Source organism: Pseudomonas entomophila (assembly GCF_029478665.1).
Taxonomy (GTDB): domain Bacteria; phylum Pseudomonadota; class Gammaproteobacteria; order Pseudomonadales; family Pseudomonadaceae; genus Aquipseudomonas; species Aquipseudomonas entomophila_F.
The window spans coordinates 1-57,671 of the sequence record NZ_JARPQB010000029.1; the positions used below are offsets into that span (position 1 = coordinate 1).

General features: G+C 64.4%; 46 protein-coding genes and 1 pseudogene (1 of these 47 running past the window's edge). 24 read left to right on the forward strand and 23 right to left on the reverse strand.

Translation table 11 applies throughout. The annotated features are described in order from the left end of the window. Positions 1 to 70: 70 nt before the first annotated feature. On the reverse strand, positions 71 to 1,300 hold the full coding sequence (locus tag P5705_RS16100) for an acyl-CoA dehydrogenase (protein ID WP_277461855.1): 1,230 nt from the start codon (positions 1,298 to 1,300) through the stop codon (positions 71 to 73). A gap of 141 nt (positions 1,301 to 1,441) precedes the next feature. Between P5705_RS16100 and P5705_RS16105 the strand changes: the two genes are divergently transcribed. The 4 genes and pseudogenes from P5705_RS16105 to P5705_RS16120 all read left to right on the forward strand — a co-directional run bounded on the left by P5705_RS16105 (position 1,442) and on the right by P5705_RS16120 (position 4,379). Then, entirely contained in the window at positions 1,442 to 2,368 is a 927-nt protein-coding gene (locus P5705_RS16105) for a LysR family transcriptional regulator (protein WP_277461856.1), read from the forward strand. Between the two features lie 143 nt (positions 2,369 to 2,511). Then, positions 2,512 to 2,820, forward strand: coding sequence for a YecR family lipoprotein (gene yecR / locus P5705_RS16110; protein ID WP_277461857.1), 309 nt, complete (start codon positions 2,512 to 2,514; stop codon positions 2,818 to 2,820). Between the two features lie 135 nt (positions 2,821 to 2,955). Next, positions 2,956 to 3,045 (forward strand): annotated as a pseudogene (locus tag P5705_RS16115) (DUF2269 domain-containing protein); the annotation flags it as partial. A 179-nt stretch (positions 3,046 to 3,224) separates the two neighbouring features. Further along, on the forward strand, positions 3,225 to 4,379 hold the full coding sequence (locus P5705_RS16120) for a cysteine desulfurase family protein (protein ID WP_277461858.1): 1,155 nt from the start codon (positions 3,225 to 3,227) through the stop codon (positions 4,377 to 4,379). A 119-nt stretch (positions 4,380 to 4,498) separates the two neighbouring features. On the opposite strand, the gene P5705_RS16125 is transcribed toward P5705_RS16120, so the two are convergent. From P5705_RS16125 to P5705_RS16135, 3 genes are all read right to left on the reverse strand, one after another. Beyond that, positions 4,499 to 4,663, reverse strand: coding sequence for a hypothetical protein (locus tag P5705_RS16125; RefSeq protein WP_277461859.1), 165 nt, complete (start codon positions 4,661 to 4,663; stop codon positions 4,499 to 4,501). Between the two features lie 21 nt (positions 4,664 to 4,684). Further along, a complete protein-coding gene (locus P5705_RS16130) occupies positions 4,685 to 4,828 on the reverse strand; it encodes a hypothetical protein (protein WP_277461861.1) in 144 nt (47 codons plus the stop codon). A gap of 101 nt (positions 4,829 to 4,929) precedes the next feature. Then, positions 4,930 to 5,814 carry a LysR substrate-binding domain-containing protein gene (locus P5705_RS16135; protein ID WP_277461863.1) on the reverse strand — a complete coding sequence of 295 codons (885 nt, stop codon included), beginning with the start codon at positions 5,812 to 5,814 and terminating at the stop codon, positions 4,930 to 4,932. Positions 5,815 to 5,914: 100 nt separating this feature from the next. On the opposite strand from P5705_RS16135, the gene P5705_RS16140 reads away from it, so the two are divergent. Continuing rightward, positions 5,915 to 6,871, forward strand: coding sequence for a DMT family transporter (locus tag P5705_RS16140; protein ID WP_277461865.1), 957 nt, complete (start codon positions 5,915 to 5,917; stop codon positions 6,869 to 6,871). 229 nt (positions 6,872 to 7,100) lie between these two features. Here the strand turns inward: P5705_RS16140 and P5705_RS16145 are convergent, their stop codons facing one another. The 5 genes from P5705_RS16145 to P5705_RS16165 form a co-directional block, all read right to left on the reverse strand. Then, positions 7,101 to 7,805 carry an HvfC family RiPP maturation protein gene (locus P5705_RS16145; RefSeq protein ID WP_277461866.1) on the reverse strand — a complete coding sequence of 235 codons (705 nt, stop codon included), beginning with the start codon at positions 7,803 to 7,805 and terminating at the stop codon, positions 7,101 to 7,103. Continuing rightward, a complete protein-coding gene (locus P5705_RS16150) occupies positions 7,798 to 8,631 on the reverse strand; it encodes an HvfB family MNIO-type RiPP peptide maturase (protein WP_277461867.1) in 834 nt (277 codons plus the stop codon). Before P5705_RS16150 ends, P5705_RS16145 begins: the two co-directional genes overlap by 8 nt. Positions 8,632 to 8,698: 67 nt before the next feature. After that, complete coding sequence (locus P5705_RS16155; RefSeq protein WP_277461868.1) at positions 8,699 to 9,187, reverse strand: HvfA family oxazolone/thioamide-modified RiPP metallophore; 489 nt, start codon at positions 9,185 to 9,187, stop codon at positions 8,699 to 8,701. Between the two features lie 202 nt (positions 9,188 to 9,389). Beyond that, on the reverse strand, positions 9,390 to 9,950 hold the full coding sequence (locus P5705_RS16160) for a DUF4174 domain-containing protein (protein ID WP_277461869.1): 561 nt from the start codon (positions 9,948 to 9,950) through the stop codon (positions 9,390 to 9,392). A 207-nt stretch (positions 9,951 to 10,157) separates the two neighbouring features. Further along, complete coding sequence (locus P5705_RS16165) at positions 10,158 to 14,645, reverse strand: NEL-type E3 ubiquitin ligase domain-containing protein (protein ID WP_277461870.1); 4,488 nt, start codon at positions 14,643 to 14,645, stop codon at positions 10,158 to 10,160. A gap of 628 nt (positions 14,646 to 15,273) precedes the next feature. Here P5705_RS16165 and P5705_RS16170 point away from each other — a divergent pair. The 7 genes from P5705_RS16170 to P5705_RS16200 are packed head-to-tail and all read left to right on the forward strand — an operon-like array spanning position 15,274 to position 22,572. Beyond that, complete coding sequence (locus tag P5705_RS16170) at positions 15,274 to 16,611, forward strand: UDP-glucose dehydrogenase family protein (RefSeq protein WP_277461872.1); 1,338 nt, start codon at positions 15,274 to 15,276, stop codon at positions 16,609 to 16,611. After that, the gene (locus P5705_RS16175; protein WP_277461873.1) at positions 16,599 to 17,609 is read left to right on the forward strand and encodes an NAD-dependent epimerase; all 1,011 of its coding nucleotides are present in this window, start codon (positions 16,599 to 16,601) and stop codon (positions 17,607 to 17,609) included. The genes P5705_RS16170 and P5705_RS16175 overlap by 13 nt, the downstream gene beginning before the upstream one ends. Then, positions 17,610 to 18,341, forward strand: a complete 732-nt coding sequence (locus P5705_RS16180) for a glycosyltransferase family 2 protein (RefSeq protein ID WP_277461874.1) — start codon at positions 17,610 to 17,612, stop codon at positions 18,339 to 18,341. After that, positions 18,338 to 18,610, forward strand: a complete 273-nt coding sequence (locus P5705_RS16185) for a lipid-A-disaccharide synthase N-terminal domain-containing protein (protein ID WP_277461875.1) — start codon at positions 18,338 to 18,340, stop codon at positions 18,608 to 18,610. The genes P5705_RS16180 and P5705_RS16185 overlap by 4 nt, the downstream gene beginning before the upstream one ends. A 3-nt stretch (positions 18,611 to 18,613) precedes the next feature. Then, positions 18,614 to 20,170 carry an ArnT family glycosyltransferase gene (locus P5705_RS16190; protein WP_277461876.1) on the forward strand — a complete coding sequence of 519 codons (1,557 nt, stop codon included), beginning with the start codon at positions 18,614 to 18,616 and terminating at the stop codon, positions 20,168 to 20,170. Further along, positions 20,167 to 21,129, forward strand: coding sequence for an SdiA-regulated domain-containing protein (locus P5705_RS16195; RefSeq protein WP_277461877.1), 963 nt, complete (start codon positions 20,167 to 20,169; stop codon positions 21,127 to 21,129). The genes P5705_RS16190 and P5705_RS16195 overlap by 4 nt, the downstream gene beginning before the upstream one ends. Positions 21,130 to 21,138: 9 nt before the next feature. Further along, positions 21,139 to 22,572: an ArnT family glycosyltransferase gene (locus tag P5705_RS16200; protein WP_277461878.1), complete on the forward strand. Its 1,434-nt coding sequence runs from the start codon at positions 21,139 to 21,141 to the stop codon at positions 22,570 to 22,572. 178 nt (positions 22,573 to 22,750) lie between these two features. On the opposite strand, the gene P5705_RS16205 is transcribed toward P5705_RS16200, so the two are convergent. The 8 genes from P5705_RS16205 to P5705_RS16240 all read right to left on the reverse strand — a co-directional run bounded on the left by P5705_RS16205 (position 22,751) and on the right by P5705_RS16240 (position 32,820). After that, a complete protein-coding gene (locus P5705_RS16205) occupies positions 22,751 to 24,448 on the reverse strand; it encodes a phosphoethanolamine transferase (RefSeq protein WP_277461879.1) in 1,698 nt (565 codons plus the stop codon). A 36-nt stretch (positions 24,449 to 24,484) separates the two neighbouring features. Next, positions 24,485 to 24,808, reverse strand: coding sequence for a hypothetical protein (locus P5705_RS16210; RefSeq protein WP_277461880.1), 324 nt, complete (start codon positions 24,806 to 24,808; stop codon positions 24,485 to 24,487). A gap of 312 nt (positions 24,809 to 25,120) precedes the next feature. Beyond that, positions 25,121 to 26,464 (reverse strand): ATP-binding protein, encoded by a 1,344-nt coding sequence (locus tag P5705_RS16215; protein WP_277461881.1) that lies wholly within the window; start codon positions 26,462 to 26,464, stop codon positions 25,121 to 25,123. After that, complete coding sequence (locus P5705_RS16220; protein ID WP_277461882.1) at positions 26,440 to 27,105, reverse strand: response regulator; 666 nt, start codon at positions 27,103 to 27,105, stop codon at positions 26,440 to 26,442. The genes P5705_RS16215 and P5705_RS16220 overlap by 25 nt, the downstream gene beginning before the upstream one ends. Before the next feature lie 278 nt (positions 27,106 to 27,383). After that, on the reverse strand, positions 27,384 to 27,806 hold the full coding sequence (locus P5705_RS16225; RefSeq protein WP_277461883.1) for a hypothetical protein: 423 nt from the start codon (positions 27,804 to 27,806) through the stop codon (positions 27,384 to 27,386). Between the two features lie 17 nt (positions 27,807 to 27,823). Next, on the reverse strand, positions 27,824 to 28,588 hold the full coding sequence (locus P5705_RS16230; RefSeq protein ID WP_277461884.1) for a COG4705 family protein: 765 nt from the start codon (positions 28,586 to 28,588) through the stop codon (positions 27,824 to 27,826). 380 nt (positions 28,589 to 28,968) lie between these two features. Next, entirely contained in the window at positions 28,969 to 31,335 is a 2,367-nt protein-coding gene (locus tag P5705_RS16235; protein WP_277461885.1) for a DNA polymerase II, read from the reverse strand. A 279-nt stretch (positions 31,336 to 31,614) separates the two neighbouring features. Then, positions 31,615 to 32,820: an MFS transporter gene (locus tag P5705_RS16240; protein ID WP_277461886.1), complete on the reverse strand. Its 1,206-nt coding sequence runs from the start codon at positions 32,818 to 32,820 to the stop codon at positions 31,615 to 31,617. Between the two features lie 114 nt (positions 32,821 to 32,934). On the opposite strand from P5705_RS16240, the gene P5705_RS16245 reads away from it, so the two are divergent. Then, complete coding sequence (locus P5705_RS16245) at positions 32,935 to 33,846, forward strand: LysR family transcriptional regulator (RefSeq protein WP_277461887.1); 912 nt, start codon at positions 32,935 to 32,937, stop codon at positions 33,844 to 33,846. Here P5705_RS16245 and P5705_RS16250 read toward each other — a convergent pair. Then, positions 33,827 to 34,747 carry a LysR substrate-binding domain-containing protein gene (locus P5705_RS16250; protein ID WP_277461888.1) on the reverse strand — a complete coding sequence of 307 codons (921 nt, stop codon included), beginning with the start codon at positions 34,745 to 34,747 and terminating at the stop codon, positions 33,827 to 33,829. The two genes, P5705_RS16245 and P5705_RS16250, sit on opposite strands and share 20 nt — an antisense overlap. A gap of 171 nt (positions 34,748 to 34,918) precedes the next feature. Between P5705_RS16250 and P5705_RS16255 the strand changes: the two genes are divergently transcribed. The 8 genes from P5705_RS16255 to P5705_RS16290 all read left to right on the forward strand — a co-directional run bounded on the left by P5705_RS16255 (position 34,919) and on the right by P5705_RS16290 (position 40,592). Further along, a complete protein-coding gene (locus P5705_RS16255; protein ID WP_277461889.1) occupies positions 34,919 to 35,695 on the forward strand; it encodes a YqcI/YcgG family protein in 777 nt (258 codons plus the stop codon). A 2-nt stretch (positions 35,696 to 35,697) separates the two neighbouring features. Next, a complete protein-coding gene (locus P5705_RS16260) occupies positions 35,698 to 36,321 on the forward strand; it encodes a LysE family translocator (RefSeq protein WP_277461890.1) in 624 nt (207 codons plus the stop codon). A gap of 29 nt (positions 36,322 to 36,350) precedes the next feature. Beyond that, on the forward strand, positions 36,351 to 37,445 hold the full coding sequence (locus P5705_RS16265) for a hypothetical protein (RefSeq protein WP_277461891.1): 1,095 nt from the start codon (positions 36,351 to 36,353) through the stop codon (positions 37,443 to 37,445). 93 nt (positions 37,446 to 37,538) lie between these two features. Next, the gene (locus P5705_RS16270; RefSeq protein WP_277461892.1) at positions 37,539 to 38,273 is read left to right on the forward strand and encodes a sel1 repeat family protein; all 735 of its coding nucleotides are present in this window, start codon (positions 37,539 to 37,541) and stop codon (positions 38,271 to 38,273) included. Between the two features lie 189 nt (positions 38,274 to 38,462). Continuing rightward, positions 38,463 to 39,161 (forward strand): AzlC family ABC transporter permease, encoded by a 699-nt coding sequence (locus P5705_RS16275; protein ID WP_213657396.1) that lies wholly within the window; start codon positions 38,463 to 38,465, stop codon positions 39,159 to 39,161. Next, the gene (locus P5705_RS16280) at positions 39,158 to 39,472 is read left to right on the forward strand and encodes an AzlD domain-containing protein (RefSeq protein WP_011534512.1); all 315 of its coding nucleotides are present in this window, start codon (positions 39,158 to 39,160) and stop codon (positions 39,470 to 39,472) included. The genes P5705_RS16275 and P5705_RS16280 overlap by 4 nt, the downstream gene beginning before the upstream one ends. Next, on the forward strand, positions 39,469 to 40,305 hold the full coding sequence (locus P5705_RS16285; RefSeq protein WP_277461893.1) for an AraC family transcriptional regulator: 837 nt from the start codon (positions 39,469 to 39,471) through the stop codon (positions 40,303 to 40,305). Before P5705_RS16280 ends, P5705_RS16285 begins: the two co-directional genes overlap by 4 nt. Positions 40,306 to 40,364: 59 nt before the next feature. Continuing rightward, the gene (locus P5705_RS16290; RefSeq protein ID WP_213657398.1) at positions 40,365 to 40,592 is read left to right on the forward strand and encodes a hypothetical protein; all 228 of its coding nucleotides are present in this window, start codon (positions 40,365 to 40,367) and stop codon (positions 40,590 to 40,592) included. A gap of 132 nt (positions 40,593 to 40,724) precedes the next feature. Here the strand turns inward: P5705_RS16290 and P5705_RS16295 are convergent, their stop codons facing one another. The 5 genes from P5705_RS16295 to P5705_RS16315 all read right to left on the reverse strand — a co-directional run bounded on the left by P5705_RS16295 (position 40,725) and on the right by P5705_RS16315 (position 46,255). Then, entirely contained in the window at positions 40,725 to 41,204 is a 480-nt protein-coding gene (locus tag P5705_RS16295; protein ID WP_277461894.1) for a copper chaperone PCu(A)C, read from the reverse strand. Beyond that, positions 41,205 to 41,813 carry an SCO family protein gene (locus P5705_RS16300; protein ID WP_277461895.1) on the reverse strand — a complete coding sequence of 203 codons (609 nt, stop codon included), beginning with the start codon at positions 41,811 to 41,813 and terminating at the stop codon, positions 41,205 to 41,207. 278 nt (positions 41,814 to 42,091) lie between these two features. Continuing rightward, a complete protein-coding gene (gene nfuA / locus P5705_RS16305) occupies positions 42,092 to 42,676 on the reverse strand; it encodes a Fe-S biogenesis protein NfuA (RefSeq protein WP_011534517.1) in 585 nt (194 codons plus the stop codon). 57 nt (positions 42,677 to 42,733) lie between these two features. Next, positions 42,734 to 43,768 (reverse strand): acyltransferase family protein, encoded by a 1,035-nt coding sequence (locus P5705_RS16310; protein WP_277461896.1) that lies wholly within the window; start codon positions 43,766 to 43,768, stop codon positions 42,734 to 42,736. Positions 43,769 to 43,954: 186 nt separating this feature from the next. After that, a complete protein-coding gene (locus tag P5705_RS16315; RefSeq protein WP_277461897.1) occupies positions 43,955 to 46,255 on the reverse strand; it encodes a fatty acid cis/trans isomerase in 2,301 nt (766 codons plus the stop codon). 172 nt (positions 46,256 to 46,427) lie between these two features. On the opposite strand from P5705_RS16315, the gene metH reads away from it, so the two are divergent. From metH to P5705_RS16330, 3 genes are all read left to right on the forward strand, one after another. After that, positions 46,428 to 50,135, forward strand: a complete 3,708-nt coding sequence (gene metH / locus P5705_RS16320; RefSeq protein ID WP_277461898.1) for a methionine synthase — start codon at positions 46,428 to 46,430, stop codon at positions 50,133 to 50,135. Between the two features lie 243 nt (positions 50,136 to 50,378). After that, positions 50,379 to 50,645, forward strand: coding sequence for an acyl carrier protein (locus P5705_RS16325; protein ID WP_277461899.1), 267 nt, complete (start codon positions 50,379 to 50,381; stop codon positions 50,643 to 50,645). A gap of 130 nt (positions 50,646 to 50,775) precedes the next feature. After that, positions 50,776 to 57,671: part of a neuraminidase-like domain-containing protein coding region (locus tag P5705_RS16330; protein WP_277461900.1), annotated on the forward strand (this coding region is incomplete at its 3' end). 1,977 nt of the annotated region lie beyond the right edge of the window; the window shows 6,896 of its 8,873 annotated nt.

Consider the following 57,671-nt stretch of genomic DNA (forward strand, 5'->3'; position numbering starts at 1 on the left):
CGCCGCCGATACACGATCAAACACCTTCTTTGAGCAACAAAAAACCCGCCAAAGCGGGTTTTCTGCCGGGTCAATGACCGCTACGCAACATCTCCTTCGGCACATACTTGCCAATCTCGTACTTGCCGATTGCGGCCCGGTGCACTTCATCCGGCCCATCGGCCAAACGCAGGGTCCGCTGCATCGCGTACATGTAGGCCAACGGGAAATCGCCGCTCACCCCTGCCCCGCCATGTATCTGGATGGCCCGGTCGATCACCTTCAGCGCGACATTCGGTGCCACCACCTTGATCTGCGCGATCTCGCTGCGCGCCACCTTGTTGCCGACGGTGTCCATCATGTACGCGGCCTTGAGGGTCAACAGTCGCGCCATGTCGATCTCCATGCGCGAGTCGGCGATCTTGTCGATGTTGCCGCCCAGGCGTGCCAGCGGCCGGCCAAAGGCGGTGCGCTCGACCGAGCGCTTGCACATCAGCTCCAGGGCACGCTCGGCCATGCCGATCGAGCGCATGCAATGGTGGATGCGGCCTGGGCCGAGGCGCCCCTGGGCAATCTCGAAACCGCGGCCTTCGCCGAGGAGCACGTTTTCATAAGGCACGCGCACGTTCTCGAACAGCACCTCGGCATGGCCATGGGGCGCGTCGTCGTAGCCGAACACCGGCAACGGGCGGACGATCTTCACCCCCAGCGCGTCGGTGGGCACCAGGATCATCGAGTGCTGCTGGTGGCGCGGGCCGTCCGGGTTGGACAGGCCCATGAAGATCATCACCTTGCAGCGCGGGTCGCAGGCGCCGGAGGTCCACCACTTGCGGCCGTTGATCACCCATTGGTCACCGTCGCGCACCGCGGTGGCGGCCATGTTGGTGGCGTCCGAGGAGGCCACGTCCGGCTCGGTCATGGCGAACGCCGAGCGGATCTCGCCGCGCAGCAGCGGCTCGAGCCACTGGCGCTTCTGCGCCTCGCTGCCGTAGCGCACCAGCACTTCCATGTTGCCGGTGTCCGGCGCCGAGCAGTTGAACGGCTCCGGGCCCAGCAGCGAGCGGCCCATGATCTCGGCCAGCGGCGCGTACTCGAGGTTGGTCAGCCCCGCGCCATACTCCGACTCCGGCAGGAACAGGTTCCACAGGCCTTCGGCGCGGGCCTTGGCCTTGAGCGCCTCCATGATCGCGGTGGGCTGCCAGCGGTCGCCCTCGGCGACCTGGCGCTCGAACACCGGCTCGGCCGGGTAGACGTATGCATCCATGAAAGCGCTGACGCGTTCGCGCAGTGCCTGGACCTTGGGCGAATAGGCGAAATCCATCGGGGGCTACCTTCCGTCAATGAAGAACATGGGCCTGAGCCTAGAACAGCAGCCCGTCATCCACCTAGTCTATTTTCTACGTGTATAAACATTCATAACCGATATATGATCGGCCGATAACTCCAACAAAGAGCGGCGCCCATGAACCTCAGCAAGGTCGACCTCAACCTGTTCATCGTCTTCGACGCCATCTACACCGAAGCCAACCTGACCCGCGCCGGGCAGATCGTCGGCATCACCCAGCCGGCGGTGTCCAACGCCCTGTCGCGCTTGCGCGAGACCTTCAATGACCCGCTGTTCGTGCGCACCGCCCAAGGCATGGTGCCCACGCCCATGGCGCAGAACATCATCGGCCCAGTGCGCAACGCGCTGACGCTATTGCGCACTTCTGTGCAGGAAAGCCGCATCTTCACCCCGCTGCAGGCCAGCAAGACCTTCCGCATCAGCATGACCGACCTCACCGAGGCGGTGATCCTGCCGCCGTTGTTCCAGCGCCTGCGCCGACTGGCGCCCGCGCTGGTGATCGAGAGCTTTTTATGCAAGCGCCGCGAGACCACCAAGGAGCTGGCCGCCGGGCGCCTGGACTTCGCCGTCGACGCGCCGCTGAACACCGACCCGCAGGTGCGCCACGTCAAGCTCATGCAGGACCGCTACGTCTGCGCCATGCGCCCGGGCCACCCGCTGGCCGAGCACAAGCTGACCCTCGACGCCTACCTGGGTATGACCCACATCCATATCTCCAGCCGCCGCAACGGCCTGGGCTATGTCGACCTGGCCCTGGGCAAGATGGGCGTGCAGCGCCGCGTCGCCCTGCGTTCGCAGCACTACCTGATGGCCTCGCAGGTGCTGCAGCAAACCGACATGGTGATGACCGTGCCCGAACGCTTCGCCCGCCGCCACCAGTTGCGCCACCAGCCGCTGCCGGTGGAGGTGCCGCCCCTGGAAACCCATCTCTACTGGCATGAAAGCACCGACCAGGATCCTGCCAACCGCTGGATGCGCGAGCAGATCATCGAGTTGTGCGAGCGGGTGGCGGTGCAGGACGAGCAGGCGCTGGAAAGTGCCTGAGCATCGCATGATGGCGAACAGCCGCTAGCACACCCGTGCTATCGGCCAGCGTCTGGCCCCGTGCTACCGTCGACGACGTTCTCCCTCACGTGACATCAGGCCCGGGGCCCTTCTGCCCGGGCCCTGCAAAGGACCCTGCCAACATGAAGACAACCCTCGCCACCCTCACCCTCGCCGCACTGGTCCTCGCCGGCTGCGCCACCCCCAAGCAATGGGAAGCTACCGGCGGCAGCAAGAACGACGGCCTGGTGCAGGTCTCCTACGAACAGGGCCAGTTCGAGAGCGGCCAGAGCGATGCGGCCCAGGGGCTGCAGGTCGCCACCGCGCGCTGCAAGACCTGGGGCTACCGAAACGCGGAAATCACCGGCAGCGAAAAGAGCCTCTGCCGCACCATGGGCCAGTTCAACTGCCTGCAAACCACGGTCACCCAGGACTACCTCTGCCAGAAATGACCCTTTCCCCATCGCGGGGGCCTGCTGCATGGGCTCCCGCACTTTGCCCCGCTTGCATTGCCATGGCCTTTCGGTAACCCTTGCGCCGCCCTGAAACGGGCTTCTCGGATTCACGGCACAAGGAATGGAACATGGGGCTCCTACCTGTACCTGATCGCCGCCCATCGCACCGGCGAAGCGCGGATGGTGGTGCGCTTCGATGCCTGGATCACCACGCCGGCCGGGGTCTCTGATGCCCAGCGAAGCGCCAGAGAAAAAAATCCTACGAAAATGACGAGTTCAGAAAGATTGATCTCCAAATACGTAGGCGATGGTCAAAATGAAAAAACCTTCCTCATGGCATACGCGTAGGATTTCACCCATGGTCGCCGACGGTCGGCGCCCCTGTACGGACACGCGTGATCATGCCCACCGCACCTTTGTATTTCGACTATGCCGCCACCACCCCGGTCGACGACCGGGTCATCGAAGCCATGATGGCCTGCCTGGGTCGCGAAGCCAATTTCGGCAACCCGGCCTCCAGCGGCCATGCCCATGGCAAGGCCGCCCGCGAGGCCGTCGAGCAGGCCCGCAGCCAGGTAGCCGAACAGGTGGCTGCGCAGCCCGACGAACTGGTGTGGACCTCCGGCGCCACCGAGTCCAACAACCTCGCCCTCAAGGGCATCGCCCAGGGTCTTGAGCAACCCGGCCACCTGATCACCAGCCAGCTCGAACATAAGGCAGTGCTCGACACCGCCGCCGAACTGGAACGCCTGGGCTGGGCAGTCACTCGCCTGGCGCCGGACGCCCAGGGCCTGATCCAGCCAGCGGCCGTGCAGGCTGCGCTGCGCCCGGACACCCGCCTGGTGTCGTTGATGGCGGTGAACAATGAACTGGGCACGGTCACCGATTTCGCCAGCATCGGCGCGTTGGTGCGCGAACACGGCGCGCTGCTGCATGTAGATGCCGCCCAGGCCGTCGGCAAGGTACTGATCGACCTCGCCCGGCAGCCGGTGGACCTGATGTCGTTCTCGGCGCACAAGGCCTATGGCCCCAAGGGCATCGGCGCCCTGTACGTCGGCCCCCGCGCCCGCCCGGTGCTGCGCGCGCAGATGCACGGCGGCGGCCATGAGCGCGGGCTGCGCTCCGGCACCCTGGCCACCCACCAGATCGTCGGCATGGGCAGCGCCTTTGCCCTGGCCGGCCAGCCGGGTGACAGCGAGCACGCACGTATCCAGCGCTTGAGCGACCGGCTGCGCGATGGCTTGCTGGGCTTGCCGGGCGTGCGCCTCAATGGCTGCCCGACACAACGCATCGCCCATACCCTGAACCTGTGCATCGAGGCCAAGGGGTTCAACAGCAACGCGCTGGCGGGAGAGCTGGCGCTGTCGACCACATCGGCGTGCAACTCCGCCGCCAACAGCGCCTCCCATGTGCTGCTGGCCCTGGGGCTCAGCGAAGCGCAGGCGCGCAACAGCGTGCGGCTGAGCATCGGGCGCTATACCACGGAACAGGACGTGGACACGGCGATCGACGTGTTTGCTCGCGTGATTGCAGCGGGTTCGGTTGCCTTGTGGTAGCTCACCCGTTGCCCTGATGTGACCTCTGTAGGAGCGGCTTCAGCCGCGATCACCCGCCCAGCGGGTGCCAGGCACCGCGTTGCCTGCATCGCGGCTGAAGCCGCTCCTACAAGGGCATCTCAGAACCGGATTATCGGGCCCTCGATGTCGTTGGGCGGCGGAACGTCCGGCTTCGGATACACCGGCGGCATCACCGGCATGATGGTCGCGTCGGTGCCGCCAGCGACCTGTTCCAATTCCTCGTGATCAAGCACACGCAGCGTGCGCGAATCTTCAATCGACATGGGTATCGCTCCTTTGCTGAGTCAGTAACCGGCGCGCGAACCGAACAGTTCTTCGGGCCATTCGGGGAACTGCGGCGGCGGGTCGCCCGGGCGCTGGCCGCCTCCGGCCACCGCTTCGATCTGCGCTTCATCCAGCTCCTGCAGCGCTTGTTCAACCTCGATCATCGTTGACGCTCCTTGTTGGGAAAGCGTGTCGATTATCGGCCGGTTGCCGCGGCTTGACCCTAGGGCTGGTGTACTAGCTGCACATTGCCACCAGCCCACCCTCACTGCCCGGACAGAAAACTCACCAACCGCCGCCCGTGCGAGCTCAGCGCCTCCCAGCCACGGAAGCAGATGCGCAGTTCCAGGGTCGCCCAACGCTCCTCCAGTGCCACCGGACACACCGCCAGTTCCTGTTGAGCGCGCAGCGCCGCGGTTTCCGGCAGCATGGCGATGCCCGCATGCTGGGCCACCAACTGCGCGATGGCTTCGAAGCTCGGCGCGCGCACCCGCACTTTCAGCGGCATGGCCAGGTTCATCGCCAGCTCTTCGACGAAGCGCTGCATGGCCCGCTCGGGCGGCAGGCAGACGAAGGGATAACCCAGGGCATCACCGAGGCGCAATTGGCCACGGCCGGCCAAGGGGTGATCGACGGGCACCAGCAACACCAGGCGCTCGGTGCGAAACGGCAGCGAGACCACGCCATCGTTGACCAGGTTGCCGTCGTACACGCCGATCTCGCACTCCCCGCCCAGCACCACCCGCAGCACATCGATGCTCTTGTGCTCGACCAGTTGCAGGTCGACCTCCGGATAATCCGCCAGGAACGGCCCCAGCACCGCTGGCAACAACGTGCTGTTGGTCACGGTCGAGGCTGCCACATGCAAGGTGATGCGCCGAAGGCCTGCCAGTTCGCGCATCGTGTCCTGCAGTTTCTGCGCCTCGCCCAGCACCCCGCGCGCCGCTTCCAGCACCAGCCGACCGGCCGGGGTGAGCTGCATGCCATCGGCCTTGCGGATGAACAGGGTCAAGCCGCTGCGCTCCTCGAACAGGCGCAGGCGGGTGCTGGCCGCCGACACCGCCACCGGGAAGGTCGCCGCGGCCTTGCTCAGGCTGCCGCTGCTGGCGATGGCGGCGATCAGGCGCAAGTCGGTCAGGTCAAAGTGCATGGGCTTCTCCAAATCAGAACGCCATCTTCGAGAAAAAGCGATTCTAGCGCGACGACCTTCTATCCAGAATAAGCCACGACCTCACCCTATCGGATTCGCCATGACCCGCCTGCCCGCCCCGCTCCAACGCGCCCTCGCCAACGGCAGCCTCTATGCCGTGCTCGCGGCACTGGGTTTCAGCTTCAAGGCCATCTTCGTCAAGCTCGCCTATGCCGCCGGGCCCGTGGACGCCATCAGCCTGCTGGCCTTGCGCATGGCCCTGTCGTTGCCGCTGTTCGCCTGGCTGGTGTGGTCCAGCCGCGGCCAGGGCGATGCGCCGCTGACCCTGGGCGATGGCCTGCGCGTGGCCCTGCTCGGGCTGTTCGGCTACTACCTGGCGAGCCTGTTCGACTTCTATGGATTGCAGTACATCAGCGCCGGCCTGGAGCGGCTGATCCTGTTCACCTATCCAACCCTGGTGCTGCTGATCCAGGCCGTCGCCCAACGCGAACGCCCCACCCCGCGCACGCTGGCGGCCATGGGCCTGTGCTATCTGGGGCTGGGCATCGCCTTTGTCCACGACATCGGCAGCGCCGGTATCGGCAGCCAGGTGATCCTCGGTTCGCTGTGGGTGTTTGCCAGTGCGGTGACCTACGCGCTGTACTACTCGGGCACCGGGGCGATGCTCAAGCGCATGGGCTCGATGCGCCTCGCCGGATTGTGCGGCACGGCGTCGTCGCTGATGGTGCTAGCCCATTACCTGCTGGTGGCCGATGTCGCGCCATTGCTGCAACTGCCGAGTGCGGTGTGGTTGTACGCGGCATTGATGGCGCTGTTCTCCACGGTGCTGCCGATCTACTGGGTGGCCCTGGCGATCCAACGCCTGGGGCCGACCCACACGGCCGCGGTGGGCAACCTGGGGCCGGTGCTGACGGTGCTGGCGTCGTGGGCGATCCTCAACGAGGAGATTTCGCTGTACCAGGTGGCCGGGTTGGCGCTGGTGCTGTTCGGGGTGTCGCGGTTGAAGCCGGCGAAGAAACAACAGGCGCCCAAGCCAGCCCACGGTGCCACGGCCTAGAATCGCCATCGCACGTTCGCAGGTGAACTTCCAGGGACACGCGCTTTTCTGTAGGAGCCGGCTTTGCCGGCGAACACCGGCAAAGCCGGTGCCATCCCCGGCCTCGCGATGCAGGCATCGCAGTGGATGGCACCCGCTTTGCGGGTGATCGCGGCTGAAGCCGCTCCTACCGTCGCCCCAACAGCGAGAACGTGTTCAACGCAAAACCGACTCATCTGCCACCGGAAAATCAGCGGGTACCGACAATGACGCCCTGCCCGCGCAACGCCTCCAGCAGCATCAGGCCTTGGCGCTGCACCTCTTCATTGCCCAGTGCCCGCAAGCGTTCACGCCCGGTGCCCGGCAACCCCATCAGCAGTTGCCAGGCCATCGGCGCCACGCGGGCGAAGCGCACCTGCAGCCCCGCATCGCGATAGACCAGCAACAAGGTCGGCGCCTCGGGCGGCTCGGCCGGCTGGTACTCCGACCCGATGCGCTCGACCGGCCAGCGATAAGCCAACACCCGCGCCACGCACGACAGCAGCGGCTCGCCTGCAAGCAGGTCCCCCGACGGATCATGGGGCGGATCCTCGGCATCACTCAGGTACAACTGCGCCTCGATCCATTCGTAATGCGCCAGCTCCAGCTGCCAGGGCACATCGAGTTCGATGCCCTGCAGATAGTCGATGAACGCCTCGGCAACTTCGCTGAACAGCGGTGTCTGGCTGCGGTAATGCGCGTAGAAGTCCTGCACCCTGGCCTGCCAGCGTGGCTCGCCCAGGGCACTGCGCAACACCGGGAAACTACCGGCCAGCAAGCCTTCGACGGTGCCGAAGAACAGTTCGCGATAGACCGCCAGGCGTCGCGCCTCGATGCCCGGCGGTGGTGGGTTGGCCGCCGGGTCACGCAAGTGCCGGGCCAGGGTGAATTGTTGCGCGCGCAAGGTATCAGCCATGGCGTGGCCCTCCATGACGCTGTTGCAGGCTGCGAATACGGGCGGTTTCCGCCAGCAGCTCGGCCAGCGGCGGGTAGTTGAAATCGCGCTCGAGCACGGTCGGCTGAGCACCGAAGCGCTGGCAGGCCTGGGCGAACAACGCCCAGACATCCTCCTTGACCGGCGCGCCATGGGTATCGACCTTGAGGTCGGGCGCTTCGTCGTAATGGCCGGCCACATGCATGCCCACCACCCGCTCGCGGCAGATGCCCTCGAGGAAGGCCTGTGCCTCGTAGCGATGGTTGCAGGCATTGACGAAGACATTGTTGACGTCCAGCAGCAGGTCGCAGTCGGCCTCTTCGAGCACCGCGCGGACAAAGTCCAGCTCGCTCATGGCCTGGTACGGAGCGGCGTAGTAGCTGATGTTCTCCACCGCGATGCGCCGCCCCAGCAAGTCCTGGGCCTGGCGAATCCGTGCGGCCACATGATGGACAGCTTCCTCGGTGAACGGGATCGGCAGCAGGTCGTAGAGGTGGCCGTCGTCACTGCAATAACTCAGGTGCTCGCTGTACAGGCGCACCTGGTGTCGGTCGAGGAAGCGCCGGGTGAGCCCGAGAAACGCCTCGTCCAGCGGCGCGGTGCCGCCCAGCGACAAGGATAAGCCGTGACAGGCAATGGGGAAGCGCTCGGCCAGGCACTCCAGCTTCTGGCCGAAGGCACCGCCGACGCCAATCCAGTTTTCCGGGGCGCACTCCAGGAAGTCCACCTCGCCCGCCGCCATGTCCAGCAGTTCGGGCAGCAGGCCACGGCGCAAGCCGAGCCCGGTATGCAATGGGGAATCGATCATGATGGAAGGGTTCCAGGCAGGCTACAGGCCGACCGTGGAGCACATCGGCGCCACGGTCGGGTACAGGTCAGGAATTGCCGGTCAGGTGGCTGAACAACCCGTCGGGCATCGCCTTGCCATTGGCCTTGTAGATCGCCGCCAGGTGATCGGCGGCTTCCTGTTCGGAGATGAAGCCGTCGTGGTTGCTGTCGATCTTGTCGAAATCGCCGGCACGATCCTTGGCCACCACGAGGAACTCCTCGCGCGAGACCTTGCCGTCGTGGTTGGTGTCGGTGCGTGAGAACGAGGCGTCGCCGCACTTGCCTTCGCCGCATTTGCCCTCGGTACCGGCCTTGGCGCTGGCGCCACATTTGCCCTCGCCGCACTTGCCCTCGGTGCTGGCCTTGGCGCTGGCGCCGCATTTGCCTTCACCACATTTGCCCTCGCCAGGCGTCTTGGTGGCAGCCAGCTGGTAGCCTTGGGACAGCGGTTCGACCGCGAAGGCGGTGTTGCCCAGGACCATGCCGCCGATCAAGGTGGCGCCGAGCAGGCCAAGCGTATTACGGGTGGTTTTCATGATGTCGCTCCACGTGTGGTTGAAAAGTGGAGCCATTGGGCCTGGGCGGTGTGTCACGGGTGTATCGCACGGGAGCGGGTTTTGTATGAAAACAACGCGGGATGCGGGGTAGATACAGTGCGATACAAAGCCTGGACGTGGGAGCCGGTGTTCGCCGGCAAGCCGGCTCCTACGGTTTCAGCGTGATGGGGCGTGCAGGTGATCAGTCGTCGAGCGGTTTGGGCGGCGCCGCGGGCTTGGCCGGTTTGGCCGGTTTGCCGGGTTTGCTCTCCTTGGGGGCAGGCTCCGCAACGCTGGCCACCGGCTCCGGCGCGGTGACCGTCTTCTCGCTGGCGGGCAGCTCATCGACCGCCTTGAAGATCACCTGCGGGTCGATCTTTTCGCCACTGTCATCGTCCTTGAGGATGTGCCGCTCGCCATCCTTGCCCACCAGGATCACCTTGGTGCCCTTGCTGGCACCCAGCTTGAGTTCGCGGATCAGGGCCATGGTGGCCTGCTGCTCGAGGTTCTTGTCCTCGCGCTTGCCCATCATGTTGGCGACGCTGTACAGCACCAGGTTGCGTTCAGTGAAGCCCGCCTTGGTGGCCGGGTCTTCCAGGGCCTGGTTCAGGCCGCGCAGGGTCGGGTCGGCGGTACTCGGGGCGATGATGACCAATGGCCTGGCCTTGCCCAGCTCCTTGGCCAGCGGTGCGTCACTGTCCGCGGCCAACAGCGGCCCGGCGATGGCGATCAGGGTGGCGAAGGTCAATGACCGAACGAGCATGCGCATCTCCTTGTTCTCTCGATAACACCAAAGACTGCGGATCAGGGAGAAAGATCCGACGCGGGAGCCTAAACCACCTGACCAAACAGCTGGTCAGGCGAAAGGTAACTGACCATTACCGGACCGCCTCTGGCCGGCCGCCGCCTTCCCATGAATCCGCCAGCGGCTGACCTGAGCATAGTCCAAGGCCAACCCGCATGAAGTGCGTCATTGCAGGCCGACCCGCCAGGTATGTGCACTTCTGGCCAACGCTTCGCGGGTCAACGCCAGCAAGGTATCGTGCTCACGCTGGCGGATCCGCGCCTGCAGGCGGTCGATGGCCTCGTCGGGTGCATTCCGGGCGAGCAGATCGTCGAGTTGGTCATGGTCGGACTGCGGCACGCGCAACCGCTCGGCGAAGGTGCTCTCGAGATATTGGCGCCAGAACCGCAGTTCCACCATCCAGGCGCTGATGGCTTCCTCGGTCTGCGCGGTAACGATCCAGTTGCGCGCCCTGACGGTATCCGCGCGCCCGATGTTGGCCACGCGTCGGTGGAGCATGCCATCGAACTCTACCGGCAGATCCAGTTCGCCCTGCAGGTCGATCCGGTAGGCCAGCGCCACCTCGAGCGACTCCACGCCTGCGGTCGGCATGATCTCGGCGTGCGCCCAGGCCAGTTCGTCGAGCCTCTGCAAGCGCCACAGTTGCCCCCCGAGGTGCAGCAGCACCTGCTCTCGCTGCCCTGGCAGTTTGCCCTGCTCGGCCCGCCAGACCCTCACCCGCACCTCCAGGTCACTGAAGCGGAAGGTGGCACTGTCCTCGCAGCGGGTCACCACCGAGTTGTCGAACAGTTCCTGCTTCAATTCTGTGTTTTCCCGCATGAGCTGCATCATTCGCAACAAGCGGGCAGCCAGGTAGCGCGCACTGAACTCGCCGCGAAAATCGGCCGACGTCGTGAGCTCACCCAGCAGATGAAAGAAATGCTCGGAATCGGCCTCGCCTTCCAGAAGGTCCCAGACCGCCGCCATTTCATCGCGCAGTTCGGTGTCCACCAGGTCGAGCCAGCGCAGTTGCATCGGTACCTGGCTGCCCGCCACGGCATTCCATGCAATCACAGCCTGGTCCGGTGCCGCCAGCAAATTGCCGAACAGGTGCACCCTGCCCGCGCGCCACAGGCGGGACTGATGGAAGCCCTCGGGCAACATATTGATGCTGTTGTCGCTGAGGTCCAGGGTGTGCAGCCGCGGCGCCTCCATCACGCCATAGGGCATGTCGGCGATCTCCGTGCGACTCAGCAGCAGAGCGTTGAGCCTCGGCATGCCAAGCACCGAGAACGGCCTGCGCAGCGGATTGCGCGAGAGATTCAGGTAGATCAGCGATCTGCAGCCGGCCAGGATCAGCGCCTGGCCGGCATCCAGGGTGATCCGGTTGCTCGACAGGTCGAGTACTTCCAGGCGCTCGCTCAACGCCAGCGACAAAGGCAGACGTTGCAAATTGCAGCCAGTGATTTCCAAGGTATGCAGGTTGGGGAACGCGCGCAGGAAATCGTCCGGTATCGACCTGAGCCTCATCACCCGCAACGCCAGGCTCGACACATGGGGAAAGCTGAGCTGCACCGGAATGCTTGGCAGTTGCTTCAGGCGGCTACCGGTCTGGGTCAAAAGGTAGCCTCCCATCACGGGCGTATCACCGCCCAGCTCAGGGACCAGGAAGCGCCAGCAATCCATGAGCCCCTGCATAAATTCGCCGCGCGCCTCCCATTCACTGGTGGCGAAGGCCTTGCGCCGCCAGGCGCTCAGGGTCTTGGCCAGCAGTGCGTGCTGCTCCTCCAGCACGCCCAGCTGCGCGTCGGCATCCCGCCCTTCCTGCTGCAGCTGCTCGAGCCACTGCTGGATTTGCGCATCGCTGAAGGCTGGGTACAGGTCCCGCAACCTTGCCGCCAGCGCCCTGGGCCTATTGCTGGCCAGGCCGAACCATCGACGCCAGCCACTGAGCGGGTAGCCGGTGCGACCGCCATCAAGGCGCTGCGGGGCCAGGAATGAAGTGGGCGGACGGTCCAGGCCCAGGGCCTCTACGACGATCTGGCGCTGCCCCAGGGCCTGACGCGCCAGTGCGCCGCGCAACAACGAGGCAAACGGCTCACCGATACCCAGCATGTCCCGTTGCTCGGTGGAGAACCCCCGGCCCATGACGGTGAACAGCTCACCTGGCGCGCCAATGGCGCCACCGTTCCGGTCCCGCAGCTGGAACACACCCTCGCGATGGACCAGCTGCAGTTCGCGCCCCGTACCGCCGGTCGTCAGCAGTGGTTCGCCGGCGTCTGCGTCGAACAGCTGCCAGCGCGGCGACGTTGCAGCACCTGGCATTTTCTCCAGCAGCCTCAGGACGACTCGCACCAGGTCGAGACTTTGTGGTGTATCGAGGGTCAATGCTTCCAGTGCCCTGGCGGCACGAATGCGCCGGGTCCGGGTACTGGCCGCCTGGGCCATGGCCAAGGGGACTTTGCGGTTGTCCAGCAGGCTTTGCCGATCCTCGTCGCTGGCCTCACGCAGCAGTGCCTGGGCGGCGAGGCGATGCAAGCTGGCAAAGTCGCGCTGCAGCAGCTGCGTGGCATCGGTGGTGGGGAACTGTTCGTCGTACAGCTGCTGCAAGAGGCTGCGCCGTTGGGCCCACAGGTGTTCGGCCAGCGCCTGGTCGTTCATCTGCTCGGCGCCCGACAGCCCCCTCGCCTTGGCATACAAGGGTGCGTCGTCGATCATCGCCCCTGCACGCAGTTGGCCGATCAACGCCGCGATGCGATCGGCCAGCACGATTCGGCTGACCGTATCGACCAACTCGGCTTGAGGTGCCTGGCCATAGACATGCAACCTTCGCAAGTCACTCGCCTCCAGGCCGTGGATAGCCAGGGCCTGGTCGATCCGTGCGTCGTCCAGGCTGTCGAATGCTCCACCCAGCCGGCGGAACATCACATGGCTATCCTCCCACTCGGAGGGCTGCTCGCTCCAGACACGCCAGGCGCCGGCACCGTTGTGGCGCAACAGAGGGCCATGCCCCTGCAGCGGGCGCAGTTGCCATTGCTCGTCCGAGGCGCGCTGAATCACCGGGTAATAGTGGCCCAGCAACCTGATCCAGTGCTGATCGCCCAATCGGTAGATCCCTTGATCGTCCGCTGTGGCCTCGGACCCAGGCGCCTCGCTGCAAAACGGTACGAGGTCGCCGCTCCATAGTTTTTCGCTACCGTCCTCCATACGCGCCGGAACCAGTTCGTCCACCACATTCCAGGCCCGGCGCACCGCCAACACGCCGGCAACCGTCACGCCGGTCACGACCACGGTCTTGCCGATGCTCAACACATGATCCAGCGCCGCCCTGGTATCGCCTTCCCGCCAGTCCTCGACGGCATGGAAGGTTTCCTTCAGCAGGTCCCAGGCCATCACCGCCAGCAAAGCGACGCCGATCTGCGGCACGAACAGCCCTGCCAGGCCCAGCAGGGTCCAGCCTTCGGCAGCCAGGCGCTTGTCGTGTGCCACTTGCAGCGCACGGTCGAGCTGCGCCACGGGCGGCGCGATCATCGCCGCATCGTCCTTTATTCGCGCGATGTGCGCATCGGCCAGGTGCTCGAACAAGGCAGCCGGGTATGCGCGCATGCGTTCATCCAGATCGCGGGTGGCCCAGACGGCCACATCGCCCAGGCGTTCCTCGACCTTGGTGAAGAATTGCTGGCTGTCACGGCGGCGCACGAAGCGTCGGAAGAAGCGCTGGTACTCGACATTGCGCAGACGCATGCCCAGCACACGCCTGGCAAAATCCTCCAGATCGTCGCGGGCGCTCCAGGGGCCCTGTGGGTCGCCTGGAATGTAGACCAGCACGCGCCGGCTGGTATCGAACAACCAGCCCTTGTCGACCACATCCAATACGACGATCTGCTGCAAGTCGCAGCCAAATGCCTGCAATTGCCTGGCAATGACTGGCGCCCCTTCCAGCGTGCCTGGCTGGCCATCGCGATACAGGCCGATCACCAGCGCCAGCTCGGCCTCGGTCAGCACACCATCGACCTTTGCCTTGCAGGCATCGATCACCAGGTTGGCCTGGTACAGTTGGGTGAGCAGCGCCTTGATGCCCTGCCCGTTCGCCGCCTGACCTGCGCCTGCATCCAGCACGCCAGCCAGGTGTTCCTGGTAGCGCCTGCCCAAGTCCAATTCACGGCACATCGCGGCAAAGCCCTGTGCGCCGGGGTGCGCCAGCGCGGTGCCGGCAGCATCGACCACGGCATTGCGCCGGGGCTGTCCGTTGGAGCCGGCTTCCTGCACGGTGAAATTACACAATGCCGCCTCCAGCAGCGGCGTTTCGTAGTCGTCGGTGCCCTGCAAGGGATAACGCCCAGCGACCTGGCCACCTTCATTGGCCCAGTAAAAGTACTGCTGGCGAAAGAATAACGTGTCGACCGCCTGATCGACCTTGTAGCGCTCGGCCAACGCCTGCTGCAGCAAGGGCCTGGTGAATGCGTCGATTCCCTGAACGGGCGTAAACGCTGCATCCAGCCCCTGCTGGCAGGCCAGGCTGGTCTTGAGCGCCTCGCTCAGGACGTCGAACTGTACCGGGCTCAATTCACTCATCCATGAGGGTAGGCGGCGGGCGATCAAGCGGTCCTGATACGCCTGTTCGATGGCCAGTGTGTCGACGCTCGTTACCGGTTGCTTGGCAGTGGTGCCCATGTCGTACCTCCAGGTCAGAATGGCGTACGAGGCTACCTGCGGCGTTGGCGCGGCGATGGCTAGCTAATTACCACCTGCCCCGGAAAGCCAGGCTTCACAAAGCCTGGCAGGAGGCGCTTGTCACCTACCTCTCGTCAGTGGCCTCCTCACAATACTGGCAATCTGGCTACCACTAACTACCCTCTGTGCTTGCCTCGGCGTTGGCCGACCCAGGCCGAAAACAAGCGTTGAACCGTTCCGCCCGACAAGACAAAAGGATTGCTCGTAGCGCCTCCGCTCCCCCACCTCTAGAGTCTTCACGTCAAGGAGAGATGTGTGCACTTTGGATCGTCATGCCTTTGCCTGCTGCCTGGTCGTGCATCACGCAATGCCTCACCCCCTGGACGCATCCCAGACTCCCCCTCAGAGCTCAACGCACTCCGGGGCCTCGCCTGCCTACAGCCATCGAAAGCCTTGATCACGGTGCGTTTTCACCAGCGCTCCCTGGCGTTGGATGACAGCTTGATTAACAAAACTTAAACAACGTTGTGACACTTTTTTACAGCTTGTAAGCCGAGGCTCTGCACGTCAGCGAAGCCCAGCACGGCATTGGTCATTACCTGCCCAGATTCGATCATGGAGCTGCTAGATGAAGGTGACGGTTTTCGGTACCGGTTATGTCGGCCTCACCCAGGCGGTGTGCCTGGCCCAGGTGGGGCATTCGGTGATGTGCATGGATGTCGACGCTGAACGGGTCGCCAGCTTGAGCCAGGGGCACTGCCCGATCTTCGAGCCGGGCCTGGCGGCGATGCTGGAGAAGAACCTCGAATGCGGCCGCCTCACGTTCACCACCGATGCCAGGCGGGCCAGCAACCATGCCACGTTGCTGTTCATCGCTGTCGGCACACCGCCGCTCGCCGATGGCAGCGCCGACCTGCGCCATGTGTTCGCGGTGGTCGACAGCATCGTGGCGCACGCCGACGGCTCCAGGATAATTGTCAATAAATCCACTTCACCGGTCGGTACGGTCGACCGCATCAAGGCGCATATCGACCAGCGCGTGGCCGACAATCGCGAATTCCAGGTACTCAGCAACCCGGAATTCCTCAAGGAAGGCTCGGCCGTCGATGACTTCATGCGCCCCGAGCGCATCATCATCGGCGGCGCCGGGCCGGCCGAAGTGGAGCTGCTGCGCGAGCTCTACCTGCCGTTCAGCCGCAACCGTGAAAAGCTCATGGTCATGGACGCGCGCAGCGCCGAGCTGACCAAGTACGCCGCCAACTGCATGCTGGCGACGAAGATCTCCTTCATCAACGAAATCGCCAACCTGGCCGAGCATGTGGGCGCCGATATCGAGATGGTGCGCCGTGGCATCGGCTCGGACCCGCGCATCGGCTACGACTTCATCTACCCCGGCTGTGGCTTTGGCGGCTCGTGCTTCCCCAAGGACCTGCAGGCCCTGCGCAAGTGCGCCGAGGCCGAAGGTTTCGAGCCGCACCTGCTGCGCGCGGTGGAGTCAGTCAACGAACGGCAGAAGAACCGCCTGTTCGACAAGATCGCCCGGCACTACCCCGAGGGTGTGCAAGGCAAGGTCTTCGCGCTCTGGGGCCTGGCCTTCAAGCCCAACACCAATGACATCCGCGAGGCCTCCAGCCGGGTGCTGATCGAAGCCTTGTGGGCCGCGGGCGCGAGAATCCAGGCTCACGACCCCCAGGCCATGGCGGAAATCCAGCGGCACTACGGCGAGCGCGCCGACCTGCGCCTGGTGCACTGCAAGGACGACGCGCTGGAGGGTGCCGACGCCCTGGTGATCGTGACCGAGTGGCAGGACTACCGGGTGCTCAACCTGGACCAGGTGCCGCATCTGCTGGCCGACCGGGTGGTGTTCGACGGTCGCAACCTGTTCGAGCCCGAGCACATGGCCGCCGCGGGCCTCACGTACTACGGCATCGGCCGTGGCCAGGTGCAGCCGCCATGCCCGTACTGATCACCGGCGCCGCCGGCTTCATCGGTTTCCACCTCGCCCGGCGCCTGTGCCAGGAGGGCCTGGAGGTGGTGGGCATCGACAACCTCAACACCTACTACAGCGTCGAGCTCAAGCACGCGCGCCTGAAGCAACTGGCCGAATGGCCGAACTTTCGTTTCGAGTCCCTCGACATCGCCGACCAGGACGCGCTGCTCCGGCTGTTCGCCGCGCACGATTTCACCGAGGTGATCCACCTGGCCGCCCAGGCCGGCGTGCGCTATTCGTTGGACAACCCCAGCGTGTACGGCCAGTCGAACCTGGTGGGGTTTCTCAACATGCTCGAGGCTTGCCGCCAGTACCGGCCCCAGCATCTGGTCTACGCCTCCAGCAGTTCGGTCTACGGCGCCAACGCCAAGCTGCCGTTCTGTGTCGAAGACCCGGTGGAGCAGCCAGTCTCGCTGTATGCCGCTAGCAAGCGCGCCAACGAGCTGATGGCCCACAGTTACGCGCACCTCTACCAGATCCCCATGACCGGCCTGCGCTTCTTCACCGTGTATGGCCCGTGGGGCCGCCCCGACATGGCGCTGTTCAAGTTCACCCAGGCCATCCTCGAAGGCCGGCCGATCGACCTCTACAACCACGGCCAGATGGGGCGGGATTTCACCTACATCGACGACATCGTCGAAAGCATCCGACGCCTGCGCGTCAAGCCGCCCCAGGCCGGTGAAGGGCAACCGCCTTGCCAACTGTTCAACATTGGTCGCGGCGAACCGATCGAGCTGCTGAGCTTCGTCGAATGCCTGGAGGACGCCCTGGGCATCAAGGCACAGCGCAACTACCTGCCGTTCCAGCCGGGTGACGTGCACCAGACCTGGGCCGATGTGTCGTCGCTGGCGCGCTGGATCGATTTCTCCCCGAGCACCTCGCTGGAGCAGGGTGTGCGGGCATTCGTCGGCTGGTACCGGGATTTCTACACCGGTACCCGCCGCGCAACCACAACAACGACACAGGAAGCCTGAATGACCGAACCCCTTGACCTGTCGGTGCTGATACCGGCCAAGAACGAGGTCGACAACCTGCCCTCGCTGCTGGCGGAAATCCGCACTGCACTGGCGAATGAGCGCTATGAAGTGCTGGTGGTCGACGACGGCAGCAGCGACCAGACCCTGGCCATGCTGCAGCAGTTGAAGAACCAGGGTTTCCAGCAGCTGCGCATCCTGCGCCATGAGCGCTCGCTGGGCCAGAGCACGTCGATCTGGCATGCCGCCCAGGCTGCCCGTGGGCGCTGGCTGGCGACTCTGGATGGCGATGGCCAGAACGACCCGGCGGACATCCCCGGCATGCTTGCGCTGGTGCGCGGCAACGACGACGTCAAGCTGGTGGCCGGGCACCGGGTCAACCGCCGCGACACGGCCAGCAAGCGCTGGGCCTCGCGCTTCGCCAACGGCCTGCGCAGCCGCCTGCTGAAAGACGCCACTCCCGACACCGGCTGCGGCCTCAAGCTGATCGAGCGCGCGGCCTTCGTCGGCCTGCCCTACTTCGACCACATGCACCGCTTCATCCCGGCGCTGATCCTGCGCCACAACGGCCGCATGCTGGTACACCCGGTCAACCACCGGCCACGCCACGCGGGGATCTCCAAGTACGGCAACCTCGACCGCGCGCTGGTCGGCATTCTCGACCTGTTCGGGGTCTGGTGGCTGATCCGCCGCACCCGCCTGGACGCCTGCCCACAGGAGCTCGAAGGATGACCCGGGAAACCCTCTGGCTGATCATCGGCTTCGCCGGCCAGGCCGTGTTCACCGGCCGCTTCGTGCTGCAGTGGCTGTACAGCGAGTTCAAGCGCCGCAGCGTGATCCCGGTGGGCTTCTGGTACCTGAGCATGCTCGGTAGCGCGCTGCTGCTGGTCTACGCCATCTACCGCCAGGACCCGGTGTTCATCCTCGGCCAGGCCTTCGGCATCCTGGTCTACCTGCGCAACCTGCAGCTGATCTCCCGTTACAAAGAGCAGAAGGAATAGCCCTTGCCACGTCTCAAGACTCTCGGCGCCGAGCGGCTGGCGCTGGTCGCCCTCGCGTTGTTGCTGATCGGCGCCGGTATCGGCTGGCGCCAGCCGATGAACGTCGATGAAGAACGCTTTCTCGGCGTCGCCCTGGAAATGCTGCAGAACGGCAACTGGTTCATCCCGCACCGGGCCGCTGAAATCTATGGCGACAAGCCGCCGCTGTTCATGTGGACCGTGGCTCTGTTCACAGCCCTGACCGGGTTGCCCAAGGTCGCCCTGTACCTGCCCGGGCTGTTGTCGGCGGCAACCATCACCCTGGTCCTGCACGACCTTGGCCGGCGCCTGTGGAACCGGCGGGTCGGGCGCATTGCCGCGCTGCTGTTCCTGGCCACCTACCAGACCTACAGCATCCTGCGCACCGGGCAGATCGACAGCCTCCTCTGCCTGTGGGTGGCGCTGGGCTTCTACGGCATGGTCCGCCACTTGCTGCTGGGGCCGGCCTGGGGCTGGTTCTACCTGGCCTGCGCGGCCATGGGGCTGGGCATCATCAGCAAAGGCGTGGGCTTTGTCCCGGCGCTGATGCTGCTGCCCTATGCCTGGGCGGTGCGCCGGGGCTGGCGCGGGGTGGTGGCGATGCCCGGCCAGGGCTGGCGCTGGAGCCTGGGGTTCATCTGGCTGCTGGTCGGCTGCGCGGTATGGCTGCTGCCATTGCTGGTGTCGATCGCCCAGGGCGGTGGCGCGGCGGAGCTGGCCTACCTGAAGGAGATCCTCCTGCGCCAGACGGCCAATCGCTATGCCAATGCCTGGGACCACCGCGAGCCCTTCTGGTACTTCTTCGTCAAGGTCATCCCCAAGTACTGGCTGCCCCTGATACTGGGCCTGCCCTGGCTGGTGCCGGCCTGGCGCAAGCAGCTGCAAAAGCGCGACGGGCGTATTCTTCTGCTGCTTGGTTGGGTGGCGCTGGTACTGCTGTTCTTCAGCCTGAGCAGCGGCAAGCGCAAACTCTACATATTCCCGGCGCTGCCGGGCCTGGTGCTGGCCATCGCGCCGCTGGTGCCCTGGCTGTTCCAGCGCTGGTTCCAGCAGCGACCGGGCTGGCGCAAGGTGTTCGTCACGGTCGCGGTGGTGTGGTTCTGCCTGTGGTTCGCCCGAGGTTTCATGGAACCCGTCAAGGAAGGCCGCAACCCCCATGAAACCCTGATGGCCGATGCCGCGCGGGCCACCGGTGGCGCCGAACTGGTGCTGGTCAACTGGCGCGAGGGGCATTGGTTGTTCGCGCGTCAGCCGATCGTCCACTTCGGTTTCAGCGGCAAGGCCGTGGCGGACTCGGCGGTCTACTGGCTGCGCCAGCACCCCAAGGCCTTCGCCCTGGTCCCGGCGGCCGAACTGGGTCGCTGCTTCAGCGCCGACAAGGCGCGCAAGCTTGGCGACACCTCGCGGCATGAATGGTATGTGGTCGGTGCCGACGCCGACAACGGCCAATGCCAGGCCGCGCCACCCGCCCAGGTCTACCACTTCACCTGGGCCGACACGCCCGGGAACCTGCAAGCCGCCAAGGAGGGCGCCAGGCAATGACCACCCAGACTCTATCGACCCAGCGTTGGCGCTGGTGGCAACGTCTCAACCGCTGGTTGCTGATCGGCGGCGTGATCGTCCTGGTCGCCCTGAGCCTGATCGGCATCGAAGCCGCACGCTCGTTCTGGCCGCAACAACTCTACGCCCACCTGAGCAACCGTTGGACCGGCGACACGGCACCCGGGCAGAACATCTGGCTGCCGGCCTACCAGGTGGTGATCGACGCCAAGGTGGTCGAGCAAGGCCTGGACAATCTCTCCGGCATCACCTACGACTACGACCGCGACCGGCTGCTGGCGATCACCAATGGCACGCCCATGGAGATCCTCGAGCTGAGCAAGCAAGGTGACATCCAGGCCCGCTACCCGCTGGTGGGTTTCCAGGACACCGAGGGGCTGGCATATCTAGGCAACGGTCGCCTGGCCATCAGCGACGAATCGTTGCAACGGCTGGATGTGGTTACCCTCCCCGCAACGCCACAACCGATCCAGGCCAGCCAAGCCCAGTGGATCACCCTGGAGATCAACCCGACCCTTCACAACAAGGGCTTCGAAGGCGTGACCTACGACGCCCGCCACGACCGCCTCTACGCCATCAAGGAACGTGGCCCGCGGCAACTGTTCGAAGTCACCGGCATGCTCTCGGCGTTGAACGGCGGGCCCCTGCACCTCACGGTCAGTGACCGGCGCGACTGGGTCAAGCGCAGCATTTTCGCCACCGACCTGTCCGACGGCTATTACGACCCGCGCACCGGCCACCTGCTGGTGCTCAGCGACCAGTCGAAGAACATCACCGAACTGGATGGCGAAGGCCGCTTCGTCAGTATTCGTTCGTTACGTGCCGGCATTGGCGGGCTGCGCAACAACGCGCCACAACCTGAGGGCATGACCATGGACAGCGACGGCAACCTCTACGTGGTCAGCGAGCCGAACCTGTTCTACCTGCTCAAGAAACCTTGAGGGCCACGCATGGTGCCGCTCGTTGTCGAACCTCCGCGCAGGCTGTTCTGGATACTGGTGCTGGCACTGATCGCCCTGCTGCTGTTCTGGGGGCTGGGCGACCTGCCGTTCCTGAGTGTCAATGAAGCCCGTCGGGCGGTCACCACGCGGGAAATGCAAGCCAGCGGGCAGTGGTTGCTGCCCTCCATGAATGGCGAGCTGTACCTGTCCAAGCCGCCGCTGTTCTACTGGCTGGCGTTGCTCAGTGCGCAATTGCCGGGGGGGCTTGGCGAGTGGAGCATGCGCCTGCCCTCTGCCTTGTTCGCAGCGGCCTGCTGCCTGGCGCTGTATGACCTGGCCCGGCACTTGGGCGGCCCACGTCTGGGGCTGCTGGCAGTGATGATGCTGGTCGCCAACGCCGGCTTCAGCCTGTTCGCCCGCCGCGCGGAAATCGAGATGACCCTGACCGGGTTGTGCTTCCTGGCTGGGTATTGTGCCTGGCGGTATCTGTTCGCGCAGGGCCGACGCGGTTGGGTCTGGCTCAGCCATGGGCTGCTCGGAGCGGCGCTTTTGGCCAAGGGCCCGGTGTGCCTGTTGTGGGTGATCGCCCCCGTGCTGGCGTATGCGCTGCTCAGCCGCGACCCACGCGCCCGGGCCTACCTCTGCGACCTGCCGGGCTGGCTGCTGATGCTGGCGGTCGGCGGCTCCTGGTACCTGCTGGTGACGCTTCAGGAGGGTTGGGGCATCTGGGGGGCGATTCTGCAGGAGGACATCCTCAGGAAGATCAATGGCCGGGGCGCCGAAGCCTGGTACGCCTACCTGCTGTACCTGGGGGGCGATTTCTTTCCGTTCTGGCTGGCGTTGCTGATCAGGCCTCGCCAGCTATGGCGGCAGATCCGCGAGCAACGGCCGTTGATGTTGCTGGCGTGCTTCGCGCTGGTGCCGTTGCTGGTGTTCTCGCTGTTCACCGAAAAGCATGCGAAGTACCTGTTGCCCACCTACCCGGCGCTTGCCCTGCTGCTGGCGTGGCATTGGCAGGCGCTGCTTGAACAGGCCCACAAGCGCTGGCAGCGAGGGTTACTGCAGGGTGTCCCCTTGCTGGCACTGGTCGGTTTCAGCCTGTTCTACCTGCTGTTCGAAGGGAAAGTGTTCGCCCATCGAGTCACGGCGCTGCCGCAACTGCAGGCGGTCGCCCAGGCTTACCCAGGCGTGCCGGCCTATACATTAGAGTCGCCGGACATGCGCCTGGTCTATTATCTGGATCGGCCGGTCAGCACGCTGCCCACACCAACGGAGCAGGCTGCGCCTGCCCTGCTGTTCGTGCAGGGCACGCTGCCACCCGCTCTGCAAGCATTGGCACCGTGCACGCTGGTCCGCGTCGAGCCCTACCTCAAGCGCAAGCGCAGCGCCACGTTGCTGGGCCTGGGGCCGGTGTGCGCCAGTGCGCTTCAGGCCAGGCACTGAGGTAGTAGCAGGTAGACAATGTAGGCGAACCCATACATAGGAGCGGCTTTAGCCGCGATGCAGGCAACGCGGTGCCTGGCACCCGCTTCGCGGGTGATCGCGGCTGAAGCCGCTCCTACAGAGGTGATGCCAAGGCAATGGGCAAGGCCGGATCCAAGCCGTTGCCCCCCCCAGGATTTCACTGCTCGGCGACCTGCCCCACGGCCGGCATCTCCCCCGCCAGATGCCCGGCCTGGCAAGGCTGGAACATGTCCAGCTGCGCACGGTAGACCGAGGTCTGCACATCCATCAGGCCCAGCACCGAGTGGAACAGGTTGTCATGGGACAACTCCGCCCCCGTGCGCTGTTCCATGCAGGTCAACGACAGCCCACGGCGCGCCGCCAGTTGCGGGGACATCCACAACACCATGGGCACGTGGGTCTGCTCCTTGGGCGCCATGGCGTAGGGCAGGCCATGCAGGAACACGCCCTTCTCCCCCAGCGACTCGCCGTGGTCCGATACGTACAGCATCGCGCTGTCAAAGCGTGCGGCGTTGCCTTTGAGCAGGTCGATCACCTGCCCCAGCACATGGTCCGAATACAGCACCGAGTTGTCATAGGCGTTGCGGATGGTCTGCTCTTCGCACTGGTCGAGCTGGTTGTCCTTGCACACCGGCGTGAAGCGCTCGAAGGCCGCCGGGTAGCGCTTGTAGTAGGCCGGGCCGTGGCTGCCCTTCATGTGCAGCACCACGACCGTGGTATCGCTGCGCTGGTCGAGGTAACCCTGCAGGCCGGACAGCAGCACTTCGTCGAAGCACTCGCCCTTGTTGCACACCTGGGCGACATCGGCATGGGACAGGTCTTCGCTCGGCACCCGGTCACAAGCCCCCTTGCACCCCGAGTTGTTGTCCCGCCACAACACCGAAACGCCGGCACGCTGCAGCACGTCGAGCAGCCCTTCACGATGATCGGCGTACTGGCTCTTCCATTGCTGGCGCCCCAGGTCCTGGAACATGCAGGGCACCGAGATCGCCGTGGCGGTACCGCAGGAGCTGACGTCACGGAAGCTGAGCACTTGCCGCCGCGCCAGCTCCGGGTTGGTGGCCCGCTCGTAGCCGTTGAGGGAGAAGTTCATGGCCCTGGCGGTCTCGCCGACCACCAGCACCAGCAGCTTGGGCCGGCCACCCGTGCCGGCCTCGACCCGTTGCTGCGCATCGAGGCCGACCTGCACGAAGGCCTCGGGCTTGTCGAAGGTGCGCTTGGCATAGCTGTGCACCGCACCCAGCACGTTCGAGGGCACCAGGATCAGGCGCACTTCGCGGTTGTTGCGCAGCAGCGATGCGTACGACTGATACTGCGTGGCCACGATCACCCCGACCATGGCCAGCACCAGCGCCAGGCTGCCCAGGCGCCAGGCCGCCTGGCGCCGCCAGCGCGGCCGGGCCAGCGGCAGGCGACAGACCACCAACGCTGGCAGCACGCCGGTCAGCAGCAGCCAGAACAGCAGGCCGGGGCTCAGCAGGTCGCGCGCCTCGGCGGGGTCGGTCTGGATGACGTTGGTCAGCATCGAGGCGTCGATGACGATGCCGTAGCGGGAAATGAAGTAGCTCGCGGCAGAGGCTACCAGGATCAGGGTGACCAGCATGGGGCGCAGCAGCCGCCCCCAGCACAACGCCCAGAGAATGATGAAATGCCAGGCCAGCACGAACAGTGGCAGGCTGATCAGGAACAGCGGATTACCATTGTCGAAACCATCGATCGCCCGCCAGACGGTCGACCAGAACACCGAATTGACGGCAACGGTCATCCACAAGGCGACCAATAAGATAACACCCAGTGGGTTGATGCCCTTTTTCAAGCCCACTTCGGCGCGTGCAGCTACAGCGTCCTTGTTCATGAACCTACTACTCCCCAACCTATTAATGCTTTGGATCTAGTTATGTGATGAAAACTTGCGACTGCGAATCAGTGCATGGCACTTGATGATCAACACCATTCCCCAAGGAATGACCAGGCCCACGCTCATCAGCACAATCAACAAGCTGTTGCGTTCGGCCACCCGGAAAAAGTCCAGCACCGCGCACGCCAGCACCAGCAAAAGCCCCATGGCCGAAACAGCGCCTGGCTTTCCCGGGTGGGCATGAAACAGCGGATGATGCTGGATGTAGCCGACCAGCCAGAGAAAAACCCAGCTCATGATCGAAGTCATGAACACCATGAGAAACAGCAATCGATAAGCAAACATGGTGTCAGGCATGACCCGCGCCTCCGTTCTTTTGAACGCGCATGGCCATTCTTTTAAGGTGTGTCGAATGAAAAACTCGTTAAAAAAACATGCGAAATAAATCCCGGCGCCCCACAGTGGCTGCCTTTATGCATGTAGAAGGCCGAGTCTTTGCCCGAATCGATCGGCTCGGGCAGGGTGGAATCGCGCCTGGCATCATCATGAGCAGGTCGCGTAAAACTGAAAACGGGGTGCATGAGCAGGCAATCCTTGTCCACTCCCACAATTGGGAACGCCTTGACTCTAGCAGCCCCTGCGCCGTCCGCTAGCCTGCCATCGCATCTTTCACTTGGGCCAACGCAGGCAAACCCGCCAACCCAGGTGCCTGGCTGCGTCAGCGTAGCCGACATCGATTAACCCACCCGTGCGCTGAGCAATGCCCTGCACGATGGAAAGCCCCAGCCCGGAGCCTTCTTCCCGGCACCCCTGGCCGCGATAGAACGGGTCGAACACCCGCTCCCATTCCGTCGGGTCGATGCCCGGGCCATTGTCGCGCACGCACAGTTGCACCACGGCCGGGGTCTGTTCCATCTGCACATCGACCTGCCCACCAACCGGCGCATGGCGAATGGCATTTTCGACCAGGTTCTTGATGACCGCGCGCAATTCGACATCGCGGATCGCCACGCGCACATCATCCCCTTCGACACCGATGTCCAATTGCTTGCGCTGGGCCAGCGGCATTAGGTCCTCCAGCACGGCGCGGCAAGCCTGGTGCAGTGACACCGCCTCTGCCGGTTGCGCCGCAAGCTGCGCGCCGGCCAGCGCCAACAGCTGCTCGACGAGTTTGCGGCTCCTGCCTATCCCACGGCGCAACTGCGCCACTTGTGCCTGGGCACCTGCAGACGTCACAGCAGCCTCGAGACCCTCCGCCTGCAGCGACAAGGCCGTCAACGGGGTGCGCAACTCATGGGCGGCATCGGCGACAAAGCGCTTCTGGCCCTCCAGCGTGCGCGCGACGCGCGCCAGCAGCCGATTGATGGCATGCACGAAGGGGCGTATCTCACTGGCCAACGCCTGGTCGTCGATCGGCCGCAGGTCCTGGTCCTCACGGCGGTCGAGCATCGCCGCCAACGCCGCGACAGGCCTGAACAATTTACGGATCAGGTCGGCGACCACCAGCAACAGGATCGGGAACAGAATGGCGAACGGCAGCAACGCCCGCCAGGCACTCTCACGGGCGTCACGGTTGCGGCTATCGATTTCCTGGGCCACTACAAGACGCTCGCCGGCCGCATTCCTGACCACCAGGACCCGGAAAGGCTCGTCACCGACCACCACGGTCGACAGGCCATCGGCGACCGTGACGGGAATGGGTAGCGGCAGTCGGCTGTCATCGCCATGCGCCACCTGGGCGCCATCGGCCAGGAACTGGATGACGATGCGCGTTTCCTCGTCATCCTCCATCGCGGTCGCCGGGTTGCCGGCATAGCGGAAGGTGACACCTTGCCGTGCGTACAATGCCGCGACCTGGCGCAGGCTGTTGTCCTGGAACTCCAGCGCCTCATCGTAGGCGGAGACATAGCTGAAGATCCCGGTCAAGGTGGCCACCAGCAGGATCGCCAACGACAGCGCCAGCGACAGGCGTACTTGCAGCGAGTACCTCACGCGCCCTTCGAGACCATCCATCCCAACCCCCTGACATTGCGGATCACGTCCTTGCCCAACTTGCGCCGCAGGCCATGGATGAGGAACTCCACGGCATTGCTCTCGACCTCATTGCCCCAGCCGTAAAGCCGGTCTTCCAGCTCGGCCCGTGACAGGATCGCGCCGGGGCGCACCAGCAACGCCTGGAGCAAGGCAAATTCGCGGCTGGACAGCTGGATCGCTTCCTGGTCCAGCACTCGGGCGCATTTCGCGGCCGGGTCCAGGGTGACCGTGCCATTGCCCAGTTCGGGGGCCGCGCGCCCGCCTTTGCGGCGCATCACGGCGCGCATCCTGGCCAGCAGTTCGGCCATCTCGAAGGGTTTCTGCAGGAAGTCATCCGCGCCACCATCAAGCCCATTCAGACGATCTTCCAACCCTGGGCGAGCGGTGATGATGAGCAGCGGTACCGGGTTGTCCGCGGCGCGCAGATGCTGCAGCAACTGCAGGCCATCCTGCCCCGGCAGGCCAAGGTCGAGCAGGACCTGGTCGTAGTGGTGCGTACGCAGCGCCGCCTCGGCGGCCAGGCCATCATCGACCCAGTCGACGGCGTAGCCCGCCGTCTCCAGTGCCGCCCGGAGCGCCTGGGCGATCATGGTGTCATCCTCGACCAGCAGTACTCGCATGGTGTCTCCCGTCATGCGGATCAATACCTCACCGTCACCGCGTAGGCGCCGGCTTCGCGGGTAAACCCGGTCCCACCCCGACCACGCCAGCCTCAGCCTGCGCGATCCCTGTAGGAGCGGCCTTGTGCCGCGAAAGGGCTGCAAAGCGGCGCTGGTGATCGTTGAGTCAACGCTGAAACCTTGGGGCTGCCGCGCAGCCCATTCGCGGCACAAGGCCGCTCCTACAAAGGCACTGCCTGAGTGGCAACGATAGTCCTCCCGGCACCGAAGCAACAGCCTCACCCTTGCCGTGGGCCCTGCAACGCATCGAAGACCTTGAGCAGGTCGTCCAGCGCCGCCTGGCAATCGGCCTGGCTTGGCTGCCCGGCCCGCAGGGCATCGAGCGAACGGTCGATGGCCTTGTCCAGCAAGTGCCAGTCGCTGGCGGCCCGAGGCTTGATACCCGCTTCGGCGTCGTCCCAGGTTTTCTCCAGGTCCTTGATGCGGGTCTTGGCACCCGGGAGGTCCTGGGCCTGCACCTTCGCCGCCACATCCTGGGCGATGACACGGAAGGCGCCGAGATCACCCAGCTTGCTGGGGGCGTGGACCCCGGCGCTCACCTGCGGCGTATCCTCGGCCTTGGAGCAGCCTTGGCTAAGACCAACCACGCAGGCGAGACCGGCGATCATCAGAGGGGTGAGCAACGTGCGATTCGACATCATGGGGTTAACCTCGTTTTTCAGGGAGCAAGCCGTCTGGACTGGGCGGCACCGAACTGGGCCACGCCAACCAGGAGGAAAATGACGCAGAGGAACATGAAACTGGTCCAGGTGGCCCCCATGCCGAGGCCGCCGTAGTCATGCGATTGGGTGAGCAGGTCGCCCAGCGAGGCACCAAGCGGGCGGGTCAGGATGTACGCGACCCAGAACAACAGCACCGTGTTGCCGCCCAGCCGCCACGCGAGCAGGCAACCGCCGATCAGCGCACCGAAGATCAGCGTGCCGAGGCCAAAACCAAGGCCCAGCGCCTCGGTGGCCAGGTCGCCACCGGCCGTGCCCAGGGCAAAGGTGCACAGCACCGTGGCCCAGTAGAAAAGCTCACGCCGCGGGGTAACGATCTGGCGAATCGAGAGGTTGCGCTCCACCGCGTACCAGACCGCGAAGTTGACGATCAGCAGCACGGAGAAAACCGCCGTGCTGGTGTATAGGCTGACATCCAGCACATCGGTCAGGATGTCGGTGATCTGGGTGCCCAGGATGCTCACCAGCACCACGCTCAACCAGTACACCCAGGGCTCGCACTCGCGCTTGCGCAGTTGCATGGCCAGCGCGCCGGCCAGCAGCAGCGCCATCACCACGCTGGTGATACCCAGCCCCCAGCCGACGTCGACGGCGAGAAAGTCGGCGAAGGTCTCGCCAACGGTGGTGGACATGATCTTGATGATCCAGAAGGACAGCGTCACTTCCGGGACCTTGTTGAGCCAACCTTGGTGTGTTGCGGTCATCACGGATACCTCCCAGGGACCTTTCGCGGTTTCTGGGAGGGACACTACGGTGCAAGACTTAGGTGAACCTGAGCAGCGTCGGTTGCCGTTCTGGAAGATCGAGCGCCGCCCGCGCGGCGCATCGCGGATGAATCCGCTCCTACATCTGTTGCAACGTGGCCATACCAGTTAGGCCTTGTTTGTTCGACGCGATTTTTCGGCTGGCGTTGCCGCCGCCGCGCCCGACTTACGCCTTGCGCCAAGGCTGGCAACCATGGCCTCACAGATGCGGCACGTTGCAACGAATGTAGGAGCGGATTCATCCGCGATGCGCCGCGCGGGCGGCGCTCGGTCTCCAGAGCACTGCAATTCAAACGTCGAGCACCTCGAAAACACGGGTTCTAGAAATTGAAACTGAGCTGCTTGAGGCTACGCAGGTCGATGCTGCGCTCGGCAACGAAGGGCAGGATGGCGTCGGCCACCGGCTGCAACTGGCGGGTCAGGTAATGCTCGTGGTCGATGGGCGCCAGGCGGTTTTCCAGCGGCTCGGGGCCGGCCGTGGTGATGACGTAGCTGATCCAGCCGCCGCGCTGGTACTGCAACGGGCGCCCGAGGCGACGGTTGTACTCGTCCGCAAGCCTTGCGGCGCGCACATGGGGCGGCACATTGCGCTGGTAGTCGGCCAGCGGTCGACGCAGGCGCTTGCGGTAGATCAGCAGTTCATCCAGCTCACCGGCCATCGTGCGCTCCACATAGTCGCGCAGGTAGTCACGATAGGGCTGCCCGCGAAAGATCCGCCCATAGAGCTCCTGCTGGAACTGGCGGGCCAGGGGCGACCAGTCGGTGCGCACCGACTCCAGCCCCTTGTAGACCATCTCCTCGCTGCCATCGGCGCGACGCACCAGGCCGGCATAGCGCTTCTTGCTGCCCTCCTCCGCGCCACGGATGGTCGGCATCAGGAAACGCCGGTAATGGGTTTCGTACTGCAACTCCAGGGCGCTTTCCAGGCCCATGGTTTCGCCCAGGCGCCGGCGCCACCACTGGTTGACCTCGGCCACCAGCTCACGGCCGATACGGGCTGCCGCGTCCTCGTCATGGGCGCCCTTGAGCCAGACGAAGGTCGAGTCGGTGTCGCCGTAGATCACATCGAAGCCCCGCGCTTCGATCAACAGCCGGGTCTGGCGCATGATCTGGTGCCCGCGCATCGTGATCGACGAAGCCAGGCGTGGGTCGAAGAAGCGACAGCCGCTGGAACCAAGCACCCCGTAGAAGGCATTCATGATGATCTTCAACGCCTGCGACAGCGGCGCGTTAGCGTCGCGCTTGGCCGCCTCGCGCCCCTGCCACACGCGCTCGACGATGGCCGGCAGGCAGTGCTGGCTGCGCGAGAAGCGCGCACCGCGGAAGCCCTCGACCGAATGCGCGTCATCCGGCTGGCGCAGGCCTTCGACCAGGCCCACCGGGTCGATCAGGAAGGTGCGGATGATCGACGGGTACAGGCTCTTGTAGTCCAGCACCAGCACCGAATCGTACAACCCGGGCCGCGAGTCCATGACGAAGCCGCCCGGGCTGGCTTCGCCCTCGCCACTGCCCAGGTTCGGCGCGACATACCCCATGCGATGCATGTGCGGGATGTACAAGTGGCAGAACGCGGCCACCGAGCCGCCGCTGCGGTCCACCGCCAGGCCGGTGACCGATGAGCGTTCGAGGAGGAAGTCGAGCAGCCGGGTGTGGGCGAAGATCCGCGTGACCAGCTCGCAGTCCTTGAGGTTGTAGCGGGCCAGGGCCGGCTTGTCCTCGGCGAACAGGCGGTTGATCTCGTCCATGCGCTGGTACGGGGTATCGATGGCCTTGCCTTCACCCAGCAATTGCTGGGCAACGCTTTCCAGGCTGAACGACGGGAAGCTCCAGGTCGCCGAACGCAGTGCCTCGATGCCATCGATCAGCAACCGCCCGGGCGCCTCGGCGAAAAAGTGGCTGCGGCTGCCGTGCTCGCGCAGGTGCATCGGCGCGCCATCGCGGCCCAGGCACAACGGTACGTTGAGGCGCTGGGCGTGCTCGTGCAGCAGGCGCAGGTCGAACTGCACCAGGTTCCAGCCGATGATCGCGTCGGGGTCGTGGCGGGCCAGCCATTGGTTGAGGCTGTCGATCAGCGCGGCATGGTCGGTGCAGTAATGCAGGGCGAAATCCACCTCGCAGGCCGCGCCGTTGGCCGGGCCGAGCATGTACACGTCGCGCTGGCCGCAGCCTTCCAGGGCAATGCTGTAGAGCTCGCCACGTTCGCTGGTCTCGATGTCCAGCGACACCAGGCGCAGCGGTGGGCGGTAGTCCGGGTCGGGCTTGAGCTGGGCGTCGTGCAGCACGCCCTGGGCGTCGGGGCGGCCATCGAAACGCACCGGGGCGGTGATGAAGCGCTCCATCAGGTAGCGCTCGGGGGGGCGGATGTCGGCCTCGTAGACCTCTACGCCGGCGCTGCGCAGGCGCTTGTCGAGGGCGATCAACTGGCGGTGCTGCCGGCAGTACAGGCCCAGTACCGGACGTTGTTCGAAGTCTCGCAGTTGCAGGGGCTTGAGCTCGACGCCCTGCTCGCCCGCCAGCAACGCCCGGGCGTGCTCGCCGTGCTCGACGGGGATGAACGCCACCGAGGGTTGCGCGGCCAGGCGCAGGCGCCGCGGCCCCTGGTCGGTGGCCAGCCAGTACTCCACGCAAGTGCCTTCGGGCGTGTCATGCCAATGACGGGTTAGGACAAAGCCCTGTTGCAGCTGCACCGCGTGAACCTCTGGTCGTCGTGCTCGATGGGGGATTCTACCGCCTAACCGCGCCCGACGATGCATTCCTGTAGGAGCCGGCCTTGCCGGCGAACACCGGCACGGCCGGTGCCATCCACCGCGTCGTCTGGTTCGCCGGCAAGGCCGGCTCCTACAGGGTATGTAAGCGACCAAGTGCTGCGCTCTTCCGTAGGAGCCGGCTTGCCGGCGAACACCGGCACGGCCGGTGCCATCCACCGTGTCGCCTGGTTCGCCGACAAGGCCGGCGCCTACAGAGGCCTACCTTGCACCCGCAACGAACCCCGCTCGCCGCCCGCTGAAGGCCAGCACCCATGCCACTGCAACCAGCACCAGCACCACCACGCCAAACGACCCGACCCCCGTCCCCGTCAGCAACAACCCGCCCACGATCCCGCCCAGGGCAATCGCACTGTTCCACACCGTCACCAGCATCGACTGGGCGACATCCCCGCCCTCGCCCGCCGCATCGGCGCAGGCCGTCTGCAGCAAGGTCGGCGCGCCGCCGTAGGTCAGCCCCCACAGCGCCACGCTGGCATGCACCAGCCAAGCCGAACCCTGCAGTTGCCCAAGCGCCAGGGTCGCCAAGGCGAACCCGCCCAGGCTGAGCAGCACCAGCCCACGCAGGCGCCGGTCGACGCCCAGCCCGACCAGCACGATCCCCGCCAGCGAGGCCAGGCCGAAGGTCATCAGCACCTGGCCAACCTCGCCCGCCATGCCCGCCGCCGCCAGCAGCGGCACGATGTAGGTGTACAGAATGTTGTGCCCGAGGATCCACGCCAGGATCACCAGCAGCACCCGCGCCACCCCCGGCGTGCGCAGCACCTGCGCGGCCGCCGGCCGCCTGCCGGCCACCTGCCCCGGAAAGTCCGGCACGGCCCGCAGCACCCAGGCCGCCAGCAGCAACGCGGCCAGGGTCACCACCGCGAAGATGGCGCGCCAGCCCAGCCAGGCCCCCAGCCAGGTGGCAATGGGCAGCCCCAGCGACAAGGCGATGGGTTGCCCGAGCATGGCCACTGCCATCGCCCTGCCCTGCAGCGCCGGCGCCACCATGCGTCGCGCATGCCCGGCGATCAGGCCCCAGGCCAGCCCACCGGCGGCACCGCTCAAAAAGCGCAGCACCAGTGTCAGGTGGTTGTCGCTGGCGAGCGCGGTCAGGCCGTTGAACAGGATGAAACCGCCAATGGCCAGCAACAACGCACGACGGCGCCACCAGCCCTGGGTCAGGGTCACCAGCGGGATGGCGGTGAGCAACGAGCCGAGTGCATAGGCGGTGACCCACTGCCCGGCCATGGCCTGGCTGATCGCCATGCCATCGGCGATCTGGTCGAGCAGGCCTGCCGGCAACGTTTCACTGAGAATCGCGATGAAGCCGGTCAGTGCCAGGGCCAGCAGGCCGCTCAACGGCAGCCTTGCGGCGCTGGCGGCAGGTTCATTGACGCTGGCCGCGGTGGATGTGGAATTCATGGGTGCCTCCTGGGTTCAATCGAGGCAAGCATCTTGCGGCGTTGCGGTATTGCGGAAAAAGCCGGGTAGAATTCCGCTCACCCAGGACATCGATGTCCGCAATCGGAGTGCAACATGGACAGCCTCAGCGGCTTCGTGGTCTTCAACCGGGTCGCCGAAACCCGCAGTTTCGTCGCGGCCGGGCAGTCGCTGGGCATCAGCGCCTCGGCGGTGGGCAAGCGTGTGGCGCGCCTGGAAGCCCGGCTGGGCGTGCGCCTGTTCCACCGCAGCACCCGCAGCATCACCCTGACCGCCGAGGGCGCGCTGTTCCTCGAGCGCAGCCGGCGCATCCTGGCCGAGATCGAGGCCACCGAGCAGGCGCTCTCGCAAGCCAGCGGCACGCCACGCGGGCGGCTGCGGGTCAGCCTGCCGCAGGTGACCGGGCTGGTGATGCCGGCACTGGCCGAGTTCATGGCGCGCTATCCGGATATCGAGCTGGACCTGGACTTCAGCGACCGCATGGTGGACATCGTCGGCGAGGGCTTCGACGTGGTGATGCGCGGCGGCCAACCCCTGGATTCGCGCCTGAACGCCAAGTTCCTCGGGCACTTCCAGCATTGCCTGGTGGCCTCGCCGGCGTACCTGCGCGAGCGCGGCACACCGCAGCATCCGCGTGAACTTGCCGGGCACAGTTGCCTGCATTACCGCTTCCCCAGCAGCGGCAAGCTGGAAACCTGGCCACTGCGCCGGGAACACCCCGAGCAGGACTACGACATCCCCATCTCGATGGTCTGCAACCACGTCGAGACGCGGATCTGCTTCGCCCTCAACCACCGCGGCATCACCTGCCTGCCGGACTTCAGCGTGCGCAAGGAACTGGCCAGCGGCAACCTGGTGAGCGTGCTCGACGGTTTCATGGAGCGGCGCGGCAGCTTCTACCTGCTGTGGCCGTCGGGCCGGCAGATGCCACCGAAGCTGCGGGTGTTCATCGACTTCATGCTCGAACGGGTGCTTCCCGCCAGCCAGGTCAGCCGTACAGGTAGCTGATGTCCCGGTGCGGCAACGGCGGCACCTGGGCCAGCAGGAAGTCACGCAGCTTCTGCATCTGCCGCGCCTTCGGGCTGGACTTGAGCCAGGTCATGTAATAACCGTCGCCGGTGGCCACCGCATGCGGGAAGGGGGTGATCAAGTTGCCAGCAGCCATGTCGGCGCTGGCCAGCACCAGGTCGACCACCGAGATGCCCAGGCCCTGCTGGGCCGCCGAAATGCCCTGGTCGAGGGTGTCGAACACCTGGCCCTGGTCGATGCTGATATCCAGCGCATCCATGCGCGCCAGCCAGCGCCGCCAGTCGCGCCGGTCCGGTGAAGGGTGGAGGAATTCACAGTGCTTGAGCGCCGCCAGCTCCGGCGCGGGGCTGTCCAGGTACTCGGGGTGACAGACCGGGATCAGCCATTCATCGAACAGTTTCAGGCTCTCCACGTCCGCCGGGAAACGCCCGTTGCCCAGCAGGATGGCGCAGTCGTAGGGCTCGGAGTAGAAATCCACCGCATCGATGTCCATCCACACACTCGACAACTGCACCGTGCAGCTGTTGTCGACCTTCTTGAAGCCATCCAGGGCCCGCAGCAACCAGCGCACGGTCAACGTCGACGGTGCCTTCAGGCGCAGACCGTAGCGGTCCTGGCGTAACAGGGCGCAGGCATTCTCGATGATCTTGAAGCCGACCTTGAGCTCCTGGGCCAGCAACTGGCCGTGCTCGGTCAAACGCAGCTTGGGGCCGCGACGCTCGAACAGGTCGCAGCCGAACATGGCTTCCAGGGTCTTGATGTGGTGGCTGACCGCGCCTTGGGTGAGCGCCAGCTCCTGTGCCGCGCGGGTGAAGGAGCCGTAGCGCGAGGCCACTTCGAAGGCACGCAGGGCGTGCAGGGCTTGAATCCGTTCAGACATCGGCGCCATCCAGAGCATGAGTGAGGCTAATAGTAGGTCATAGTTCCAGGCGTTTTACAACGCCGGACCCATCTCGGAAAATGCCGGTAAATAACAATTACATATAGCCAAACCGCTCGATTAATACGGAAAAGTTATTTAACGCTGCATTTGGATATACCTGGGGAAATCATGTTTACGGGTTATGGAAACTGCTACCGCCTGGATGCGCTAGAGCTGGCCGATGAACATGTGCAGAACAGACACCACTGGACGCACAAGACCATAGAACATTTCAAGGAAACCCTCGCCAACCCCGACTTCCCGTGCCTGTTCGGGCGCAAGGCGGTCACCGCGCGCACCTGCCACATCATCTTCGCCCGGGCGCAGCGATTGGCCGACGACATCGCCCAGGGGCTGGCCGACTACGTCCGCACCGTCGAACCGCTCCCGATAAAGCAGCGCATAAGCCATCCGTTGCTGGTGTTCCTCGAGACCGCGCCGGACACCACGCTGAGCGACCAACAGGCCCTGGCCTGGGATGTGCTGCGCCAGGTCCATGCCCGCGACCCGCAACCCTGGCCTGAAGAGGTCCCTCAGGACCCGCACGACGCGCACTGGTCGTTCTGCTTCGCCGGCATGCCGCTGTTCATCAACATGAGCTTCCCCGCCCATCGGTTGATGAAAAGCCGCAACCTGGGCAAGCACATCGCCTTCGTCATCAACGCCCGCGAGAGCTTCGACGAAGTGGCCAGCGCCGCCACCGAAAGCGGCCAGCGCATTCGCGCGCGCATCCGCGACCGGGTCCGTCACTACAACGACGGCGTGATGCCGGACACCCTCGGCTTCTTCGGCCACGGCGACAACTTCGAATGGAAACAGTACCAACTGCAGGAGCCCGGCTCGCTGAACCCCGCGCGCTGCCCGTTCCATGCACAAGCAACAACTGACTCACTGATCGAGAACTGAACGTGAATACCGCACTGACCGCCACCTACGCCCTCACCGTCCTGCTGCTGATCGCCACCCCAGGCCCGGTGGTGGCACTGATCGTCAACACCGCCGCCGCCTCCGGCTCGCGCAAGGCCCTGTTCACCGCCGTCGGCACCAACTGGGCGTCGCTGGTGCTGATCGGCGCCGCCGCCTGGATCATCATGACCAGCGCGGCCATCGACAAGGCCTGGCTCAATGGCATGAGCCTGCTGGGCTGCCTGTTCATCGGCTACATCGCCGTGGGCACCCTGCGCGAGGCCCTGCAGGCACCGGTCGAGACCGCCCCCAGCACGCTGCCGGCAGGCCGAGGCGGCCTGGTGCAAGGGTTCATGGTGGGCATCTCCAACCCCAAGGACATCATCTTCTTCATCTCCTTCTTCCCACAGTTCATCCAGATCACCGAGTCGTTCGGCAAGAGCATGGTGGTGCTGTCGCTGCTGTGGATCGCCATCGATTTCGCCGTGCTCAGCCTGTACATCTTCGCCATCGGCAAGATCGCCTCGCAGCGCAGCAGCCGGCTGATCAGCCTGGCCTCCGGGGTTGCGCTGCTGCTCATCGCCATCGTCGGCCTGGGCTACAACCTCAGGGAACTGGCGGCCTGAGCCCATTGCCCATCAACCCAGGAGCGCCCATGACGATCCTCGACACCTCAGTGGCAGACCCCATGGGCAGCACCCATCCCCTGCAGCACGACTACCAGCGCTTCCTCCAGCTGGGCAGCCGGCGCATTCCGCACACGCTCTACGTGCATGAGCGCGGCTACCGCTCCGGCACCATCAACACCGACGCCCTGGGCATGCGCTACAGCCATTTCGCCGGCAAGCGCTTTTCGGTCGCCGAACGCGGTGGCCTGGCGCGGGTCAACCTGCTGGTGGGCGGCTCGACCGCCATGGGCATCGGCGCCAGCTCCGACGAACACACGGTGGCCTCGTACCTCTCGCTGCTGACCGGCGAGATCTGGCTGAACCTGGCCGGCTGCGGGCTCAACGCCACCCAGGAACTGCTGATGTTCCTCACCCACCAGCACCGCTTCGGCCAGATTGGCCATGTCGTGGTGTTCAGCGGGCTGAACACGCTGGCCCAGGAAACGCTGGCCGAGATAATGACCAGCGCGCAAGCTGTGCAAACCGGGCAACAGGACTACTTCAACCGCTTCCACGAAGGTGTTCAGCCCGCTGAGGAACCACGCCGCGAGTCATTGTGGCAACGCTTGGGCCACGCCCTTGCGCCGCGGCGCCCGTGCCCCTGCCCCGCACTGGAACCGCTGTCCAGCCCGGACAAGCGCCTGATCCGCGCCGCCGACAGCATCGGCCGTACACTGCGCCAGTGGGACCGCCTGCTGGCCGACGGCCACACCACCCTGACCTTCATCCTCCAGCCCCTGCTGCCCTGGTGCAGGGAAGCGCTACCGGCCGGCGAGCAGGCCATGCTCGAACGGCTCGAACAACAGCCGTCCAATTTCGATCGCCTCATCGATGGCGCCTTCGACAGCCAGTTGCACATGGCCTTCTTCCGCCGCATCAAGAGCCAGGCCGACCCCGTCCCCTGCTACGACATGAACAGCATGCTCAGCAGTTCGCCGGTGTTCGCTGAAAGCCTGTTCGCCGATCGCCTGCATTTCAACGACCTGGGCAACAACGCGCTGGCCAAGGTGATCACCGCCAAACTTGGCCTGGCCCAGGAAAAATACGCCCAGCGCAAGGTCACATCGATCAAGCTCATCTGATAAGGAATTCCCCGACTATCGTCGAACACACCCGGGTGGATAGAATAGGCCGGTCATCGCTCCTGATCCGCCTGAGGCACCCGCGCACCTGTCATGACCATCGAAGCCGCCCCCAAGCGCCGTAGCGCCCACGCAGCCTTGCTGCCGTTGCTGCTGACCTCCTTCGCTGCGCAGGCGCTCGACGTGAGCATCGACCCGCATGCCGACCTGCTCTATCGCCAGGCCCTCCCCCTGCTGGAGCAGGCCGACAGCCAGGACGACACGGCCAGCCCCCTGCGTACCAGCACCGGCGACCCGGAACTCAGCCGCCAGGGCCAGGCGCTGGCCCGCACCCTGCCCACGGCAGTGGCGTTGCTGAAGAAGTCCGTCGCCCTCGACCACCCGGTAGCCCAGTATCGCCTGGCCCTGTACTACACCACCTACCTACCTGCCGGGCAGATCGCCGACGCTGCCTGCCCGCTGCTCGAAGCCAGCCTCAAGCAGGGTTTCGCGCCACCGGCCCTGGCCATCGCCCGCTGGTGCTCGGCCTACAGCGCCAGCCCCGCCTACCGCCAGGCGCTGGAGGCGATCCCCAGCATGGCCACCCTCTACGCGCCCTACTATCCCCAGCCGGCAACGCACCTGGCTTGCAGCCGCAGCCGGCCGCAAGGGCTGGAAATGCAATGGGGGCGCCAGCGTGATTACCAGGCCGAGGTCTACCGCCTGCTCGGCGAGCTGGACCCGCAACATCGCCAGGCGCTCATGCAGAAGGCCATTGATATCAATGGCTGCGCCGCGGCGCAGCAACGCCTCGTAGGCGCTGGTTTGCCGGCGAACACACCTCGATAACTGTCGCTGTTTGGCACGCCCCCTGTAGGAGCGGCTTCAGCCGCGATCACCCGCGAAGCGGGTGCCAAGCACCGCACAGCCTGCATCGCGGCTGAAGCCGCTTCTGCAGAACAAACAAGCAAGATCGTTCAAGCCAGCTCTCCACCCCTCTGGCATGCTGGCCTGCCCTGTCGAGCCGTTGTCTTGCCCATGTCCAGCCCGCCCGTTGCCCGCCACGCCTTCCTCAAAGGCGCCATCGCCATCCTGCCGCTGTCCTTGGCCGTGGCCCCCTGGGGCCTGCTCGCCGGTTCCATGGCCATCGAGGCCAACCTCAGCGCCTGGGAGGGCCAGGGCCTGTCGGCCATCGTCTTCGCCGGTGCCGCGCAACTGGTGGCCATCGGTATGCTCAAGGGCGGCGCCAACCTGTTCTCGATCCTGCTCACCACCTTGCTGCTGACCTCGCAGCACCTGCTCTACGGGCTGTCGATGCGCCCGGTGATGTCCGGCCTGCCGACCCGCTGGCGGCTGGGCCTGGGCTTCCTGCTCACCGATGAATTCTTCGCCCTCACCAGCCACCACGACCAGCAGCAGTTCAACCGCTGGTACGCGCTGGGCGTGGGCCTGACGTTCTATGTGGCGTGGAACCTGTTCACCCTGGCCGGCATCGTCCTCGGCCAGAACATCCCGCACCTGGACCAGCTGGGCCTGGACTTCTCCATCGTCGCCACCTTCGTCGCGCTGATCGCGCCGCTGGTACGCAACCTGCCGACCGTGGTGTGCGTGGCGGTGTCGCTGTTCTGCTCGGTGCTGTTCAGCTACTGGCACTGGGAAACCGCCCTGGTGGCCGCCGGCCTGCTGGGCATGGCCGCCGGCTTCGTCTGCCAGAAATTCTCCGGAGGCCGCTCATGATCTGGCTGCTGATCTTCGCCATGGGCGCGGTGGTGTTCCTCAACCGCTACGCGTTCCTCGAACCGCGCCTGCCGCTGCGCCTGAGTTCCAACGCGCGGCAGTTCCTTGGTTTCGCCGTGCCCGGCATGCTCACGGCGATCTGCGGGCCGATCATCTTCCTGCCTGGGCACCAGCTCGACCTCAGCCCGCTCAACCCCTACCTGCTTGGGTCACTGGTGGCCATCACCCTGGTGCTGTTGACCCGCAGCGTGTTGCTGAGCATGCTGGCGAGCATGCTGATCTTCTTCCTCCTGCGCAGCTGGCTGGCATGAGCACGCCCCTGCGCGAACAAACCCACCTGTGGCAGGCGCCCGCCCTCGGCGACGTGGAGATGCTGCACGCCCGCTATATCCAGCAGCGCTTTGCCCCGCACGTGCATGAAGGCTATGTGTTCACGGTGATCGAGTCCGGCGCCCAGCGATTCTGGCACCGCGGTAGCGAGCACCTGGCACCGGTGGGCAGCATGGTGCTGATCAACCCCGACGAGCTGCACACTGGCGCCACCGCCCACGAGGCCGGCTGGCGCTACCGCGGTTTCTATCCCGAGCACGAGCGGGTCACGGGCGTGCTCGACGAGTTGGAGCTGGGCCGCCATGGCCTGCCCCGGTTCAAGGACAGCGTGATCCAGGACCCGGCCCTGGCCGCCGCGTTCAGCCAACTGCACCAGCGCTCCGAGAGCAACGCCAGCGCCCTGGAGCAACAGACCGCCTGGCGCCATGCCGTGCTCGCCCTGGTGCAGCGCCACGGCCATTGCGCCGAGCCCGCCGCCCCTGGCAACGAACCGCTGGCCGTGGCCCGCGCCCGTGAACTGTTGGAAAGCCAGCTGGCCGAGCCGCCGTCGCTGGAAGCCCTGGCGGCAGCGGTGAACCTCTCCCCTTTCCACTTCGCCCGGGTGTTTCGCCAGGCCACCGGCCTGCCACCCCACGCCTGGCTCAAGCAGCGCCGCCTGGCCCGCGCACGGGAGTTCCTGAGAAGTGGCCTGCCTGCGCTGGAAGTCGCCCTGGCCCTGGGCTTTGCCGATCAAAGCCACCTCACCCGCCAGTTCAAGCAAGCCTATGGTGTGACACCGGGGGCCTACCGACAGGCCTGCCTGAACCTGGTGTAACCCGTCTGCATGCTTGCACGCCGCTGCTACACTCAAATGGCTGAATGGAGGATCGCGTCATGTCCGAACGAGAAATCACCACGCTCCTGTCGCTGATGAGCCAGCGTCAGGCCTGCCTGAGCAGCGCCTGCAAGGAGATCGCCGACTGGATCGACCGCCAGGGCGACATACCCGCTGCCGGCAAGATCCGCGCCAGCCTCAAGGCGCTGGAGGCTGACGAAGCCCAGGTGCGCAAGACCCTGACCTCGCTGAACATCGAACGGCCGCTGCCACGTTTCCGTAGCTGATCGGGATTTACGCCCTTCCCTGCAGGAGCGGCTTCAGCCGCGATGCGGGCGACGCGGTGTATGGCACCCGCTTCGCGAGTGATCGCGGCTGAAGCCGCTGCTACAGGGATGGCGCAGGGCTCAAGCAATCGATCAGTGGTTCATGTGCATATGGTCGTGCCCGCCGCTCTCGGCGGTAAGCGCACGCACCGGCGCCTGCACCTGCACGGTCTCCTTCACGCCCTTGGCATCTTCGATGGTCAGGGTCAGCGGCACCTGCTCACCTTCCTTCACCTGCTGGTTCAGGCCCATCAGCATCACGTGCAGGCCATTCGGGTCCAGTTTCACCGCCTTGCCGGCCGGCAGTTCGACCGCCTTGACCTCACGCATGCCCATCACGTCGCCGTTCATGGTCATCTCGTGCACCTGTACGGTCTTGGCCACGGGCGAAGCCACGCTTATCAGCTTGCTGTCGCTGCTGGCGGTGAGGATCATGAAGGCACCGGTGGACTGCTGGTGCGGCACGCTGGCGCGTACCCAGGCGTCGCTCACGGTGGTCTGGGCCAGGGCCGGCAGGGCCAGGCTCATCAGGGCCAGGGCGGCCAGGCCGCGCTTGATCGGTTGCATCGACATTCAGCAGATCTCCATCAGGGTGACCAGGTCCTCGGCGCATTCCTGGGCGTTCAGGGAATGGCCCAGGCTCAGGCGCAGGGTGCCACGCGTATCGTAGACGTAGCTGGTGGACGAGTGAGAGATGGTGTAGGTGTCGCCGGCCGGGACCTTTTCGTAGAACACCTTGAATTCCTTGGCCACCTCGGCGATTTCCTCGGGGGTGCCGGTCAGGGCGACGATCGACGGGTCGAAGGCCTTGACGTAGGCGTCGAGCACCTCGGGGGTGTCGCGCTCCGGGTCCAGGGTGATCAACACCGGCTGGAACAGGTCGCGGTCACGGCCCCTGAGTATCTTGCGGATCTGCGCCACACGCGCCAGCGCGGTCGGGCAGACCGCCGGGCACTGGGTGAAGCCGAAGAAGATCATCGGCATCGAGCCGTAGAAGCTCGACAGGGTGCGCTCGTTGCCTTGGGTATCCTTGAGCTTGAACTTGCGCCCGAGGATTTCGTTGCTCATGTTCTTGCCGTACTTGAAGTCCAGGCCACGTGCCGGGCTGCAGCCCGCCAGCAAACCAAGCCCCAGTACGCCCATCCCGGCGACTACCGCGCGCCGGGTCAACAGATCAGTCATGGAACCATCCTTTACAGGGAAGGTGCCGGCCCTTGGGGCGGGCCGAGCGAAAACCGGCGCATTCTGGCATGACACCCCCCGAGCATCTACCCGAACTGAGGAGGATCTGGCTGCAGCCCTTTGAATCCGGGGCGCGACCGGTTGTCGCAGGGATTGAATCCGTAACAGTTTGTTGCTAGGGATCAATGAAATTCGCCGGCAAGCCGGCTCCTACAAGGGTGCAACCTGTAGGAGCCGGCTTTGCCGGCGAAGAGGCAAGAACCAACACCCACTACCCATCAGTAGTAGGCATTTTCCTTGTTGGTGTGGTCAGTCACATCACGCACGCCCTTGAGCTCCGGAATTCGCTCAAGCAGGGTGCGCTCGATACCTTCCTTCAACGTGACGTCGGCCTGGCCGCAGCCTTGGCAACCGCCACCGAACTGCAGCACGGCGATGCCGTCGTCGACCACGTCCACCAGGCTCACGGCGCCGCCGTGGCTGGCCAGGCCCGGGTTGATCTCGGTCTGCAGGTAGTAGTTGATGCGCTCGTTGATCGGGCTGTCCTCGTTGACCATCGGCACCTTGGCGTTGGGGGCCTTGATGGTCAGCTGGCCGCCCATGCGGTCGGTGGCGTAGTCGACCAGCGCGTCTTCGAGAAACGGCACGCTGACGGCGTCGAGATACGCGGTGAAGCTCTTCAGGCCCACCGGCTCGTCGTCGGGTTTCTCTTCGCCCGGCTTGCAGTAGGCGATGCAGGTCTCGGCGTACTGGGTGCCCGGCTGGGTGATGAAAATGCGGATGCCGATGCCAGGCGTGTTCTGCTTGGAGAGCAGATCGGCCAGGTAATCATGGGCGGCGTCGGTAATGGTTATAGCGCTCATGGAAGTTCCTCACAGACTTGCCGGCAGTGTACGCCAACCCGGCCTTCGAACAAAGTCCTAGCATTTGACTCGGGATAGCGCCAAGGCCGGTTCCCGCGCAGGCTCGGCGGCGATCCAGCCTTGCAGCCGCGTATACAGGCCACGTTCCAGCCATTGGTAGCTGAACCACGACATTAGTCCGATTGACGGCACGCAAAGGGCGAATACCAGGTATGGGTTCAGTTGCAGCCGCTGGCTGGCAAACAGGCCGCCGTACAGCACCAGCACATGGATCAGATACACCGAGTAGGAGCAATCGCCCAGCGCCTTGAGCACCCGGTTGCCCTTGAACCACGGCTCCAGGGCGATGAACGCCAGCACCACCAGCGCGCTGGGCAGCCCCCAGTGCAGCAGGCGCTGGGAGGCGTCCAGGTGGTAGAGGGTGAAACCGGCCGCGGCCAGCAGCGCCAGCGGCAGCCATAGGCCCTCGCGGATCAGCCCGCGGTGATACAGCACGCCCAGGCCGATGCCCAGCAGGAACTCGTAAACGATGTCGTTGTTGTAGAAACGGCTGAGTACTCCCAACCGGCCTAGCACTTCACTGACGAGCAATAACGCGGCGGTCACCAGCAACAGGTGATGACGCTGGCGCACCAGGAAGGCCAGGCCGAACAACAAATAGAAGAACATCTCGAAATTCAGCGTCCAGCCCACGTTGAGGGTCGGGTACAGGCCATAGCCGCCGGGGTTCTGCGCCGGGATGAACAGCAGCGACAGCAGCAGGTGCTGCCAGGCGAACACCTGATGCGGCATCCAGCGGCTGGCGACCAGCATCAGCGCCGCCATCAGCAGGGTGTAGAACCAGTAGGCCGGGACGATGCGCAGGGCGCGGTTGAGCAGGAACCGCCCGGGGGCAATCTCTTTGTCGCGGGTCGAGAGGTAGATCACCAGGCCGCTGATGACGAAGAAGATGTCCACCCCGACCGCACCGCGGTCGCTGAGCAATTGGCCGAGTGGGCCGGTGGCATGGAAGTCGAAGAAGATCTGCATGAAGTGGTGGCAGACCACCACCCAGGCGGCGAATGCCCGGAGTGCCTGAAGCGAATACAGCATGAAGTACCCTGCGATTGCCGGTGAGTTCGGGCCTTGCGTCGCGATCGTTCGCCGGCAAGCCGGCTCCTACAGAGGTTTGCACACCCCCTGTAGGAGCCGGCTTTGCCGGCGAATGGGCTGCACAGCAGCCCCAAGACCCACCTGACCTTCCGACCGCAGCATGCCGGGAAAGGTCAGGCCACCCCATCAGAGGTTCTCGTAGCGGTTCATGTCCAGTACCCCCGCCTCCACCGGATCGGTCTCCTGGATATAGCGGTTCAGGTCATGGAAGTAGCGCCAGAACTCCGGGTGGCTGCGGCGCACGCCCCAGCGCATGACGATGCGCTCGAACTTGGCCGTGTCGTCGCGGGCCGCTTCCAGGTCCTCGACGAACTCCGGCACCTCCTTCGCAGGCACATTGAAGATGAAGTTCGGGTAGCTGCTGAGCACGCCCGGCACCAGAGTGAGGGTGTCCAGCCCCGGCTGGTAGCGGTACGCCTCGCCCAGCAGGAACGCCACGTTGCTGTGGGCACGGTTGCGCAACAGGCTGTAAACCTGGCGCTGGCCGCCCTGCCCTTCGATGCGCAGCATCGTCGCCTCGGGCAACTGGTCGATCACCTTCAACCCGGCAGCCGGGCGCGACACCAGGCGGCTGAGCGACTGCTCGACGTCGCGGAACGCTTCGCTCATCTGCGGCCGCGAGCAATACGCGCCCTGGCAGCGGTTGATCGGGTCGGGCGCGGCGTTCAGGCTGCCGGTGCGCTGCAACAGCTTCAAGCCGAAATCACGCTTGGGGTCGTGCTTGTCCAACTGCAACGCGCTCGGGGTGCTGGTGTCGATGTCCTCGTAGTCCATCCACATCTTCACCTTGCCGCTGTTCTGGTACCAGCTACCCAGGATCTCGCCGCGCGTGCCGGCCGGCATCAGGCGCAGGAAGTTGACCTCCGCGCCATTGCGGATCAGGTCGAAGTACAGGCGCGTCTGCAACTGGTGCGAGACGTTGCCGAACACATCGAAGTTCACCGCCAGCTGGTAGTAGGTGCGTTCGAACAGCGGGTAGTCGAACAGCCACATGGTCAGCGGCACGTCGCCGATCAGGCCCTTGGTGACCGAGGCGCTGTCGAAGTGGCGGAAGATGCTGAGCAAGGCGTTGTCGTTGCCCGCCCACAGTGTCGACCAGCTTGGTGCCGGCTGCTCGGCGTAGGCTTCGCGGCGCAACGCCTCGTACTCGTTGCGCTTGTCGCGGTAGGCGTGCCACAGGCCCAGCACGCTGCCGACATCGTCGATCTGGCCGGGCATGGCCAGCAGCGGCGTGGCCTCGCCCCGGTACTTGGCGTCGGTGATGTAGAGGTCGTGGGCCGGCTCCTGGAACAGCGCCCAGAAGTTGTCGCGAATCACGTCGGTGGCGATCTGCCCGCGGCACACCGGGCCACGGATGAAGGTGCGCACGAAGTACTCGGCGTTGTCCAGCATGAACTGGTAGCGGGCCACCGCCGGGATCGCCTCGAAGGTCTCGAACGGGTTGGCGCGGTGGCGCGGGCCGTAGCCGGGCAACGCGCTGGCATGCCAGTCGCCGCTGTAGAACAACTGCTTGACCCGCTTGAGCTTCTGCGGGCCCATCGGGTAGGTGATATGGGTCTTGTGGACGATCACCCCCTGCACCGGAACCAGCCGGTAGTAGAAGTCGGTGCCCGGCGGGTCGTTGGGGCGGCGGGTGGCGATCAGGTCGACCGGCCGGCCGCTCGGGGTGCGCGAGCGCACCCACTGGAAGAAGTGGCCTTGCTCACCGCCGACGAAATGGATGTGGGCCAGGAACAAGTGCTCGTACAGCCAGCGGGCGACCAGCGCCTCGGTCGAGCCCGGGCGGTTGAGCAGTTCTTCCCACTCGAAGATCTGCCGCGCTTCCGCCGCGTTGGGCACGAACTGGGTCTTCTCCACCGGCGCGCCGGCCGCCAGCCAGCGCTGCAGCGTCTGGTACTCCTGGTCGCTCAGGCCGGTGACCGCCAGCGGCATGCCCTCCTTCGGGTGCGCGCCGGCATAGGCGTCGAACTCATGGGGCATGGGGCACATGTTGGTGCGGTTGAGCCCCAGCACGATTTCGTCCGGCAGCTTGGCGTTGGGCGTGAGCGGCGTCTTGTGCCCCAGTTCGAGCATGCGCGCCATCAGCGCGGCCTGGCTGCCCTGCTTGTCCAGCACCGAGTAGAACCCGGCCTTGCGCCAGCCAGCCTCGTCGCGGGCGTCGTAGAACAGCCGCGTGGTGGGCACCGCCTGGCTGCGCTCGCCCTGGTACACCGGCACCTTCGAGGCGCCACGCTCGGCGCCCTCGGCGCTGCCCAGGTTGAGCTGGCAGGCGGCGTCGTTGCAGGCGTGGCAGGCCACGCACTTCTCGGTGAAGATCGGTTGGATGTCCCGGGTGTACGAAATCGCCGGGCTCGATTGGGGGGCCTGCGCGAACGCCACGCCACTGATCAGCAGGGCGAAGACGCTGGCAAGTATGCGAAGCAACATGTGCCGAAAGTCCTGGTTTCTGAAAGCCATCACGATATGCCTGACCGGGTCCTGGGTGCTGGGGCATGCGCCAACATGAAGGAAATTCATGCAAAACGGCGGCACGCCTAAAATCCGTGCAGCTTTGTTATTATTCGGCACCTTCTGATATTCGCCCGACCAGGTAGTTCCTATGTCCGACCGCAGCGCTCGTTTACAAGCACTCCAGAACGCACTCAAAGAGCGCATCCTGATCCTCGACGGCGGCATGGGTACTATGATCCAGAGTTACCGCCTGGAGGAACACGACTATCGTGGCACGCGCTTCGCCGATTGGCCAAGCGACGTGAAGGGCAACAACGACCTGTTGCTGCTCTCCCGCCCCGATGTGATCGCCGCGATCGAGAAAGCCTACCTGGACGCCGGCGCGGATATTCTCGAAACCAACACCTTCAACGCCACGCAGATCTCGCAAGCCGACTACGGCATGGAAGCGCTGGTGTACGAGCTCAACGTCGAGGGCGCGCGCGTCGCCCGCCAGGTCGCGGACGCGAAAACCCTGGAAACCCCGGACAAGCCGCGCTTCGTCGCCGGCGTGCTCGGCCCGACCAGCCGCACCTGCTCGATCTCCCCCGACGTCAACGACCCCGGCTACCGCAACGTCACCTTCGACGAGCTGGTGACCAACTACATAGAGGCCACCCGTGGCCTGATCGAAGGTGGCGCCGACCTGCTGCTGATCGAGACCATCTTCGACACCTTGAACGCCAAGGCAGCGATCTTCGCCGTGCAGCAGGTGTTCGAGGAAGACAACGTCGAACTGCCGATCATGATCTCCGGCACCATCACCGACGCCTCCGGCCGCACCCTCTCCGGCCAGACCACCGAAGCGTTCTTGAACTCGGTGCGCCACGCCAAGCCGATCTCCATCGGCCTGAACTGCGCCCTCGGCGCCAAGGACCTGCGCCCGTACCTCGAAGAGCTGTCCACCAAGGCCGACACCTTCGTCTCCGCGCACCCCAACGCCGGCCTGCCCAACGCCTTCGGCGAGTACGACGAGACGCCCGCGGAAATGGCCGCGGTGGTCGAGGAGTTCGCCGCCAGCGGCTTCCTCAACATCATCGGCGGCTGCTGCGGCACCACCCCGCCGCACATCCAGGCCATCGCCGAGGCCGTGGCCAGGCACAAGCCACGGGCCATCCCGGACATCCCCAAGGCCTGCCGCCTGTCGGGCCTGGAGCCGTTCACCATCGACCGCCAGTCGTTGTTCGTCAACGTCGGCGAGCGCACCAACATCACCGGTTCCGCCAAGTTCGCCCGGCTGATCCGCGAGGAGAACTACACCGAAGCCCTGGAAGTCGCCCTGCAGCAGGTCGAGGCCGGCGCCCAGGTGATCGACATCAACATGGACGAAGGGATGCTCGACTCCCAGGCCGCCATGGTCCGCTTCCTCAACCTGATCGCCGGCGAGCCGGACATCTCCCGCGTCCCCATCATGATCGACTCCTCCAAGTGGGAGGTGATCGAGGCGGGCCTGAAGTGCATCCAGGGCAAGGGCATCGTCAACTCGATCTCGATGAAGGAAGGCGTCGAGCAGTTCAAGCACCACGCCCGCCTGTGCAAGCGCTATGGCGCCGCCGTGGTGGTGATGGCCTTCGACGAGGTCGGCCAGGCCGACACCGCCGCGCGCAAGCGCGAAATCTGCCAGCGCAGCTACGACATCCTGGTCAACGAAGTGGGCTTCCCGCCGGAAGACATCATCTTCGACCCGAACATCTTCGCCGTGGCCACCGGCATCGAAGAGCACAACAACTACGCCGTCGACTTCATCGAAGCCTGCGCCTACATCCGCGACCACCTGCCCTACGCCCTGAGCTCGGGCGGCGTCTCGAACGTGTCGTTCTCGTTCCGTGGCAACAACCCGGTGCGCGAGGCGATCCACTCGGTGTTCCTCTACCACGCCATCCAGAACGGCCTGACCATGGGCATCGTCAACGCCGGCCAGCTGGAGATCTACGACGAGATCCCCGCCGCCCTGCGCGAGAAGGTCGAGGACGTGGTGCTCAACCGCACCCCGCACGGCACCGACGCCCTGCTGGCGATTGCCGACGACTACAAGGGCGGCGGCGCCACCAAGGAAGTCGAGAACGAAGAGTGGCGCTCGCTGCCGGTGGCCAAGCGCCTCGAGCATGCGCTGGTCAAGGGCATCACCGCCCACATCGTCGAGGACACCGAAGAGTGCCGCCAGCAGTCGGCGCGCCCGATCGAGGTCATCGAAGGCCCATTGATGAGCGGCATGAACGTGGTCGGCGACCTGTTCGGCGCCGGCAAGATGTTCCTACCGCAAGTGGTCAAGTCGGCGCGGGTGATGAAGCAGGCGGTGGCCCACCTCATTCCATTCATCGAGGAAGAGAAAGGCGACAAGCCCGAGGCCAAGGGCAAGATCCTCATGGCCACGGTCAAGGGCGACGTGCACGACATCGGCAAGAACATCGTCGGCGTGGTGCTTGGTTGCAACGGCTACGACATCGTCGACATGGGCGTGATGGTGCCGGCCGAGAAGATCCTGCAGACCGCCCGCGAGCAGAAGTGCGACATCATCGGCCTGTCCGGCCTGATCACCCCCTCGCTGGACGAGATGGTTCACGTCGCCCGCGAGATGCAGCGCCAGGACTTCCACCTGCCGCTGATGATCGGTGGCGCGACCACCTCCAAAGCCCACACCGCGGTGAAGATCGAGCCCAAGTACTCGAACGACGCCGTGGTCTACGTCACCGACGCCTCGCGCGCGGTGGGCGTGGCCACGCAGCTGCTGTCGAAGGAGCTCAAGGCCGGCTTCGTCGCCAAGACCCGCGAAGAGTACGTGGAGGTGCGCGAGCGCACCGCCAACCGCAGCGCCCGCACCGAGCGCCTGAGCTATGCCCAGGCCATCGCCGCCAAGCCGCAGTACGACTGGGCCAACTACCAGGCCGCCACTCCCTCCTTCACCGGCGTCAAGGTGCTGGAGAACATCGACCTGCGCACCCTGGCCGAGTACATCGACTGGACCCCGTTCTTCATCTCCTGGGACCTCGCCGGCAAGTTCCCGCGCATCCTCACCGACGAAGTGGTCGGCGAGGCCGCCACGGCGCTGTACAAGGATGCCCGCGAGATGCTCGACAAGCTGATCGACGAGCAACTGATCAGCGCCCGCGCGGTATTCGGCTTCTGGCCGGCCAACCAGGTCGAGCATGACGACATCGAAGTCTATGGCGACAACGGCCAGACCCTGGCCACCCTGCACCACCTGCGCCAGCAGACCATCAAGCCCGACGGCAAGCCCAACTGGTCGCTGGCCGACTTCGTCGCCCCCAAGGACAGCGGCGTGACCGACTACGTCGGCGGCTTCATCACCACCGCCGGCATCGGTGCCGAGGAAGTGGCCAAGGCTTACCAGGACAAGGGCGACGACTACAGCTCGATCATGGTCAAGGCCCTGGCCGACCGCCTGGCCGAGGCCTGCGCCGAGTGGCTGCACGAGCAGGTGCGCAAGGAGCACTGGGGTTACGCCAAGGACGAGCACCTGGACAACGAGGCGCTGATCAAGGAGCAGTACAGCGGCATCCGCCCGGCCCCGGGCTACCCCGCCTGCCCCGATCACACCGAGAAGGAAACCCTGTTCCGCCTGCTCGACGGCACCGCCATCGGTGAGACCGGCCCGAGCGGCGTGTTCCTCACCGAGCACTTCGCCATGTTCCCGGCGGCGGCGGTCAGCGGCTGGTACTTCGCCCACCCGCAGGCGCAGTACTTCGCCGTGGGCAAGGTGGACAAGGACCAGGTCGAGCGCTACAGCGCGCGCAAGGGCCAGGACGTGAGCGTGAGCGAACGCTGGCTGGCGCCGAACCTCGGTTACGAGGGCTGAGCCCGGCCATCGGGGGTTGCGCCCTGTAGGAGCGGCTTTAGCCGCGATGCGAGGCACCCGCTTCGCGGGTGATCGCGGCTGAAGCCGCTCCTACAGGGGCCCCACAAGCTACACCACGCCTCCGGTGCTCGCCGGCAAGCCAAAGCACAAATCCCACAGCCCCGCACCTGGCATTTCTATCAGTAGCCACCTGCACCAAGGCGCGCTAAAGAGGATCATCTCTCCTCCCATGGCAGCCCCAACATGCAATCCCGGCTCTACATCGCTTTCCACCTGCGCTGGATCATCAGCTACTTCCTCGAGCAGAGCCTGCACCAGATCCGCCCGGACATCTCCCTTGGCGAACTGGGTGCCGACAGCTTCGACATGTTCGAACTGCAAGCGCTGATCGAAGAAACCTTCGGCATCCTCATCCACCAGCCATTGCGCCCCTACCTCACCTTCGCCGAGCTGGTCGACCTGGTCTATCGCACCATGCCCACACCAGAGCATCCACCCATGTTGAGCTGAGTTTCCCCACCACCTGACATTTCTGCCAGGTGCGCCCTTCCCTTCCAAGGCGTAGCGTCAAACCAATCACCTTGCGCCCTGACGCAACCGCCAGGTCGCTGCCCGCCTTCACTTGCAAAGGACCTTCGCGATGAACGACCTGTCCACCCAGAACAACGACTACAGCCCCGCCAACCGCCCTGACACGGCCACCTACATGAAGCTGTTCGAGGACGACCAGACCCGCTGCGCCCCCGGCGCGCTGATGGCCAACAATGGTCGGCTGGCCTACCTGGTACACCTCAGGGAAATGATCCAGGCCTTCGAGGTCCGCGCCGATGTCAGCGCACCGATCACCCTGCAACAGCGGCGCTCCGATCTGCTGGACCTGAAGCTCGATGAAAAGAACACGCGCAAGGTCCTGCCCAAGATTCGCATGGTCCTGGACGTGCTGGAAAGCCGCGCCAGGCAGGTGCTGCCGGAGCGAAAAACGCTGCAGCAAGCCGTCGCCAACGGTCTTTACCAGGCCAACGTACCCTTCCACCATGCCTGGGAATCGATCAAGGCCACCCTGGCCACCAAGCAGCTGCATGTGTGGGATGTGCTGCGCAGCACCCACGCCAGCTACCCCGCCTTCACCTTCGACAACCTCACCCTCGCCGACCAACGCGCAGCGACCGTCCTGAGCAGCGGCTTTTCGCCACAGCTGCGGGCGCTGTTGCTGGCGCCATCGCTGCCAGCGGCAAATCTGATGCCGGACGTGACCGAGGAAAACCAACGCCAGGAGGCTGAATTCTATCAACACCACTTCCATATCAGCGACAGTAGACCTCTGAACAAGCTCAACACCACGCAAAAACTGACCAAGGCCCTCGGGCTGACCCGCCGCGAACTGCGCAAACTGCTGGCCGTCAATGCCATCGGCGAGGGCAACACCTCGGTGACACGCAGCGCCCTTGTCACCACCCTTTCGGTCGCTTCGCCTTCGAGCCAGGTGTTCGGCGCAGCGTTCATCAACAACGGGACGACACCGCTATACCTCACCGAGTTGACGCCGGGTGCGCCACAGGCGTCTACCCCGGAGGAGACAGCGCAGGCCACATCGAGCGACACCCCAGCAGCAACATCAGAAACGAGCGAAGCGCCCGCACAGGCCAACCCGTCAGCACCCTTGCAGCAGTCGGCCCAGCCCCCTGTCAGGAAACCGGCGAAAAAGACCGTGGCCATCACCGGCCTGACCAGCGCCCACCTCGACCGCCTGCAACGTATCCTGCGCATCCAGCGCGCCCTGGACCTGACAGCCGCGGAAGCCGACGCCCTGGTCATGGCCGCGCTGCGCGCCGAAGGCCAGGCCGGCGACTACCACCTGACCGCCAACACCCTGCGCGCCCTCGGCATGTTCCGCCACCTGCAGCAGAAGTACCGGGTCACCCCCTGGCAGTACGCGGCCTTCCTGGATGTGATCGCGCCGTATGCCGCCGACCAGCAGGTGTCGTTCTACGACAAGCTGTTCGCCCCCGCCAACAGTGACGAGGACGCCGACGAGAAGCCGCTGCAGCTGGACGACCAGCCATTCGACTACCAGGCCTCAGCCGGCGCCGATGCGCAAACCCTCAACCAGCTCGCCGTGGCGATGAAGGTGAACAGCGAGGTGCTGCGCGTCGTACTCGAGTGGGTCTGCAAAGCCCAGGGCCTGAACAAGCCAACACGTTCGCTGGCGGTGATTTCGGCTTGCTATCGGATTGTCACCCTGTTGCGCCTGTTCGACAGCCCGATCGCCGAAGGCATGTTGATCCTGACGTTGCTCACACAGGAACAGCCCGCCTACCTGCAGCAATTGGCGGGTAGACCCTGCTTGCGGGACACACTGGACGAACCCGACATCATCGACGTGATCGCGGGCCTGATGAACACCCTGGAATGGCTGCAAGGCCAAGGCCTGGAGACCATGCAGGTGTTCGCGCTGTTGAATCACCAGCAGCCGGTGTTCCAGAAGGACTGGGAGATCGCATTCGAGGCGGGCACCTTCAAGCCCGACCCGCAGTTGAGTCCTGAGCCGGACAAGACGATCAGCGATACCCCGGCAGAAGGCGAGACCGGCCCTGGTCAACTCGACGAAGTAGCTCAGCGCGCAGCAACGCCAAGCCAGAAAGCGGCCGGCGCTACCAAAAAAGCGCCGCCATCAAAGACCAAAGAGCAGAGGGTGGAGGCCTGCTACAAAGCGTTGAGCCAACCGCTGCGAAAAGCGCTGAAACTTGAAGCCGGCAACTGGGTGGAACCCCTGCTGAGCTGGGCGGGAGTCGATCCCGAAGCGCTCTATCAGCGGATGCTGCAGGTCCAAGTGCAACTCAACGCCGACCTGCCGTTAAAGCCGTTAAAGGAGATACTCCTGCTCAGCGACCTCTGGACCTGGACGCTGCTGCAGCGCTACAGCGACCTCATCAAGCTGTTCAAGCTCAATGCCAGCGCACTCGAGCAAATCGCCCACCAGCCCACCTGGTTCAATCTGGACGCACCGCATCACGCGACCGTGATCAACGAGGGCGAACTTCTCCAGCTGGACGTGCGGACCCTCGACTTCACCACCCTCTACCAGCTTGGCCGCTACAAGGCGTTGCTCGCCAGGTTGGCCAAGGGCAAGTCGGAAGAAGGTGTGCTGGCCTACCTGAAGCAAGCCAATGACAAAGACGCCGCCACTGATGCAAAGGCGACATGGGCCGAGCTCGAAGCGTTGCTGGGGCTCCCCGCCACCCGTCCCTCGGCCCTGAACCTCGACTCGCCCCCCAAGACGCTGCGTGACCTCGACCGGCTGCTGCGCTTGCAGGGGCTGGCAGACAAGCACCAGCTGTCACTGGACACCCTCCTTGACCTGGGCAAGCTCCCCCTGGCCCAGGATCACGCTGATTTCACCCGGGTTGAAACCGCCTTGCGACAAGGCCGCTCGAGCAAACAGCGCAAAGCCCATGAAGCGCAACTGAGCGTGGCCTGGCGCGACGCCCTGATGCAATGGATGCTGGTGCACTGGGTGCCTGGCAGCACGGCCCCCAACTGGATCGACAGCCCGCAGACCCTGGCCGACTACCTGCTGATCGACCTGCAGGTCTCCCACGAGCCGCTCACCACCCGCACGCTGTCGGCCACTGCCAGCCTGCAGCGCTACCTGCACCAGATCCATTCGCACCTGGAGAATGGCTACCGCGACGTCACCATCGGCGAGGAAGAGCGCGAGGAGTGGGAGAACTTCTCCAGCAGCTACGAGCGCTGGGAGCTGCGCAAGAGCGCGCACAACGAGCCGCAGAATTACATCGACCCCACCCGGCGCACGCGCAAGACCAATGCGTTCAAGGATCTGGAGAACCTGCTGGCCCAGGGCAAGTGCACGCCCGATGACGTCAAGATAGCCTTGGAAACCTACCTGAGTACCTTTGAAAAACTCAGCAATATCCAACCGATTTCGGCGTACGCCGATGGCACCTCGCCGCTGAGCGATACCTACCACTTCATCGGCAAGACCAACGTCGAGCCGGTGGAGTACTACTGGCGCACGCTGGACATGTCCCTGCGCGACCAGGATGGCGCGCCGAGCATGCTGGCGTGGGGGGAGTGGGAGAAGATCACGCTGGGCATTACTGGGAAGTTGGCCGTCACGCCGCTGCCCAAGGAAGCCCCCCTGCTGTATGTCAAGGGCAACGAAACAGAAGAAGCCGAGAAGGCGAAGGAAGACGCAGCCAAAGCAGCCAAGCAGCACGAAGACGAACGCCTGGCTGAAGACCTGCGCACGCATATCGAGTTGATCCGCCCCGTGATCATCGCCGGCCGCCGTTATGCGGTGTGGGCAGAGTGGGGCGCCACGGCCATCCCCATGGGCCCCGACAACAAGGCAAGCGACTATTACCCGTTGCGGGTGTGCTTTGCCTACCAGCAGACCGACGGCGCGTGGAGCGCACCCAATGAGCTGCTGCTGCTGGACGGTCATGATGAAAAGGGCAACTTCGACCCCAAAATAGAGCAGAGCGTTACAACCGAGGATGAAAAAACCAAGAAAAAGACCGTCGTTACACATGTCCACGGGACTGCACCATCCAATGTGTTCCTGAAGACCAAGGACTTCCAGCCGGGCTTGATGGTGATGGTGAACCAGATGGGCGGGCGTGAGCATGACCCTTGGTTCATGGTGATGCTGTATGACACGGTCATGGCAAAAAGCAAGCGCAGAAATATCGATTATTTCCTTGTTGCCAAAGACCTGCTTCTGATCGAGTCGCAAGTTCTTGACAGCTCGAACACAGCCAGCAGGCCAATTGAGGAAAAAATGATTTCCAATTGGTTAGATTTCTTTCATGACCCGCGTACCGTGCAGCACCCCTACATGGGTGCCGCCACCACATTAAAAGAGACACTCAAAGATGACAAGCTATCAAGACATCTTCCCACACAAACAGCATTGAAATATTCAAGAACAAAAAGCGGGGAAGTCCTATTAGCCAAGCCAGCCCCCCCTATCAACGGCACGATAAACTTGAAATACAACCTCAATGGAGAATGGAAGACCCGTAATGGCCATCAGACATTTGAACCCGTCACACTCGTGCATGGCTTCATAAAAGAGACCGGATCCGCAAAAATCACAATAATTGAGACGTTCGACATAAACACCGAAGTCAAAAAAATACAAGAAGCCTTCAAGCAAGCTTTAGAAAACCTCGAATGCCTCAAAAGAGCCCACACAGATACCGATACTGAGATCAACGAAACAATCAACGAAGCAATCAACAAAGCAAAAAACAAAAAAAGCAAGATTCATCTATTACATTACACAGCAGAAACACCAAACGAATTCATAGTCACTAACATCACTGTCAGCGATCTCGCCAGCGACGTACAAAAAGCAGATATTTCCGGGCTCGCAATATACATCCCAGACATTGAAAATCTGATCACCCTGAATATAAAAACAGCACTTCTCAACCCAAAGAACTATACCTACGACATCTACGACAGCACTGTCACCAAACTTGAGCATAAACCATCACCTTCTCGACACGGAAAATTTTCAGCCAGGCTCACAGCGACCGTCGTAGCCCCACCCAACCCAAACTGGACACTCTCCACCCATGACCATGCACTCCTTAACACCCCCGAACATCAAATACTAAAACGTCTCTCCGAGGAACCAGAAACCAAAGAAACATTCACCAAAATTAAACAGTCACTGCTCAAAGTCCGCTACACCACAACAAAAGAGCTCCATCATAAAATGGGGTACGCCTTGAAAGGCGCCCCCAGCAGCCGCCTTTCAGTGCATAAAGCCATTATCACCGCAAGAGCGAAGAATAGGCAGGACGTTGTCAATTTCTACTTAAAACTTGAAGAAGACGCGATACTGAAAGAAATAGGCACTCTGCCAGACGGTATCAATTTAGATGCGGCCCTGCGCCTACGCCATTTTCATCCTGATGCCTGCAGCAGAATCCTGCTGCATATCGACCCCGACCATCAGATGATCTTCGAGGACGAACTCATCACCGACGGCATTGATCAGCTCAATTTCCACTGCCCAATCAACCTGGATTTCCCTCACTACAGATTCAAGCTGGACTTGTATGACGGTACAGACCACCTCGGTTCGTTGACCCACACCTACGAGTTGGTCGACACTCCAGACGACGCCGTTCCTACTGTCCAGCTAAGGCGTAATGACGAACAAGCACTGTATCTGGATTTGAAAGAGGTCAACGCCAAGCTCGATACCGGCCAAACACGTTTGCCCGAGAGCCTGCGCCTCAACACCTTGTTCGGCAAGCAACTGGTTGCCCTGGCCACCCAATCGGTACAGCGCGCCCTGTCCTGGGAAGCCCAATGCCTGCCCGAGCCCCGTCTGGAGCCCGGAGGTTTCGCCTCAACGGTCGACTTCCACAGCGCCAACGGCCTCTACTTCTGGGAACTGTTCTTCCACGCGCCCTTCCTGGTCGCCTGGCTGAAACGCCAGAATCGCGACTACGGCGTAGCCTGGCGCAGCAGCACGCGCCACCTGTTCGACCCCTACCGCACCTGGGTGCCCGATGGTAACCATCCGCCCTTGTTCTGGCTCACTCAACCGATCCTTGGCAAACCTGCCGTCGCTGCCACCGACAAGACCAGTGACCCCGACGAACTGGCCTACGCCGACCCCGAACGCTACAAAAAGGCCCTGCACCTGTTCGTGGTGGAAAACTGGCAACGCCAGGGTGACGACTTCTACCGCCAGCTCAACCTGGACACCCTGGTCGAGGCCGCCCTGTGCTACGACAAGGCCCTGCGCCTGATCGGCGTGCTGCCGGAAAACCTCTCCACCGCGCCGGTGCAGGCCAAATCGCTGGCCGAGAGCGCCACGGCAGACTTCACCCCACCGCTCAACAACAAGCTGGTCGAGCTGCGCAACCTGCTGCGCAACCGCCTGTTCAACCTGCGCCATGGCCTGACGCTGGATGGCAAACCCGCCGCGATCATGCTCGACCCCGCAACGCTTGATCAAATTGCACTGGGGTACGGTGGCGCCAACCAAGAGCATGGCAGGACGGCTCGAATTGCTAGAACGGTACCGCCCTGCCGCTATGAAGAAGCCCGCAAGTGCGCCGGTGAGGCCGTGCTGCAGTTGATCGAACTGGGGCAGACACAACTGCGCTTTTACGATCGCGATGCATCATTGCAACTGTCCCTGGCCAACAAGGCCAATATCATCAAACTGATGGACTACCCATGCCGCCTGCAGGCACAGGCACTTGAACTGGCCAAGCGCGAGCGTGAGACCGTACTGGCGAGCAAACGCATGGTACAAGACCGCCAGAGCTACTATCAGGGTTTGGTTGACGAAGGGATAACCGATCTCGAACATGCCGCCCAAGCATTTGCTTATATGTCAAGAGCCGCAGTTGCAACCTCAGCAATCTTTGCGTCCAGCTCAAAGATTATCGAGGCCACCGTCCCGACCATCTATGGCCTTGCATTTGGGGGCAATAGCCCAGCGCAAGGCGTCGCGCAAGCCGTAGTTGCATTCGATATGATGTC

What these genes read in the sequence shown, in the direction of transcription:
- P5705_RS16100 (WP_277461855.1), bottom strand. Translation starts at nt 1,300, where the DNA reads ATGGATTTCGCCTATTCGCCCAAGGTCCAGGCACTGCGCGAACGCGTC.
- P5705_RS16105 (WP_277461856.1), top strand. Translation starts at nt 1,442, where the DNA reads ATGAACCTCAGCAAGGTCGACCTCAACCTGTTCATCGTCTTCGACGCC.
- yecR (WP_277461857.1), top strand. Translation starts at nt 2,512, where the DNA reads ATGAAGACAACCCTCGCCACCCTCACCCTCGCCGCACTGGTCCTCGCC.
- P5705_RS16120 (WP_277461858.1), top strand. Translation starts at nt 3,225, where the DNA reads ATGCCCACCGCACCTTTGTATTTCGACTATGCCGCCACCACCCCGGTC.
- P5705_RS16125 (WP_277461859.1), bottom strand. Translation starts at nt 4,663, where the DNA reads ATGTCGATTGAAGATTCGCGCACGCTGCGTGTGCTTGATCACGAGGAA.
- P5705_RS16130 (WP_277461861.1), bottom strand. Translation starts at nt 4,828, where the DNA reads ATGATCGAGGTTGAACAAGCGCTGCAGGAGCTGGATGAAGCGCAGATC.
- P5705_RS16135 (WP_277461863.1), bottom strand. Translation starts at nt 5,814, where the DNA reads ATGCACTTTGACCTGACCGACTTGCGCCTGATCGCCGCCATCGCCAGC.
- P5705_RS16140 (WP_277461865.1), top strand. Translation starts at nt 5,915, where the DNA reads ATGACCCGCCTGCCCGCCCCGCTCCAACGCGCCCTCGCCAACGGCAGC.
- P5705_RS16145 (WP_277461866.1), bottom strand. Translation starts at nt 7,805, where the DNA reads ATGGCTGATACCTTGCGCGCGCAACAATTCACCCTGGCCCGGCACTTG.
- P5705_RS16150 (WP_277461867.1), bottom strand. Translation starts at nt 8,631, where the DNA reads ATGATCGATTCCCCATTGCATACCGGGCTCGGCTTGCGCCGTGGCCTG.
- P5705_RS16155 (WP_277461868.1), bottom strand. Translation starts at nt 9,187, where the DNA reads ATGAAAACCACCCGTAATACGCTTGGCCTGCTCGGCGCCACCTTGATC.
- P5705_RS16160 (WP_277461869.1), bottom strand. Translation starts at nt 9,950, where the DNA reads ATGCTCGTTCGGTCATTGACCTTCGCCACCCTGATCGCCATCGCCGGG.
- P5705_RS16165 (WP_277461870.1), bottom strand. Translation starts at nt 14,645, where the DNA reads ATGGGCACCACTGCCAAGCAACCGGTAACGAGCGTCGACACACTGGCC.
- P5705_RS16170 (WP_277461872.1), top strand. Translation starts at nt 15,274, where the DNA reads ATGAAGGTGACGGTTTTCGGTACCGGTTATGTCGGCCTCACCCAGGCG.
- P5705_RS16175 (WP_277461873.1), top strand. Translation starts at nt 16,599, where the DNA reads ATGCCCGTACTGATCACCGGCGCCGCCGGCTTCATCGGTTTCCACCTC.
- P5705_RS16180 (WP_277461874.1), top strand. Translation starts at nt 17,610, where the DNA reads ATGACCGAACCCCTTGACCTGTCGGTGCTGATACCGGCCAAGAACGAG.
- P5705_RS16185 (WP_277461875.1), top strand. Translation starts at nt 18,338, where the DNA reads ATGACCCGGGAAACCCTCTGGCTGATCATCGGCTTCGCCGGCCAGGCC.
- P5705_RS16195 (WP_277461877.1), top strand. Translation starts at nt 20,167, where the DNA reads ATGACCACCCAGACTCTATCGACCCAGCGTTGGCGCTGGTGGCAACGT.
- P5705_RS16200 (WP_277461878.1), top strand. Translation starts at nt 21,139, where the DNA reads ATGGTGCCGCTCGTTGTCGAACCTCCGCGCAGGCTGTTCTGGATACTG.
- P5705_RS16205 (WP_277461879.1), bottom strand. Translation starts at nt 24,448, where the DNA reads ATGAACAAGGACGCTGTAGCTGCACGCGCCGAAGTGGGCTTGAAAAAG.
- P5705_RS16210 (WP_277461880.1), bottom strand. Translation starts at nt 24,808, where the DNA reads ATGCCTGACACCATGTTTGCTTATCGATTGCTGTTTCTCATGGTGTTC.
- P5705_RS16215 (WP_277461881.1), bottom strand. Translation starts at nt 26,464, where the DNA reads ATGGATGGTCTCGAAGGGCGCGTGAGGTACTCGCTGCAAGTACGCCTG.
- P5705_RS16220 (WP_277461882.1), bottom strand. Translation starts at nt 27,105, where the DNA reads ATGCGAGTACTGCTGGTCGAGGATGACACCATGATCGCCCAGGCGCTC.
- P5705_RS16225 (WP_277461883.1), bottom strand. Translation starts at nt 27,806, where the DNA reads ATGATGTCGAATCGCACGTTGCTCACCCCTCTGATGATCGCCGGTCTC.
- P5705_RS16230 (WP_277461884.1), bottom strand. Translation starts at nt 28,588, where the DNA reads ATGACCGCAACACACCAAGGTTGGCTCAACAAGGTCCCGGAAGTGACG.
- P5705_RS16240 (WP_277461886.1), bottom strand. Translation starts at nt 32,820, where the DNA reads ATGAATTCCACATCCACCGCGGCCAGCGTCAATGAACCTGCCGCCAGC.
- P5705_RS16245 (WP_277461887.1), top strand. Translation starts at nt 32,935, where the DNA reads ATGGACAGCCTCAGCGGCTTCGTGGTCTTCAACCGGGTCGCCGAAACC.
- P5705_RS16250 (WP_277461888.1), bottom strand. Translation starts at nt 34,747, where the DNA reads ATGTCTGAACGGATTCAAGCCCTGCACGCCCTGCGTGCCTTCGAAGTG.
- P5705_RS16255 (WP_277461889.1), top strand. Translation starts at nt 34,919, where the DNA reads ATGTTTACGGGTTATGGAAACTGCTACCGCCTGGATGCGCTAGAGCTG.
- P5705_RS16265 (WP_277461891.1), top strand. Translation starts at nt 36,351, where the DNA reads ATGACGATCCTCGACACCTCAGTGGCAGACCCCATGGGCAGCACCCAT.
- P5705_RS16270 (WP_277461892.1), top strand. Translation starts at nt 37,539, where the DNA reads ATGACCATCGAAGCCGCCCCCAAGCGCCGTAGCGCCCACGCAGCCTTG.
- P5705_RS16275 (WP_213657396.1), top strand. Translation starts at nt 38,463, where the DNA reads ATGTCCAGCCCGCCCGTTGCCCGCCACGCCTTCCTCAAAGGCGCCATC.
- P5705_RS16280 (WP_011534512.1), top strand. Translation starts at nt 39,158, where the DNA reads ATGATCTGGCTGCTGATCTTCGCCATGGGCGCGGTGGTGTTCCTCAAC.
- P5705_RS16285 (WP_277461893.1), top strand. Translation starts at nt 39,469, where the DNA reads ATGAGCACGCCCCTGCGCGAACAAACCCACCTGTGGCAGGCGCCCGCC.
- P5705_RS16290 (WP_213657398.1), top strand. Translation starts at nt 40,365, where the DNA reads ATGTCCGAACGAGAAATCACCACGCTCCTGTCGCTGATGAGCCAGCGT.
- P5705_RS16295 (WP_277461894.1), bottom strand. Translation starts at nt 41,204, where the DNA reads ATGTCGATGCAACCGATCAAGCGCGGCCTGGCCGCCCTGGCCCTGATG.
- P5705_RS16300 (WP_277461895.1), bottom strand. Translation starts at nt 41,813, where the DNA reads ATGACTGATCTGTTGACCCGGCGCGCGGTAGTCGCCGGGATGGGCGTA.
- nfuA (WP_011534517.1), bottom strand. Translation starts at nt 42,676, where the DNA reads ATGAGCGCTATAACCATTACCGACGCCGCCCATGATTACCTGGCCGAT.
- P5705_RS16310 (WP_277461896.1), bottom strand. Translation starts at nt 43,768, where the DNA reads ATGCTGTATTCGCTTCAGGCACTCCGGGCATTCGCCGCCTGGGTGGTG.
- P5705_RS16315 (WP_277461897.1), bottom strand. Translation starts at nt 46,255, where the DNA reads ATGTTGCTTCGCATACTTGCCAGCGTCTTCGCCCTGCTGATCAGTGGC.
- metH (WP_277461898.1), top strand. Translation starts at nt 46,428, where the DNA reads ATGTCCGACCGCAGCGCTCGTTTACAAGCACTCCAGAACGCACTCAAA.
- P5705_RS16325 (WP_277461899.1), top strand. Translation starts at nt 50,379, where the DNA reads ATGCAATCCCGGCTCTACATCGCTTTCCACCTGCGCTGGATCATCAGC.